The sequence below is a fragment of the Diaphorobacter ruginosibacter genome (assembly GCF_040396215.1).
GTDB classification, from domain to species: domain Bacteria; phylum Pseudomonadota; class Gammaproteobacteria; order Burkholderiales; family Burkholderiaceae_C; genus Diaphorobacter_A; species Diaphorobacter_A ruginosibacter_A.
Genome location: NZ_JBEBOW010000010.1, coordinates 1 through 45,725 on the forward strand (window position 1 = coordinate 1; position 45,725 = coordinate 45,725).

General features: G+C 64.2%; 38 protein-coding genes and 1 pseudogene. 22 read left to right on the top strand and 17 right to left on the bottom strand.

Features of this window, described 5'->3' with window-relative positions; translation table 11 throughout:
• Positions 1-2 precede the first annotated feature (2 nt).
• The 3 genes from ABWP92_RS02800 to ABWP92_RS02810 form a co-directional block, all read right to left on the bottom strand.
• Complete coding sequence (locus tag ABWP92_RS02800) at positions 3-893, bottom strand: LysR substrate-binding domain-containing protein (RefSeq protein ID WP_502907436.1); 891 nt, start codon at positions 891-893, stop codon at positions 3-5.
• A gap of 74 nt (positions 894-967) precedes the next feature.
• Complete coding sequence (gene purU, locus ABWP92_RS02805) at positions 968-1,816, bottom strand: formyltetrahydrofolate deformylase (RefSeq protein WP_353233826.1); 849 nt, start codon at positions 1,814-1,816, stop codon at positions 968-970.
• 198 nt (positions 1,817-2,014) lie between these two features.
• Positions 2,015-2,935: a ChaN family lipoprotein gene (locus tag ABWP92_RS02810; RefSeq protein WP_353233827.1), complete on the bottom strand. Its 921-nt coding sequence runs from the start codon at positions 2,933-2,935 to the stop codon at positions 2,015-2,017.
• A 365-nt stretch (positions 2,936-3,300) separates the two neighbouring features.
• Between ABWP92_RS02810 and ABWP92_RS02815 the strand changes: the two genes are divergently transcribed.
• The 3 genes from ABWP92_RS02815 (at position 3,301) to ABWP92_RS02825 (ending at position 8,654) form a co-directional block, all read left to right on the top strand.
• Entirely contained in the window at positions 3,301-5,748 is a 2,448-nt protein-coding gene (locus ABWP92_RS02815) for an adenosylcobalamin-dependent ribonucleoside-diphosphate reductase (RefSeq protein WP_353233828.1), read from the top strand.
• A 243-nt stretch (positions 5,749-5,991) separates the two neighbouring features.
• Positions 5,992-7,968: a type IV pili methyl-accepting chemotaxis transducer N-terminal domain-containing protein gene (locus tag ABWP92_RS02820; protein WP_353233829.1), complete on the top strand. Its 1,977-nt coding sequence runs from the start codon at positions 5,992-5,994 to the stop codon at positions 7,966-7,968.
• Positions 7,965-8,654, top strand: a complete 690-nt coding sequence (locus ABWP92_RS02825) for a response regulator (RefSeq protein ID WP_353233830.1) — start codon at positions 7,965-7,967, stop codon at positions 8,652-8,654. Before ABWP92_RS02820 ends, ABWP92_RS02825 begins: the two co-directional genes overlap by 4 nt.
• A 146-nt stretch (positions 8,655-8,800) precedes the next feature.
• On the opposite strand, the gene ABWP92_RS02830 is transcribed toward ABWP92_RS02825, so the two are convergent.
• On the bottom strand, positions 8,801-8,980 hold the full coding sequence (locus tag ABWP92_RS02830; RefSeq protein WP_353233862.1) for a hypothetical protein: 180 nt from the start codon (positions 8,978-8,980) through the stop codon (positions 8,801-8,803).
• Between ABWP92_RS02830 and ABWP92_RS02835 the strand changes: the two genes are divergently transcribed.
• The 11 genes from ABWP92_RS02835 (at position 8,940) to ABWP92_RS02885 (ending at position 23,322) form a co-directional block, all read left to right on the top strand.
• On the top strand, positions 8,940-10,142 hold the full coding sequence (locus ABWP92_RS02835) for an MFS transporter (RefSeq protein ID WP_353233860.1): 1,203 nt from the start codon (positions 8,940-8,942) through the stop codon (positions 10,140-10,142). The genes ABWP92_RS02830 and ABWP92_RS02835 overlap by 41 nt on opposite strands.
• A 37-nt stretch (positions 10,143-10,179) precedes the next feature.
• Positions 10,180-11,625 carry a NarK family nitrate/nitrite MFS transporter gene (locus ABWP92_RS02840; RefSeq protein ID WP_353233831.1) on the top strand — a complete coding sequence of 482 codons (1,446 nt, stop codon included), beginning with the start codon at positions 10,180-10,182 and terminating at the stop codon, positions 11,623-11,625.
• A gap of 56 nt (positions 11,626-11,681) precedes the next feature.
• Positions 11,682-15,470: a nitrate reductase subunit alpha gene (locus ABWP92_RS02845; RefSeq protein ID WP_353233832.1), complete on the top strand. Its 3,789-nt coding sequence runs from the start codon at positions 11,682-11,684 to the stop codon at positions 15,468-15,470.
• Positions 15,471-15,493: 23 nt separating this feature from the next.
• Positions 15,494-17,017, top strand: a complete 1,524-nt coding sequence (narH, locus tag ABWP92_RS02850) for a nitrate reductase subunit beta (RefSeq protein ID WP_353233833.1) — start codon at positions 15,494-15,496, stop codon at positions 17,015-17,017.
• A 26-nt stretch (positions 17,018-17,043) separates the two neighbouring features.
• Positions 17,044-17,745, top strand: a complete 702-nt coding sequence (gene narJ, locus ABWP92_RS02855; protein ID WP_353233834.1) for a nitrate reductase molybdenum cofactor assembly chaperone — start codon at positions 17,044-17,046, stop codon at positions 17,743-17,745.
• Positions 17,742-18,479, top strand: a complete 738-nt coding sequence (gene narI / locus ABWP92_RS02860) for a respiratory nitrate reductase subunit gamma (protein WP_353233835.1) — start codon at positions 17,742-17,744, stop codon at positions 18,477-18,479. The genes narJ and narI overlap by 4 nt, the downstream gene beginning before the upstream one ends.
• A 98-nt stretch (positions 18,480-18,577) precedes the next feature.
• Positions 18,578-19,351 (top strand): peptidylprolyl isomerase, encoded by a 774-nt coding sequence (locus ABWP92_RS02865; RefSeq protein ID WP_353233836.1) that lies wholly within the window; start codon positions 18,578-18,580, stop codon positions 19,349-19,351.
• Between the two features lie 66 nt (positions 19,352-19,417).
• Positions 19,418-20,113 (top strand): carbonic anhydrase, encoded by a 696-nt coding sequence (locus ABWP92_RS02870; protein WP_353233861.1) that lies wholly within the window; start codon positions 19,418-19,420, stop codon positions 20,111-20,113.
• 25 nt (positions 20,114-20,138) lie between these two features.
• Positions 20,139-21,482 carry an NnrS family protein gene (locus ABWP92_RS02875; protein WP_353233837.1) on the top strand — a complete coding sequence of 448 codons (1,344 nt, stop codon included), beginning with the start codon at positions 20,139-20,141 and terminating at the stop codon, positions 21,480-21,482.
• A gap of 35 nt (positions 21,483-21,517) precedes the next feature.
• Entirely contained in the window at positions 21,518-22,069 is a 552-nt protein-coding gene (locus ABWP92_RS02880) for a hemerythrin domain-containing protein (RefSeq protein WP_353233838.1), read from the top strand.
• Positions 22,070-22,251: 182 nt separating this feature from the next.
• Positions 22,252-23,322, top strand: coding sequence for an AbrB family transcriptional regulator (locus tag ABWP92_RS02885; RefSeq protein ID WP_353233839.1), 1,071 nt, complete (start codon positions 22,252-22,254; stop codon positions 23,320-23,322).
• 79 nt (positions 23,323-23,401) lie between these two features.
• Here ABWP92_RS02885 and ABWP92_RS02890 read toward each other — a convergent pair whose 3' ends face one another.
• The 3 genes from ABWP92_RS02890 to ABWP92_RS02900 all read right to left on the bottom strand — a co-directional run bounded on the left by ABWP92_RS02890 (position 23,402) and on the right by ABWP92_RS02900 (position 26,151).
• Positions 23,402-23,698, bottom strand: a complete 297-nt coding sequence (locus ABWP92_RS02890) for a BTH_I0359 family protein (protein ID WP_353233840.1) — start codon at positions 23,696-23,698, stop codon at positions 23,402-23,404.
• A gap of 390 nt (positions 23,699-24,088) precedes the next feature.
• Positions 24,089-25,294 (bottom strand): DUF3108 domain-containing protein, encoded by a 1,206-nt coding sequence (locus ABWP92_RS02895; RefSeq protein WP_353233841.1) that lies wholly within the window; start codon positions 25,292-25,294, stop codon positions 24,089-24,091.
• Positions 25,295-25,350: 56 nt separating this feature from the next.
• Entirely contained in the window at positions 25,351-26,151 is an 801-nt protein-coding gene (locus ABWP92_RS02900; RefSeq protein ID WP_353233842.1) for an IclR family transcriptional regulator, read from the bottom strand.
• A 107-nt stretch (positions 26,152-26,258) separates the two neighbouring features.
• Between ABWP92_RS02900 and ABWP92_RS02905 the strand changes: the two genes are divergently transcribed.
• From ABWP92_RS02905 to ABWP92_RS02915, 3 genes are all read left to right on the top strand, one after another.
• Positions 26,259-27,245, top strand: a complete 987-nt coding sequence (locus ABWP92_RS02905; RefSeq protein ID WP_353233843.1) for a fumarylacetoacetate hydrolase family protein — start codon at positions 26,259-26,261, stop codon at positions 27,243-27,245.
• 162 nt (positions 27,246-27,407) lie between these two features.
• Entirely contained in the window at positions 27,408-28,628 is a 1,221-nt protein-coding gene (locus ABWP92_RS02910) for a M20 aminoacylase family protein (RefSeq protein WP_353233844.1), read from the top strand.
• 137 nt (positions 28,629-28,765) lie between these two features.
• Positions 28,766-29,023: an acyl-CoA-binding protein gene (locus ABWP92_RS02915; protein ID WP_353233845.1), complete on the top strand. Its 258-nt coding sequence runs from the start codon at positions 28,766-28,768 to the stop codon at positions 29,021-29,023.
• A gap of 28 nt (positions 29,024-29,051) precedes the next feature.
• On the opposite strand, the gene ABWP92_RS02920 is transcribed toward ABWP92_RS02915, so the two are convergent.
• Complete coding sequence (locus ABWP92_RS02920) at positions 29,052-30,206, bottom strand: aminopeptidase (RefSeq protein WP_353233846.1); 1,155 nt, start codon at positions 30,204-30,206, stop codon at positions 29,052-29,054.
• A gap of 21 nt (positions 30,207-30,227) precedes the next feature.
• On the opposite strand from ABWP92_RS02920, the gene ABWP92_RS02925 reads away from it, so the two are divergent.
• Positions 30,228-30,923, top strand: a complete 696-nt coding sequence (locus ABWP92_RS02925) for a DNA-3-methyladenine glycosylase I (RefSeq protein WP_353233847.1) — start codon at positions 30,228-30,230, stop codon at positions 30,921-30,923.
• Between the two features lie 187 nt (positions 30,924-31,110).
• Here ABWP92_RS02925 and ABWP92_RS02930 read toward each other — a convergent pair whose 3' ends face one another.
• Positions 31,111-31,281: a hypothetical protein gene (locus ABWP92_RS02930; protein WP_353233848.1), complete on the bottom strand. Its 171-nt coding sequence runs from the start codon at positions 31,279-31,281 to the stop codon at positions 31,111-31,113.
• 261 nt (positions 31,282-31,542) lie between these two features.
• On the opposite strand from ABWP92_RS02930, the gene ABWP92_RS02935 reads away from it, so the two are divergent.
• Both ABWP92_RS02935 and ABWP92_RS02940 read left to right on the top strand, forming a co-directional pair.
• On the top strand, positions 31,543-32,874 hold the full coding sequence (locus ABWP92_RS02935; RefSeq protein WP_353233849.1) for a class I SAM-dependent methyltransferase: 1,332 nt from the start codon (positions 31,543-31,545) through the stop codon (positions 32,872-32,874).
• A gap of 25 nt (positions 32,875-32,899) precedes the next feature.
• Entirely contained in the window at positions 32,900-33,238 is a 339-nt protein-coding gene (locus tag ABWP92_RS02940) for a DUF1840 domain-containing protein (RefSeq protein WP_353233850.1), read from the top strand.
• Between the two features lie 120 nt (positions 33,239-33,358).
• Here the strand turns inward: ABWP92_RS02940 and ABWP92_RS02945 are convergent, their stop codons facing one another.
• From ABWP92_RS02945 to ABWP92_RS02980, 8 genes are all read right to left on the bottom strand, one after another.
• The gene (locus ABWP92_RS02945) at positions 33,359-34,348 is read right to left on the bottom strand and encodes a tripartite tricarboxylate transporter substrate-binding protein (RefSeq protein ID WP_353233851.1); all 990 of its coding nucleotides are present in this window, start codon (positions 34,346-34,348) and stop codon (positions 33,359-33,361) included.
• Positions 34,349-34,559: 211 nt separating this feature from the next.
• Positions 34,560-35,807 carry a phenylacetate--CoA ligase family protein gene (locus tag ABWP92_RS02950; protein ID WP_353233852.1) on the bottom strand — a complete coding sequence of 416 codons (1,248 nt, stop codon included), beginning with the start codon at positions 35,805-35,807 and terminating at the stop codon, positions 34,560-34,562.
• A 120-nt stretch (positions 35,808-35,927) separates the two neighbouring features.
• Positions 35,928-36,737 carry an ABC transporter ATP-binding protein gene (locus ABWP92_RS02955; protein ID WP_353233853.1) on the bottom strand — a complete coding sequence of 270 codons (810 nt, stop codon included), beginning with the start codon at positions 36,735-36,737 and terminating at the stop codon, positions 35,928-35,930.
• 209 nt (positions 36,738-36,946) lie between these two features.
• Entirely contained in the window at positions 36,947-38,257 is a 1,311-nt protein-coding gene (locus ABWP92_RS02960; RefSeq protein WP_353233854.1) for an ABC transporter substrate-binding protein, read from the bottom strand.
• Positions 38,258-38,348: 91 nt separating this feature from the next.
• Positions 38,349-39,425, bottom strand: a complete 1,077-nt coding sequence (locus tag ABWP92_RS02965) for a branched-chain amino acid ABC transporter permease (RefSeq protein WP_353233855.1) — start codon at positions 39,423-39,425, stop codon at positions 38,349-38,351.
• Positions 39,426-39,664: 239 nt separating this feature from the next.
• Positions 39,665-40,594 carry a branched-chain amino acid ABC transporter permease gene (locus ABWP92_RS02970; protein ID WP_353233856.1) on the bottom strand — a complete coding sequence of 310 codons (930 nt, stop codon included), beginning with the start codon at positions 40,592-40,594 and terminating at the stop codon, positions 39,665-39,667.
• Positions 40,595-40,611: 17 nt separating this feature from the next.
• On the bottom strand, positions 40,612-41,400 hold the full coding sequence (locus ABWP92_RS02975; RefSeq protein WP_353233857.1) for an ABC transporter ATP-binding protein: 789 nt from the start codon (positions 41,398-41,400) through the stop codon (positions 40,612-40,614).
• Between the two features lie 26 nt (positions 41,401-41,426).
• Positions 41,427-43,349 carry an AMP-dependent synthetase/ligase gene (locus ABWP92_RS02980; protein WP_353233858.1) on the bottom strand — a complete coding sequence of 641 codons (1,923 nt, stop codon included), beginning with the start codon at positions 43,347-43,349 and terminating at the stop codon, positions 41,427-41,429.
• Between the two features lie 306 nt (positions 43,350-43,655).
• Here ABWP92_RS02980 and ABWP92_RS02985 point away from each other — a divergent pair, with 306 nt between their 5' ends.
• Positions 43,656-45,419: an AAA family ATPase gene (locus tag ABWP92_RS02985; protein WP_353233859.1), complete on the top strand. Its 1,764-nt coding sequence runs from the start codon at positions 43,656-43,658 to the stop codon at positions 45,417-45,419.
• 7 nt (positions 45,420-45,426) lie between these two features.
• Positions 45,427-45,725, top strand: a pseudogene (locus ABWP92_RS02990) (general secretion pathway protein GspB); the annotation flags it as partial.

Consider the following 45,725-nt stretch of genomic DNA (forward strand, 5'->3'; position numbering starts at 1 on the left):
TCTCAGGCCAGCGTCTTGCGCAGCCAGTCCGCGAACGCCGAGCATTCCCAGCGGTCCATGGTGCCGGTTTTCCAGCACAGATAGTGCGCATGGGGGCTGGGCGCGATGATGTTGTCGAACAGGCGCACGAGCGTGCCCTGATCGAGCCAGGGCGCGCCGAGCTTCAGCCGCACCAGAGCCACGCCCATGCCGGCGGCGGCGGCGTCGCACATCAGGCCGACGTCGTTGAACTGCGACCCCTCGCTGGGCGCGGGCCAGTCCAGTCCACAGACGTCGAACCAGCTTCTCCAGGGCTCGAGCGGGCTGCGCAGAAGGGGAATGCCTTCGAGGTCTTCGGGCCGCTCGAAGGGGCCGTGCTCGCGCACGAAGCCCGGTGACGCCAGCGGCGTGACGATGTCGCGCGCCAGCTCGATGTGTTCCATGTCGGCATAGTGGCCGGGGCCGAAGCGCACGACCAGGTCGGCGTCCTCGGCCACCACGTCGAGCAGCGGAATCGAGACCTGCAGCGCGAGGTCGATTTCCGGATAGGCCTCGGTGAACTGGCGCAGGCGCGGAATCAGGATGGCTCTGGCAAAGGTGGGCGTGACCGCCAGTTTCAGGCGGCGCTTGCCGGGCGCGCTGGCCGCGCCGGGAAAGCGCTGGAGCGCCCCCAGTCCTTCGCGCACGTGGGCGAGATAGGCGCTGCCGTCCGTGGTCAGCGAGAAATCGGCCCGCCCGAACAGGCGCGTGCCGAGTATCTGCTCGAGCTGCTTGACGCGGTGGCTGACCGCGCTGGGCGTCACGCACAGCTCCTCGGCGGTGAGTGTCACGCTGCGCAGCCGCGCCAGCGCCTCGAAGGTGAGCAGGCACTGGATGGGCGGGATGCGGCGCAGCGCGCTGGAGTCAGCGCTCATGGGAATGGGGGTGGGGGCGCTGCTCATGTCGTGGACCCTGGTGGATAAGCCGCTGTGCCGGAAAGTCCCGCGGGCTATTTGAAGATCACGGTCTTGTGGCCGTTCATCAGCACGCGGTGCTCGCTGTGCCATTTCACCGCGCGGGCGAGGACCTGGCTTTCCGTGTCGCGGCCACGGGCGGTGAGATCTTCGACGGTGTCGGAATGGCTGGCGCGCGCCACGTCCTGCTCGATGATCGGGCCTTCGTCCAGGTCGGCGGTGACGTAGTGGGCCGTGGCGCCGATCAGCTTCACGCCACGGTCATGGGCCTGGTAGTAGGGTTTCGCGCCCTTGAAGCTGGGCAGGAAGCTGTGGTGGATGTTGATCGCGCGGCCGGAGAGCTTCTTGCACAGATCGTCGGACAGGACCTGCATGTAGCGCGCCAGCACGACGAGTTCGGCCCCTTCCGCCTGGATGATCTCGAACTGCCTTGCTTCGGCCTGCGCCTTGGTCGCCGCCGTCACGGGAATGTGATGGAAGGGAATGTTGTAGCTGGCCGCCAGTTGGTAGAAGTCGCGGTGGTTGCTGACGATGGCGCGGATGTCGATGGGCAGCAGGCCCGACTTCCAGCGGAACAGCAGGTCATTCAGGCAATGGCCTTCCTTGCTGACCATGATGACGGTCTTCATCGCCTCGCTGGTGGTGTGCAGGCTCCAGCGCATTTCATAGGCGGCGGCGAATTCCGCCAGGTCGGCCCTCAGTGTCGCGGCGTCGGGATCGTCGCACGCAAATTGCACGCGCATGAAGAACAGGCCCGTGGCTTTGTCGTTGTATTGGGCGGCTTCTTCGATGTTGCCGCTGCGTTCGGCGAGGAAACCGGAAACCGCATGGACCAGACCGACGCGGTCGGCGCAGGAAAGGGTCAGGATGTAGGAATCGTTCATAGATAGGAGGCGATTGTCGCTCTTCCGGCGGGCGCGGCCGCCGAATCGGGTCATTTGTTGCCTGCGGCCAGGATGGGCTGGCGGGGGCAAGGGGCGCGAAGAGCGCCCGACACTATAGATATCTTTTCTTTTCGAGGCGCGGCGGTGTGGAAATTGATCGATGCGCCGCCGCGTTCCGCGGCGCGGCGCCAAGAGATATCACCGCGCATCGACCTTGTCCTGGCGCCCATCGCCGCCTTTGTGCTGGCGCCACTGGCGGCGCAGCTCCGCGCAGTGATCCCTGGGCGCGAGCGCGGGTGTGACGACGATGGCGTCCGCCTCCGCTTCGGTGGATGCTCCCGCGCCGGCGGTCTGCGCCATCACGGCCCGCACCTCGAGCGCCTCGGGCAGCCACTGCGCCACGCCCAGGCGCTTGCGCACATGTCCGTTGCCCGCGATCAGCAGCACGATGCGGCCCGGCTGCAGGGCGCCTTCGATGGTCTTGGCCATGCTCTCGTCGCGGGCGAGTTGAACCCGCGCCATCGGCTGCAGTTGCGTTGGGGGGAGCAGGCCGCAATGCCCTTCGCGGATGGCGTCGATCTGCATCCGCATTTCCTCCGGACCCAGCTTGCCGTCAAACCTCGGGTCCTTCATGGTTTCCGGCAGGAAGGCGCGCGGCAGGTTGCCGCCCAGCACCGGCACGCCGGCGCGCACGGCGGCCATCACGGCGGGGCCATAGGACGCCCAGGGCCAGGCAGCTTCATCCCAGCGCAGGGCGGCCTGCGCCTGGGCCTCGGTGGCGGTCGGCGCGAGCGCCCGGGTGGATGCGCCAGCGTCCGCCATCTCCAGCACCAGCGCCGCGAGCTGCTGGCTGGATGCCAGGGCGCGCACCGTGTCGGCCTCGAGCGCATGATGCGCATCGGCGTCATGCTGCTCGCCCAGCAGGAGAACGTCGGCTGGCAACAGGGCGTCGAGCTGCCGGCGCCAGGCCGCGAATGAATCCGTGGAAGCCAGGCGCACCTCGGGAGTGTCTGGCGACCGGCCGCCGCCGGGGTGCGCGCATCCGGCCAGCACAGCGGCCAGGGCGGCGCATGTGAGCCAATGGCATGGTGGCAGTGGAGTAGATTTGTTGAGAATCATTCTTGATAACTGTTGATTGCCTGGGGTTATTGAAGCTGCTGTCGCGCTCGAAAACGTTGATCTACGCGGGTTTCGGGAGACTCTCGGCGCGGTGGACCTTGGCATGGCGATAATCGGGCATCATGTAAATCAATGTCAGAATTTTCCCTGTAGGTAATGCACCTTATTTGCTCAAATCGTGAGCTCTATTCTGAATTGCCTGCTATCGAAATCTTTTGATGAAGGTCTGGGTCTTGACGCAGGATCAGACTTTTGAGGGCCAAAAGGTGTAGAAACACTACCTGGCTTTTCCCGTGTGCGCCGAGCCTGGCGAGCACCGTATTTTTCCCTTTTCTCCCGTCACCGTCCCCGGAGTGAACCCGTCCATGAAGCGCGAATCTGCTGATCTGGCTCCCACCTTGCCCATGCAACCCATCAGTCTCGATGTTCTACGCGAGAAATACTTCAAGAACGACGAGAAGGATGTGGAGGAGCTGTATCAACGCGTGGCCCGCGCGCTCGCTTCGGTGGAACGCGAGGAGTTGCGCGAGCCGCTGCAGGCGCGTTTTCTCGACAACCTGCGGCTGGGCGCGATCGGCGCCGGCCGCATCATGAGCGCTGCGGGCACCGACATCCAGGCCACGCTCATCAACTGCTTCGTGCAGCCGGTGGGCGACTGCATCCAGGGCGTGGACGACGCCGGCTATCCGGGCATTTACGAGGCGCTGCGTGAAGCCGCCGAGACCATGCGGCGCGGCGGTGGCGTGGGATACGACTTCTCGCGCATCCGCCCGCGCGGCGCGCAGGTCAAGGGCACGGCGTCCATGGCCTCCGGTCCCTGCAGCTACATCAACGTGTTCGACCAGTCCTGCTCGACGGTGGAGAGCGCTGGCGCGCGCCGTGGCGCGCAGATGGGCGTGCTGCGCATCGATCACCCGGACGTGCTGGATTTCATCACCGCCAAGCGCACGCCGGGCCGCTGGAACAATTTCAACGTGTCGGTGGGCGTTCCCGATGATTTCATGGACGCGGTGGAAGCGGACGGGCAGTGGGAGCTGGTTCATGCCGCCGAGCCCGGCGAGGAACTGAAGCGGGCCGGCGCGCGCCAGCGCTCCGACGGCCAGTGGGTCTATCAGACGCTGCGCGCCCGCGAGCTGTGGGACACGATCATGAAGTCGGCCTACGACTTCGCCGAGCCGGGCATCCTGTTCCTCGACCAGATCAACACCGACAACAACCTGCACTACGTCGAGAAGATCCAGGCGACCAACCCATGCGGCGAGCAGCCGCTGCCGCCCTACGGCTGCTGCGATCTCGGACCCATCATCCTCACGCGCTTCGTGCGCAATCCGTTCGGCATCCACGGTGATGCGCAGTTCGACTTCGATGCGTTCGAGGCCTCCGTGGCGACGCAGGTGCGGGCGCTCGACAATGTGCTGGACCTGACGTTCTGGCCGCTGGAGCAGCAACGCGCGGAATCGTCGGCCAAGCGCCGCATCGGCGTGGGCTTCACCGGCATGGGCAATACGCTGGCCATGCTCAAGCTGCGCTATGACCGCAAGGACGGGCGCGACATGGCGGTCAGGATCGCCGAGCGCATGCGCAACGCGGCCTATACCGCTTCGGTGGAGCTGGCCAAGGAAAAAGGCGCTTTCCCCAAGTTCAAGGCGGACGGCTACCTGAAGGAAGGCACGTTTGCGAGCCGCCTGCCCGAAGAGATCAAGAAAGCCATCCGCAAGCACGGCATCCGCAACAGCCACCTGCTGTCGATCGCGCCCACGGGCACCGTGAGCCTGGCCTTTGCCGACAACGCCTCCAACGGCATCGAGCCGCCGTTCTCGTGGACCTACACGCGCCGCAAGCGCGAGGCCGACGGCAGCAAGAGCGAATATGTCGTCGAGGACTACGCATGGCGCCTGTACCGGACGCTGGGCGGCGACGTGAACGAGCTGCCCGGGTATTTCGTGAGCGCGATGGACATGTCCGCCTCCGATCACGTGGCCATGATGGAGGCGGTGCAGCCGTTCGTGGACACCGCCATCTCCAAGACCGTCAACGTGCCGGAAGACTATCCATACGACGATTTCAAGAGCCTGTATCTGCAGGCCTGGCATTCAGGCCTGAAGGGGTTGGCGACCTATCGCCCCAACAGCATTCTGGGCGCGGTGCTGGAAGTCACGCCTGCCGCGAAGCCGGAGCCGGCGGCGCTCACCCCTGAAGTGCCGCCGTACGACCCCATGCGCGCGGTGATCGAAAGCCGTCCCAAGGGCGTGCTCTCGGCCGTTGCGGAGAAGCTGGAATACTGGACGCAGGAAGGGCACAAGGCGCTGTACCTCATCGTCTCTTTCCTGCCGGTTCCCGACGGCCGCGGCGCGACGGTCGAGCGCGCCATCGAGTTCTTCATGCCGGTGGGGCAAAGCGGCGAGTCGCAGCAGTGGATCACCTCCAGCATGCGGCTGCTCTCGCTCGCGGCGCGCGGCGGCTTCCTGGAGCGCGCGCTCAGCGACATGCGCAAGGTGGCCTGGGATCGCGGCCCGGTGCGCCTGGGCTTCCATGTGAAGGATGACGGCACGCGTGTGCCGATGTGGCACGACTCCGAAGTCGCGGCCATTGCCTATGCGGTGCAGAACATTCTTGCATTGCGCGCGGCGCCGCAGCAGCAGGTGCTGCCGCTGGAGGAGCCGACGCCTTCGGCCAGCACGGAAATATCGGCGACCGGCACGCCGCCCGCCATGGCGGGCAAGAAATGCCACGAATGCGGCGCGCATGCGGTGATCCGCAAGGATGGCTGCGACTACTGCACACAGTGTGGAGCGCTCGGCAGCTGCGGCTGAAGGTGCCGGCCGACCGGCCGGACCCGCCTGGATGCCGTTGCGGCGATTGAAGCATCCGATTGAAGCATCCATCAGGCCTTGCATGTCGAGCGTGCAAGGCCTGATGTCTTTGAATCATTGCACGTGCGAGTCCGCTCAGGTACGTGCCATTCTTCATTTTCCGGGGTGTTCGTCCGGCGTTACTTGGGTAAAAAATTGATACAAGTCAATTTTTAACAATTGCTCCCAACATAGACTGGAGCAATGTCAAGAATGCCATCGCTGTCCACGAAATTGCTGGTGCTGGGCATCATCTTTTTGCTCGGAGCGCTGGCGTCCATAGGCTTCACGCTTTGGGTGACCTGGCGGCTCGAGGGGAGCGCGGCGGCCGTCAACGAGGCCGGGCGGTTACGCATGAATGTGATGCGCATGGTGATCGCCCAGCAGCAGGAGACGCCCGCGGAGCTGAATCAGCGGATGAAACGATTCGATGAATCGCTGGAGCTGCTGCGTCAGGGCGATCCCTCGCGTCCTTTGTTCGTGCCATGGAACGACGATGCACGCCGGTATTCGGAGCAGGTTCGAGCCAACTGGGAGGCGCTCAAGTCGGATTGGCAGGCATCGGAAGGCATTGATGTGCGAGAGTCCACCGAGCGCGCCGATGAGCTGGTCGGGCAGGTCAACCAGTTTGTCGAGGCCATCGAGAGCCAGATTGCGCGGCTGACCGCCGCGCTGCATCTGTTTCAGCTGTTCATGGTGGCCGTGGCCATCGGCTCGGCGGTGGCGTTCATTGCGCTGAGCTATCTGCTGGTGCTCAACCCCGTCTCGCGCCTGCAGGAAGCGCTGGCGCGCGTGCGCCAGGGCGATCTGCGCACCCGCGTGGAGGTGGACACCAACGATGAATTCGGCCAGCTCAACGCGGGCTTCAACCTGATGGCGCATGCGCTGCAATCCTCGCACGAGGATCTGGAGCGCAAGGTGCATGAGAAGACCGCCAGTATCGAGATACAGAACCAGCGGCTGGCGGCCCTGTACGCGGTGAGCGCGCTCACCAGCGAGGCGGAGGATCTGCAATCTCTCACCCGCAGGTTCATACAGCAGGTCAAGGCGATCGCGCATTGCGATGCGGCCGTGGTGCGCTGGGCCGACGAGACCAACCAGCGCTTCATGATGCTTGCATCGGACGGCATGCCCGAAACGGTGCAGATGGAGGAGCAATGCCTGATGGCCGGGTCGTGTGAATGCGGCAAGCCCCAATCCGGTCCGCAGGTGATTTCGCTGGTGCGGCGCGGACAGCGGCAGGAATGGCAGTCGCATTGCGCGCAGGAGGGTTTCAAGGCGCTGGTGAGTATTCCGGTGCAGATCCAGCAGCGCGTGCTCGGTGAAGTCGATCTGTTCTACCGTTCCGCTCCGGTCATGAGCGATGATCTACGCGACCTGCTGTGCACCATGGCGCATCACCTGGCCAATTTCATGGAAAGCATGCGCGTTACGGCGCTCGAGCGCGAGGCTGCCGTGTCGGAAGAGCGCAGCCTGATCGCGCGCGGACTGCACGACTCGATCGCGCAGTCGCTGGCGTTCCTGAAGATCCAGACGCATCTGCTGCGCGAAGCCGTTTCCAAGAATGACGTGAGCGCGCGGGACCGCAGCATGGACGAGCTCGAGATCGGCGTGCGCGAGTGCTACAACGACGTGCGCGAGCTGCTGGTGCACTTTCGCACGCGCACGCAGAACGAGGACATCGAGGCGGCGCTGCGTTCGACGCTCTCCAAGTTCGAGCATCAGACAGGCATCGCCACCTTGCTGACGATGTCCGGCTACGGCTATCCGCTGCCGCCCGACGTGCAGATCCAGGTGCTTCACATCATGCAGGAGGCGCTCTCCAACGTCCGCAAGCATTCGCATGCGCAGCATGTGGAACTGCGCGTGCAGCGCCATCCATTCTGGCTCTTTGAAGTGCATGACGACGGCCGCGGTTTCGATCCGGGCCAGATACCGCCCGACTCGTTGCACGTGGGGCTGGGCATCATGGAGGAGCGCGCAAAGAGGATCGGCGCGGTGCTGCAGATCCAGCCCGACCGCTTCGGCAAAGGCACGAGCGTGATCCTGCGGCTTCCCCAGACCCTGACGCCGTCGGTGGTGAATCCCGCGGGCGACGATGCGCGCGGTGATGCTGGCGGGGATATCGGCGTCGGCGATCAGGCGGCCGAGTTCCCGGGCGCGCTCAAGGAGGCCGTATGACCCAGGCTGTGTCCGTATTCCTCATCGACGACCACACGCTGATGCGGCGCGGGCTCATCGCCTTGCTGTCGCAGCAGCACGACCTGGCCGTGGTCGGCGAAGCCGCCGATGCGGCCCAGGCGTTGCGGCTCGTGCCGGAACTGCAGCCCGACGTGATCCTGCTGGACAACCATCTGCCGGGCGTGAAGGGCGTCGACGCGATCGCCGGACTGCGCGAGGCATCGCCCCGCAGCCGGATTCTGATGTTGACGGTCAGCGAGGACGGCCATGACCTGGCTGCCGCGCTGCGCAATGGCGCGCAGGGCTATCTGCTCAAGACCATCGAGGGCCACATGTTGGCGGACTCCATCCAGCGGGCCATCCGCGGCGAGTCGGTGGTGAGTCCCGAGTTGATGGGAAAGCTGGTGGATGCGCTGCGCGCGCGGGACTCCGACGAAGAGGCCGCAACGGCGATGGATGAGGATACCCAGGCGCTTTCCCCGTTGTCTCCGCGTGAGGAGGAGGTGCTTGGACACATCGCATCGGGCGCCAGCAACAAAGAGATTGCACGCGCTCTGGAAATTGCAGAAACTACGGTCAAGATCCATGTGCAGCATATCCTGCGCAAACTGGGTGTTTCCTCGCGTGTACAGGCGGCAGTCTACGCATCGGACAGATCGCGTGGAGTGGACCGCCAGCAGTCTTGATAGCGGCATTGCACTCGCCCGCTCGCAACCCTGCACTTTTCGGAATGTGTTGGTGTTTTCTTGGTAGTAAGTAGTTCTTTGGAACTACCTCTGTCGTAGCCGCCATCGTTCTTTTGCACTGCTGTCGGCATACGGCTGGAGGATGTTCAAAAGCAGGGGAAACCCTGATCATGAAACCCTATCCAAAAAGAGGGCTCATCAATGGTCAAAACGTCGAATAGCGTCACGTCAGATGCCAGCGTACGTACGGTTGACAGCGCACAGACGACACGCCGCGCGTGGTCGGTGCTCATCGTCAGCACTTTGGCATTCACGGTTTGCTTCATGGTCTGGATGATGTTCGGCGTGATCGGAATTCCGATCAAGAAAATGCTGAACCTGAACGCCACGCAGTTTGGATTGCTCACCGCCATGCCCGTGCTGACGGGCTCTCTGGTGCGTGTGCCGCTTGGCATCTGGACCGACAAATACGGTGGCCGCATCGTGATGGCCGTGCTCATGGTGCTGACCGTGCCGGCCATCTGGATGATGGGCTATGCCACGGAGTACTGGCACTTCCTCGTGGCGGGTTTGTTCGTCGGACTGGCGGGCGGCTCGTTCTCGGTGGGCACACCCTACGTCGCCCGCTGGTTCCCCAAGAGCCGCCAGGGCACGGCGATGGGCATCTACGGCGCCGGCAACTCCGGAGCGGCGGTCAACAAGTTCGTCGCTCCCGTGATCCTGGTGGCTTTCGGCTGGGCAGCCGTGCCGCACGTGTATGCCGCCATCATGCTGGGCGCCGTCATCCTGTTCTGGCTCTTCAGCTACAGCGATCCATCGCATCTGGTGTCCAGCAACGTGAGCTTTGCCGAACAGCTCAAGGCATTGAAGGATCCGCGTGTTCTCAAGTACTGCCAGTACTACAGCATCGTGTTCGGCGGCTACGTCGCGCTGTCGCTGTGGATGGTGCAGTACTACGTCGGCGAGTACGGCCTCGACATCCGCGTGGCCGCCCTGCTGGCTGCCTGCTTCTCGCTGCCCGGCGGTGTGCTGCGCGCCATTGGCGGCGTGCTGAGCGACAAATACGGAGCCCACTCCGTCACCTGGTGGGTGATGTGGGTGAGCTGGATCTGCCTGTTCCTGCTGTCCTATCCGCAAACGGATTTCACGATCCTCACGGTGGACGGTCCCTCCACGTTCCACATCGGTCTGAATGTCTATGTGTTCACCGGCCTGATGTTCATCCTTGGCATTGCCTGGGCCTTTGGCAAGGCCAGCGTATTCAAGTACATCAGCGATGACTACCCCGGAAACATCGGAGCGATCAGCGGCATCGTGGGCCTGGCCGGAGGCATGGGCGGCTTCGTGCTCCCCATCATGTTCGGCATGCTCATGGACTGGACGGGCATCCGCTCGAGCGCCTTCATGTTGATGTACGGCGTGGTCTGGGTATCGCTCATCTGGATGTATTTCACCGAGGTGCGGCGCGCCAACGTGATGTCTGCGTAAGCGCGTCATATCGAACCGAATTTTCTCAGGAGACTTTATGTCGAATGCAACTTCAACGCAGAACGGGCACCGCCAAGGCCGCGTGCTCACGCTCTGGACGCCGGAGGACAAGGCCTTCTGGCAGCGCGAGGGCGAAGCCATTGCCCGCGTGAATCTCTGGATCTCCGTGCCGGCCCTGTTCCTCGCATTCTGCATCTGGCAGGTCTGGAGCGTGGTCGCCGTGAACCTGCCGGCGATGGGCTTCAAATATTCCACCAACCAGCTATTCTGGCTTGCCGCGGCGCCGGCGCTCTCGGGCGCGACGCTGCGCATCTTCTACTCGTTCATGATCCCCGTGTTCGGCGGACGGCGCTGGACGGCCATCTCCACGGCTTCGCTGCTGCTGCCGGCCATCGGCATCGGGTTCGCGGTGCAGGACAACACCACCAGCTATCCCACGATGCTGATGCTGGCGCTGCTGTGCGGCTTGGGCGGAGGCAACTTCAGCTCGAGCATGGCCAACATCAGCTTCTTCTTCCCCAAGGAACGCAAGGGCTCGGCGCTCGGCGTGAATGCGGGGTTGGGCAATCTGGGCGTGTCCGTGGTGCAGTTCCTGAGCCCGCTGGTCATCACCGCCGGCGTGTTCGGCGTGCTGGGCGGCGATCCGCAGGTCGTCACGAAGGCCGGGCAGGCGCAGACCATCTGGGCGCAGAACGCGGCATTCATCTGGGTGCCATGGATTGCCATCACCTCGGTGGCCGCATGGTTCGGAATGAACGATATCGCGGACGCGAAGGCCAGCTTCGCAGACCAGGCGGCGATCTTCCGCAACAAGCACAACTGGGTGATGTGCGTGCTGTATCTCGGCACCTTCGGCTCGTTCATCGGCTTTGCGGCGGGCTTTCCCCTGCTCATCAAGGCGTTGTTCCCGGACGTCAATCCGCTCACGTATGCCTGGATGGGCCCTCTGGTCGGCGCGGTGACCCGGCCTTTTGGCGGGTGGCTGGCGGACAAGGTCGGTGGCGCCAAGGTCACTTTCTGGAATTTCGTCGTGATGGCGCTGTGCGTGCTCGGTGTCCTGTATTTCCTTCCCAAGGGCACTGGCGGCTTTGAGTTCCCGATGGGGCCGGCCGAAGGCAATTTCGCGGGCTTCTTCGTGATGTTCCTACTGCTGTTCTGCACCACGGGCATCGGCAACGGTTCCACCTTCCGGATGATCCCCGTGATCTTCCTCTCGCAGAAGCTGCGCGGCGTGCGCGAGGACGATGAAGCCGCCCGCGCGGAAGCCCTCAAGGAAGGCAATACCGAAGGCGCGGCTGCCATCGGCTTTGCCGGCGCGCTGGGCGCATACGGCGGCTTCTTCATCCCCAAGAGCTACGGCAGTTCCATTACGGCCACCGGTGGGCCGGAGCTCGCGCTGTGGTGCTTCACGGTTTTCTATGTTCTTTGCGTGGTTATTACCTGGTGGTTCTATTCCCGCAAGAACGCCGAGATGCCCTGCTGACAGCTCCGTTTTTCCACATATCTATAACAAGACAAGTTCATTTTTGGAGTTCCACGATGAGCCACTTTCTCGACAGACTCACGTATTTCTCGCAACCGAAGGAGAACTTCTCCGACGGGCATGGCCAGACCAATGGCGAGGACCGCACATGGGAAGATGCATACCGCGACCGCTGGGCCCACGACAAGATCGTCCGCTCCACGCACGGCGTGAACTGCACCGGCTCGTGCTCATGGAAGATCTATGTGAAGGGTGGCATCGTCACTTGGGAAACGCAGCAGACGGACTATCCGCGCACGCGCCCGGATATGCCCAATCACGAGCCCCGCGGTTGCGCGCGGGGCGCCAGCTACAGCTGGTATCTGTACAGCGCCAACCGCGTGAAGTACCCGATGGTGCGCGGTCGCCTGCTCAAGCATTGGCGCGCGGCGCTGGCCGTGGCGCAGAGCCCGGTCGATGCCTGGGCGAGCATCGTCGAGAACCAGGACGCCCGCAGCGAATGGCAAAAGCAGCGCGGACTGGGCGGCTTTGTCCGCAGCACCTGGGATGAGGTCAATCAGATCATCGCCGCGGCCAACATCTACACCATCAAGAAGCATGGGCCCGACCGGGTGATCGGTTTCTCGCCGATCCCCGCCATGTCGATGATTTCATACGCCGCGGGCAGCCGCTACCTGAGCCTGATCGGCGGCGTCTGCATGAGCTTCTATGACTGGTACTGTGACCTGCCGCCTTCGAGCCCCCAGACCTGGGGCGAGCAGACGGACGTGCCCGAATCGGCCGACTGGTACAACTCCACCTACCTCATCGCCTGGGGCTCCAACGTGCCGCAGACCCGCACGCCCGACGCCCACTTCTTCACGGAAGTGCGCTACAAGGGCGCGAAGATCGTGGCCGTCACGCCCGACTATTCCGAAGTCGCCAAGCTGGCCGATCTGTGGATGCACCCGCAGCAGGGAACCGACGCCGCGGTGGCGATGGCCATGGGCCACGTGATCCTCAAGGAGTTCTACTTCGACAAGAGGAGCGCGTACTTCGACGAATACGCGCGCCGCTATACCGACCTGCCGCTGCTGGTCGCGCTCAAGGAGAAGAAGCTGGCCAATGGCCGCACCGCGCTGGTGCCCGACCGCTATGTGCGCGCGAGCGATTTCAACTCCGCGCTGGGCCAGGACAACAACCCCGACTGGAAGACCGTGGCCTATGAAGAGGACGGCCGCGTGGTGGTGCCCAATGGCTCCCTCGGCTTCCGCTGGGGCGCCGAAGGCCGCGGCGACCAGGGCCTGTGGAACCTCGAGACGAAAGAGGCGACGGATGGCCGCGAGGTGCGCCTGCAGCTCTCGGTCCTGGAGAACGCCAGCACGGCGCACTCCGTGGCCGACGTGGCGTTCCCGTATTTCGGCGGCGTGCAGTCGCCCAACTTCAAGCACAACGAGCAGGACGGTGACGTCCTCGTGCGCCGCGTTCCGATCTCGCACATGGAACTGTCGGGCGACGGCATCGAAGGCCGCGTGGCCGTGGCGACGGTGTTCGACCTGCTGGCCGCGAACTACGGCATTTCTCGTGGTCTCGAGGGCGAGGGGCAGACCATAGGCTACGACGACAACGTGCCCTATACACCTGCATGGCAGGAAAAGATCACCGGCGTGCCGCGTGATCAGGTCATCAGGACGGCGCGCGAGTTCGCCGACAACGCCGACAAGACGCAGGGCAAGTCCATGGTCATCATCGGCGCGGCCATGAACCACTGGTACCACTGCGACATGAACTACCGCGGCATCATCAACATGCTGATGCTGTGCGGCTGCATTGGCCAGAGCGGTGGCGGCTGGGCGCATTACGTGGGCCAGGAAAAGCTGCGCCCGCAGACCGGCTGGACGGCGCTCGCGTTCGCGCTCGACTGGATTCGTCCGCCGCGCCAGCAGAACTCCACGAGCTTCTTCTATGCGCACACCGACCAGTGGCGCTACGAAAAACTCGGCGTGGAAGAAGTGCTCTCGCCGCTGGCCGACCGCGGCAGCTACAGCGGATCGATGATCGACTACAACGTGCGCGCCGAGCGCATGGGCTGGCTGCCCAGCGCCCCGCAGCTCAAGGCCAACCCGCTGCAAGTGGTGCGCGACGCCCAGGCGGCCAACGTCGATGCCAAGGACTATGTCGTGCGGGGCCTCAAGGACGGCTCCATGGAGATGAGCTGCGAGGATCCGGACCATCCGGCCAACTGGCCGCGCAACATGTTCGTGTGGCGCTCCAACATCCTGGGCTCGTCGGGCAAGGGGCATGAATACTTCCTCAAGCATCTGCTGGGCACCACGCATGGCGTGCAGGGCAAGGACCTGGGACCGGAAGAAGCCAAGCCCGAGGAAGTGAAGTGGCACGCACAGGCTCCCGAAGGCAAGCTCGACCTGCTGGTCACGCTCGACTTCCGCATGAGCACCACCTGCCTGTATTCCGACATCGTGCTGCCGACGGCGACCTGGTACGAGAAGAACGACCTCAACACCAGCGACATGCACCCGTTCATCCATCCGCTGTCCGCCGCGGTGGACCCCGCATGGCAGGCCAGGAGCGACTGGGAAATCTACAAGGGCTTCGCCAAGTCGTTCAGCGAGCTGTGCGTCGGCCACCTGGGCGTCGAGAAGGAAGTGGTGCTCACGCCCATCATGCACGACACTGCCGCCGAACTCGCGCAGCCCTACGGCGTGAAGGAGTGGCGGCGCGGCGAGTGCGAGCTCATTCCCGGAAAGACGGCGCCGCAGATCGCCGTCGTCGAGCGCGACTACCCGAACGTCTACAAGCGCTTTACCGCACTCGGCCCGCTGATGGAGAAGATCGGCAACGGCGGCAAGGGCATCGGCTGGAACACGGTCACCGAAGTCGATCAACTGCGCGAGCTCAACGGCAGCGTGCGCGAAGAGGGCGCCACCCAGGGCATGCCGCGCATCGTGAGCGACATCGACGCCACGGAGGTGGTGATGATGCTGGCTCCCGAGACCAATGGCCATGTGGCGTGCAAGGCCTGGGACGCGCTCTCCAAGCAGACGGGCCGCGATCACGTGCACCTGGCGCTGCATCGCGAAGACGAGAAGATCCGCTTCCGCGACATCCAGGCGCAGCCGCGCAAGATCATCAGCTCGCCTACCTGGTCGGGCCTCGAGAGCGAGAAGGTCAGCTACAACGCCGGCTACACCAACGTGCATGAGCTGATTCCATGGCGAACGCTTACCGGCCGCCAGCAGTTCTATCAGGACCACCCGTGGATGCGCGACTTCGGCGAAGGCTTTGCCAGCTATCGTCCGCCCGTGCACCTGAAGACGCTGCACGAGGTCGAAGGCAAGAAGCCCAACGGCAACCCCGAGATTGCGTTGAACTTCATCACGCCGCACCAGAAGTGGGGCATTCACAGCACCTACAGCGACAACCTGCACATGCTCACGCTCAATCGTGGAGGTCCGGTCGTCTGGTTGAGCGAGGACGACGCCAAGCGCGCCGGCATCGTGGACAACGACTGGGTGGAACTCTTCAACGCCAACGGCGCGATTGCGGCGCGCGTGGTGGTCAGCCAGCGCGTGAGCCAGGGCATGGTGATGATGTACCACGCACAGGAGAAGATCATCAACACGCCGGGCTCGGAGATCACCGGCACGCGTGGGGGCATCCACAACTCGGTCACCCGGATCGTGCTCAAGCCCACGCACATGATCGGCGGCTATGCGCAGTTCAGCTACGGCTTCAACTATTACGGAACGATCGGCACCAACCGCGACGAGTTCGTGCTGGTGCGCAAGATGCGCCGTATCGACTGGCTCGACGAAGAACAACAAGGCAACATAGCGCACGCCTGAGTGGCGCCATAAGGAGAATCACGATGAAAGTACGCGCGCAAATCGGCATGGTGCTCAATCTGGACAAATGCATCGGCTGTCATACCTGCTCCGTCACCTGCAAGAACGTGTGGACCAGCCGCCCCGGCATGGAATACGCATGGTTCAACAACGTCGAGACCAAACCCGGCATCGGCTATCCCAAGGAATGGGAAAACCAGGAGGTCTGGAACGGCGGCTGGGTGCGCAAGGCGGACGGCTCGATCGAGCCTCGCCAGGGCGGCAAGTGGAAGCTGCTCATGCGCATCTTCGCCAATCCCAACCTGCCGCAGATCGACGACTACTACGAGCCCTTCACCTACGACTACGACCATCTGCAGTCGGCCAAGGAAAGCAAGGCCGCGCCCACGGCGCGCCCGCGCAGCCTGATTACCGGCAAGCGCATGGAGAAGATCGAATGGGGTCCGAACTGGGAAGAAATCCTCGGCGGCGAATTCTCCAAGCGCAGCAAGGACGTGAACTTCGAGAACGTGCAGAAGGACATCTACGGCCAGTTCGAGAACACCTTCATGATGTACCTGCCGCGCCTGTGCGAGCACTGCCTGAACCCGGCGTGCGTGGCGTCTTGCCCGAGCGGCTCGATTTACAAGCGCGAGGAAGACGGCATCGTGCTGATCGACCAGGACAAATGCCGAGGCTGGCGCATGTGCGTGTCGGGCTGCCCCTACAAGAAGATCTATTACAACTGGCAAAGCGGCAAGGCCGAGAAGTGCATCTTCTGCTACCCACGCATCGAGTCGGGACAGCCGACGGTGTGCTCGGAAACCTGCGTGGGCCGCATCCGCTATCTCGGTGTGATGCTCTATGACGCGGATCGTATTGCCGAAGCCGCCAGCGTGGAGAAGGACAAGGACCTGTACGAGGCGCAGATGAGCATCTTCCTCGATCCGAACGATCCGGAAGTCATCAAGCAGGCGCGTATCGACGGCATCCCCGACGACTGGATGATCGCCGCGCGCAAAAGCCCGGTCTACAAGATGGTGATGGAGTGGAAGGTGGCGTTGCCGCTGCACCCCGAGTACCGTACGCTGCCCATGGTCTGGTACGTGCCGCCGCTCTCGCCGATCACGGCTGCGGCCAATGCAGGGCATCTCGACGCCAATGGCGAGATCCCCGACGTGTCGCAGCTGCGCATTCCGGTGCAGTACCTGGCGAACCTGTTGACCGCCGGCGACCGCATGCCCGTCGTGCGCGCGCTCGAACGCATGCTGGCGATGCGCACCTACCAGCGCAACCTGCACGTGGACGGGGTCGAGAACACCGACGTGCTTGCGCAGGTGGGACTGTCCAGGAATGAAGTCGAGGACATGTACCACGTGATGGCGATCGCCAATTATGAAGACCGCTTCGTGATTCCGACCGCGCACCGGGAGTACGCCGAAAACGCGTTCGATCTGCGCGGCGGCTGCGGCTTCTCGTTCGGCAACGGCTGCTCGGACGGTTCGTCCGAAGTCAGCATGTTCGGCGGCAAGAAGCAGCGGACCATCCCCATCAAGGCCACCATCTGAGCGGCGGGAACTGGAAGGACGGAATCATGATGAAAGCCACTCCCCCATCCGCGCGGTACACGCTTCGCGTTCTCTCGCGGCTCCTGGCCTATCCGGATGCGGAACTCTTTGCCGACCTGTCGCCCATGGTCGATGCGCTGCGCCTGGAACAGGCACTGCCGCGCGCCCGGGTCGAAGAAATCGGACAGCTATGCGCGCACCTGAATGCGCTGGGTCCTTGGGAAGCCCAGGCCCGCTATGTCGAACTGTTCGACCGCGGCCACAAGACCTCGCTGCATCTGTTCGAGCACATCCATGGCGACTCGCGCGATCGCGGCCCGGCGCTGGTCGACCTGCAGCAGACCTACGAAAAGGCGGGCCTGCTGTTCGACGCCAACGAGCTGCCAGACCATTTGCCGGTGGTTCTCGAGTTCGCCTCCACCCAGCCCCTTCATCTGGCCAAGGATTTCCTGGGCGAAATGGTCGAGATCCTCAATGCGGTCTTCTCGGCGCTGGTCCAGCGCCAGAGCCCATACGCATGCGTGCTTGCCGCCATCCTGGAACTGGCGGGAGCCAAGGCGCACGCGGTGGAGATCGACCCCGAGCCCGACATGGACGATGCCTGGGTCGAGCCAGAAGCCTACGCGGGCTGCAGCACCCATGGCCAGTCCAGGCCCGGCACACCACAACCCATGCACTTTGTGCGCAAGTCGGATCTTCCGAATCAACACCAAGGAGTCTCAGCATGACCGACTGGCTCAACACCTTCCTGTTTGGTATCTATCCCTATATCTGCCTGGCGGTTTTCTTCATCGGAAGCTGGATACGCTTCGACCGCGATCAGTACACGTGGAAGAGCGACTCCTCGCAGTTGCTGCGCAGGGGCACCTTGCGATGGGGGAGCAATCTGTTTCACGTCGGCGTGCTGTTCCTCTTCTTCGGCCACGGCGTTGGCATGCTGACGCCGCACTTTCTCTATGAAGGCTTCATCAGCGCCGGGCACAAGCAACTGCTGGCCATGGTGAGCGGCGGCCTGGCAGGGTTGGCGGCCTTCATTGGCGTGACGCTGCTGCTGATCCGGCGCCTGGGAGACGAGCGCATCCGCGCGACTTCCAAGACCAGCGACATCCTGCTGTTGGTGCTGCTGTGGGTTCAACTGGCCCTGGGCCTGGCGACGATCCCGTTGTCCGCGGAGCACCTGGATGGCTCGATGATGATGCGCCTGGCTGAATGGGCCCAGCGGGAGGTGACCTTCCGCACCGGCGGCGTCGAGATGCTGGCCGGCGCGAGCTGGGTGTTCAAGACCCACATGTTCCTGGGGATGACCCTGTTCCTGATCTTCCCCTTCACGCGGCTGGTCCATGTCTGGAGCGGTTTTGCCACCCTGGCATACGTGCTCCGGCCCTATCAGGTGGTGCGCGCGCGCCGCTTGAACCTCCCCGCCGATCACAACCGCGGCGCCCGCCAGAACGGCGCGGCGTGAACTGAAAGCAGGTATTTCTCATGTCTCATGAATCCCATGTATGTGGTTGCGGAGGCGGCGGGTGCGGCTCCAGTGGTGGTGCCTCGGGTTACGAAGCAATGGAGTCCGCCGTCGCCGTTGCGCGGGTCAATGGCGTCGCGTTGCATGGAGCCACGGAGCTGCTGGGCCCGGAGGAACTGCGCCAGCGCGCCTGCACCGAGCTGCTGAGGCAGCAGGCGCAGCTCAAGGGCCTGCTGGACGGCGCCGACCAGCCGGAGGCGCAGGGCGGCGGAATCAGCGATGCGGCCGCCCACGCCATCGAGCAACTGCTTGATCGCGAACTCGATTGTCCCGAGCCCTCGGAAGACGCATGCCGCCGTTACTACGCCGCGCATCCCCAACGGCCCAACGAGCAGGCGCTGCTGCGTCATATCCTTTTCGCTGTGACACAGGGCGTCGATGTGGCGGCGCTGAGGCAACGCGCCGAAAGCGTGCTGCTCACGCTGCGGGCCGAGGGAACGGACGAGCCCTCGCGCTTCTCCGAAATGGCGCGCGAGCTCTCCAACTGCCCGAGTGGCGCCGAAGGCGGCGCCCTGGGATGGCTGGGGCGCGATGACTGTGCCGAGGAATTCTCCCGGGAGATCTTTTCCTCCAGTGAAGTGGGAGTGATGTCCCATCTGGTGCACAGCCGCTTTGGCCTGCATGTCGTGGAAGTGCTCGAACGCAAGGCCGGCGAAGCGCTGTCCTACGAAAACGCGCGCGCGGGAGTGGTGCATGTGCTGCGCCAGCAGGCCTGGACCAATGCCGTGCGCCGCTACCTGCAGTCGCTGGCGGAACAGTCCAGCATCGAGGGGGTCGCCATGGATTCGGAAGAGGCGCCCCTGGCGTCCTAGAAGCAGGCATGGCCCGTGAAGTCGATCCAAGCCGCGCAGACCGCCTCGTCACCTCAAGGAGGATTCGTGCCCGACGATGATCTGTTGCACCGCCTGCGCTGCTTCCACAGCGATGCGTTCCCGCACTACCGCGAGCAGTTCGAGTCGCTGGTGAACCAGGGGCAGCATCCCAGCACGCTCTTCATCGGCTGCTCGGACTCTCGCCTGGTGCCTTATCTGCTCACGGGGTTCGGCCCCGGGGAGCTGTTCCTGGTGCGGAACGTGGGCGCGTTCGTTCCGCCCTATGACGGTTCGTATGGGCACCACGGCACAGCGGCCGCAATCGAGTTTGCCGTGCTCAACCTGAACGTGAGCCGTATCGTCGTTTGCGGGCACAGCGATTGCGGCGGTATCAAGGCCATGTATGGCGAAGTCTCCCCCGAGGCCCTGAACCTGCGCCGCTGGCTCGACCTGGGCCGCGACGCCATGCTGCCCGACAAGCGCTCGCCCGAGACTTTGCGCCGCACGGAGCAGCGCGCGGTGATACTGCAACTGGAACGCCTGATGGGGTACCCCATGGTGCGCAGGCGTGTCGAGGATGGAAGCATCAGCCTGCATGGCTGGCACTATGTGATCGAGGAAGGGCAGGTATATGTGTTCGACGTGACGGAAGGCGTGTTCACACCCGCATCCAAGGCGTCGAGCAGCAGCACCGGCCCCGATACCGGGTTGTTGACGCAGGAGGCATTCGGCTGCCAGCAGTACGGCAACCAGGCTGTTTGACGGCGCGCGAGTACCAAGGAAAATCATGACAGAAGAACAGGGGAAGAAACCCGGCGCGGGGCGTCCCGTCATCGCCATCGGCAAGCAGGAGGGCGCCAGGTCCGAGCCACCCCGGCTGCCGCCGCAGCGCTGGAGCGCCGCGATGCTCGCGCAGGCCCCGCATCGCATCAGTTTTTTCCTGGCGATGGTGGTGTTGATCGCATCCGGAATCTGGTGGGCGCTGGTGCAACTGGACCGCTCCACGGGAGCGGCGCTGCTGCCCTACGGCATGCCGCCCATGCTGGGGCATTCCATCGTGATGTGCTTTGGCTTCTTCCCGCTGTTCTTTGCCGGTTTCCTGTTCACCGCCGGGCCCAAATGGCTGCATGTCGAGCCGCCGAACATGTCCGCCATTTTGCCGCCGCTGCTCATGCAGGCATTCGGCTGGCTGCTGTGGCTTGTTGGCGCGATGTCGTTCCAGTCGATTGCAATGGTCGCTCTTGGCATTGCATGGCTGGGCTTTACATGGATGTGCGCCATCTATTGGGGCCTGGTGCGGCGCAGCAGGATGGAGGACCGAATCCACGCCAAGGCGATTGCCGTGGCATGCGCGGTAGGGTGCGTGAGCCTTGCCGCGGCGGGACTGGGCCTGCTGACGGGCCGCATCGACATCACCCGGGCCTTCGTGCTCACCGCCGTCTGGGGCTTTGTCGGCGTGGTGTATATCGTGGTGGCCCATCGCATGATTCCATTTTTCACATCCAGCGCCCTGCCATTCATCGACGTCTGGCGGCCGTTCTGGGTATTGTGGCTGCTGCTCGCGGCGATGGCGGTCAGGGTGGCCGATGCGTGGATTTCCACGTATCTGCTGTCCGGCTCCTTGCATACTGCGTGGAGCATCGTCTGCGGCTCGTTCGAGCTGGTCGCGGGGGGCATGCTGATGTGGCTGGCGTATCGCTGGGGGCTGGTGCAGAGCCTGAAGAACCACCTGCTGGCGATGCTGCACATCGGTTTCTCCTGGATCGGCATCGCCTTCGTGATCGCGGGCGGCGTGAAATGGATCTCGCTGTTCATGCCCGTGTCGGGCTGGGAGCTGGCCGCGCTGCACGCCTTCACGATGGGAGCCCTGGGCTCGCTGCTGCTGGCCATGGTCACGCGCGTTTCCTGCGGCCACAGCGGCCGCATGCTGCACGCCGATTCGGTGGTGTGGGGCCTGTTCTGCCTGCTGCAGGCCACCGTGGTGATGCGCGTGGCGGCGGCGCTCGGCGGCGGTCTGGGCGCGTGGCTGCTCAGCGGCGCGGCGCTGCTGTGGGTCGTCATCGTCGCGATCTGGGGCGGCAGGCTGTGCTCATGGTATGGCAAGCCGCGCGCCGACGGTCGTCCGGGATGATGGCCCGTGCGGTTTGAATCGTTCGAGGACGACCTATGAATTCCAAAGTCTCTCTTCCGGGCCTGCGCTCACCCGGCGTTGGTTTCGAGCAGCCCTTCGAGATGCTGGACGCATGCCATGACCGGGTGCGGCGCTCGCTCAAGCTGCTGTCCGACCTGCGCGCGTACCTGCACACGCATGCGTGCGACGATTCGGCCCGGCAGGCGGCGCGCGACGTGCTGCGCTACTTCGATCTGGCCGCTCCGCTGCACCATCAGGACGAGGAGTTGCACATCTTCCCGGCACTCAAGCAAAGCTGCGCGGATGACGCGGACCTGCAGTCCAGCATCCGCCAGTTGCAGCAGGACCACGAAGACATGCATGCGCACTGGGAGCGCACCTTGCGTGGCGTGCTCAAGGCGCTGGCCGATGGCTCCATCGGACAATTCACAGCGGCGCAGGAGGCGGAATTCGACGTGATGATCCAGCGCTACGATCGTCATCTGCGCATGGAGGACGGCGTGATCTATCCGGCGGCGCGCAAGGTGGTGGCCGTGCCACAGCAGCAGGCCATGGGCGAGGAAATGGCGGCCCGGCGCAGACAGTGAGCCGCCGCGCCCGCAGCGGCCTGATTTGGTGATGGCAGGCCTCGCGAGTGGAGCGATCCCGTGTCGCCTTGATGATCAATGTGGTTGATGGACTCGCGCACAATTTGCGCACCATGAACGCTGGCGCCGCAGAAATCCTGCATGAAGAAACATGGCGTTCCCGACCCAAGCCCCGTTGATTCATGTCTTCGAAAACCCATTCGCTTTTGCGCATAGCGCTCACCCTCTTCGCCGCGTGGCTTGCCGCTGAACTCTGCGTGGCATTGCACACGCCGCTGCCGTGGATGATCGGCCCGCTGCTGGGCACCGCGCTGCTCACCATGTTCGGCGTGCCCACCATGAGCGCCATCGCCTGCCGCAATGCCGGACAATGGACGATTGCAACCGCGTTGGGCCTGTACTTCACGCCCGAGGTCGCGCATCTGGTGGGCGGGCTGTGGTGGGCGATTGCGCTGGCCATCGTCTGGGCGCTGTTTCTGGGCTGGGGGTTTGGCGCATGGCTGTACCGTGTGGCCGCGCCGCGCATGCCGACAATTTCCGCGCGGTCCATGCGCGCCACCTGCTATTTCGCGGGCGCGATTGGCGGGGCGTCGGAGATGACGCTGCTGGCCGAGCGCGAAGGCGCCCGCGCCGACCTCGTCGCGGCGGCGCACAGCCTGCGCGTGCTCATCGTGACGGTGACGATCCCGTTCGCGCTGCAATGGAGCGGCCTGCATGGATTGGACCGCCTGCCGCCGGCCACGCGCGTGGTCGATCCCGTGGGGCTCGTCGTCATGATGGCCGCGGCGGGCGTTGGCGCGCTCGTCATGCGCAGGCTGGGCCGCGCGAATCCCTGGTTTCTGGGTGCGCTGCTGGTGACGCTGGGCATCACCGTAAGCGGCACGACACTCTCCGCCGTTCCGCAGCTCATGGTGAATGCCGCCCAACTGGCGATTGGCGTGAGTCTGGGCGTGCGCTTCAGCTCGGATTTCATCCATACGGCCCCGCGCTGGATGGGTATCGTGGCTGGCGGTACCTTCGCGCTGATGATGGCCTGCGCGCTGTTTGCCGTGGGGCTGGCGTGGTTGGCGGGCCAGCACTGGGTGACGTTGGTGCTGAGCACCTCGCCCGGCGGCATCGCGGAGATGTCGATCACCGCCAAGGTGCTGCAGCTTGGCGTGCCGGTGGTGACGGCGTTTCAGGTCTGCCGCCTGGTTGCCGTGCTGCTGCTGGTAGCGCCGCTGTATCACCGCATCTACGGGTCGCGCGCATGAAAAAGCGCCATTTGCAGGGTGCCTGCAAATGGCGCGGGAGCGGGTAAATGATGGGGCCGTAGCCGGTTTCAGTGCTTTTTCAGTGCACCAGCACGGGGTTCTGGGCCAGGCCCACATAGCCGTCCAGCGTGTCTTCCACTTCTTCCTGTGTGGGCGTGTTGCGTTGCCACTCCAGAATCTGCTGCTGGAACATTTCCGCCCAGGAGCCGTCGAGGTAGACCTCCTTGCCGGAGCGCTTGTCCACGATCTCAAAGCCGTGGCGCGGCAGTTGAGGAACGGTGGGCTGGGCGGCAGCGGATGTGGCTTCGCCGCTCAGGTCGGCGTCAGGCTGCATGTGGACGACCACAAAAGAATCTGAGTCGTAGAGCATGTGCATGGTCAGGTTCCTCCTTTCACTGCGGTAATAGATGAATGCCAGAGTCGGAATTTCAAGAGGGCGGGGCATCGAGGGAATGCAGCGCCGCCCTGTCGCCATCACCGAAATGGACAGACATCTGAAGAACAGTATTCCATGGATTTGCGTTGCTCGAACCCGGTGGCGCGAATTTGACAAAAAATACGTTAATTAAATTTTTTGGGCTGCATTTTCTGCGATATTTATAAATTCGGTATTCCTTTTGAATCTCTGGTTTTGCGGAGTGGCGGCGGCGGTCCATCCGTGATTTTGTGAAAAGATATTCAACCGCTCGCGCAACAGGATCCCGGAATCCGGAATCCCTGAACAGGCCGGGCCGCGCATCCGGCGCCGGAATCGATCCTCGCAGCCTTATTTCAGCTTCAGCTCGGCATAGTCGCCATTGGACTGCGTCAGCCGCAGTTGCACGGGCAGGTATTGCTGTTCGATGCCAAGCCAGAGGTCGGCCTGCAAATCCCGTTCGTGCCGAGGCTGTTTCTGCAGGCGGATGGCGCGGGTGGGGCCGGCGGGCAGATCCAGGATCTGCGTTTCACCGACCGTGAAAATCCAGCGATCCGCATTGCGCGGGCCTATCGTGGTGAATGCGATCTGCGTGCCGGACGGATAGCGGTCGGGCGCGGCGGCCAGCATGGCCGCGAGCTGGATGAGCACGCTGACGCGATCCTGCGCTCCCGGGCCTATGGGGGTGCGATTGGTATTTGCGCTGAAGATGACGATGTGCTGGTCGAAATCGAAATGCGCCGCCACTTCGCGCTTGCCCTTGTCGCCGAAGCGCGCGGGTTCAAGCCCCCTGGGCGTGATTTTGCCGGTGCTGGTCTGGCTGCGCGTGCCGAGCAGGAAGGCGCTGATCTCCTGGCGGGCCTCATAGCGGTCTCCATCGTTCCTCCATGACAGCTCGCCGTTGACGTTGTAGCGCATTTTCTTGACTTCACCCGTCACCGCATATTTGAGGGTGGCCGTTGCGGGCAACCGGATGGGCGGCGGCTCGGCGCTCTCCTGGCCGCCGGCGGCTCCGGGAGGCCGGATGTCGACGCCGGCGCTCAATTCGTCGTCAGGATGTTCCGCGGGCGGGGCGGATGCGGCGTTGGTGTTGGAGTCGCTGGAAGAGGCCGTGTCCGCAGCCGGGGAGGCCTGTTGCGCGCCATCTTCCGGGACGGAGGCCGCGCCGGAAGCCGCGTCGGATGCGGGGCCGATGATGTCGGTGAAGGCCTCGGCGGGTGGCGCGGGCGCCAGGGACGCATCGGCGGCGGCATCCTGATCGCCGGGGAGTTCCGCCTCGGCGGGCGGTTGGGCGGCTGCTGGCGTGGGCTCGGGGTGTGGCCTGGGCCTGGGCTTGGGTTTCGGCGCTGGCTGGGTGCGCGGTTTCTCCGGCGCGGCGGGCTGCGCCTTGGCCGTCTCGGCGGCAGGAGTTGGCGGCGCGGGCGTCACCATGCGGGTGTGGAACGCCAGCCGCTGCGCGGAGCCCTGGTCCGTGCCGCCCAGCGGCACGCCGCCAAGCACCAGCCAATGAAGGGCCAGGACCAGCAGTGTGAGCAAAATGAGGGCGCGGCGCGGCATGGAAGTCGGGTGAGGATTTCAGGGGAAAAGGGGGTCTTCCGGGCCTGGCATCCCTTTCAGTCTGCTGATGGCCTGGGCGCCACCCAGCCCAGATCGCTCGAGAGCTGGTGAGCGGCGGCGCGCAGCCCCGCATCCACCTGGCCGCCCCATGCGGGATCCAGGGTCGCGGACGAGCCCAGCGTCGTGATGCCCATCACCAGATGGCCATCGGAGTCGAACACCGGCGCGCAAAAAGCGCTGATCCCGGGCAGCAGCGTATCGACCACCCGAGCGCAGCCATGTTGCCGGATTTCTTCGTACAGCATGGACACTTCATCCAGGTTGTGCGGCAGCCCGTCGTGGCGCCGATGATGGGCCGCGTGTCCCAGCTCCTCGCCGATCAGCGCGGCGGTTTTCTCGCGCGGCAGCCATGCGCCGAAGCATCTGCCCGTGGCGGACGAGAGCAACGGCATCACGTCGCCCAGGCGCAGATGGGCGGTCATCGCCAAGGGGGCTTCTTCCCAATGCACGATGGTCGGGCCGCGATTGCCCCAGACGGCCAGCGCAACCGTGTGGCCGAGTTGCTCCATGATGCGTGGAACCCTCTCGCGCGCCATCCGCACGGCGTCGATGCGCGAGAGCGAGGCCAGGCCGAGCTTGAGCGCGGCAGGCCCGAGGTCGTAGCGGCTGCTGCGGCTATCCTGGATCACCAGTTGCAGGCGCTGGAAGCTCACAAGATAGCGGTGCGCCTTGGCCGCGCTCATGCCGGCTGCGGCGGCCAGGTCCTTGAGCATCAGCGGGCCGCGGGAATGCGTGAGGACCTCGAGCAGCGCGAAGCCCACTTCCACTGATTGAATACCGGCGCGTTCTGTGTCCATCTGCACTAGAATTTTCAAATTCTTTTTTGTTGAATCAATTCCGCAAATCGTAATTCATACGGCGGCATGATGGGCGATTTGCCAGGAATCCAAGGGAATTTTTCGCCATGAAACTAGCCACTTACAAAGACGGTTCGCGTGACGGCCAGCTCGTCGTGGTCTCGCGTGACCTGGGCACCGCCCATTATGCGACCGGCATCGCCGACCGCCTGCAGCAGGTGCTTGACGACTGGAACTTCCTTGCCCCGCAGTTGCAGGATCTGTATGACCAGCTCAATGCGGGACGCGGCCGTCACCCGTTTCCCTTCGATCCCGCCCAGTGCATGGCGCCGCTGCCGCGCGCCTTTCAGTGGGCCGACGGCTCGGCCTACATCAACCACGTGGAACTGGTGCGCAAGGCGCGCAATGCCGAAGTGCCCGCGAGCTTCTACACCGACCCGCTGATGTACCAGGGCGGCAGCGACGATTTCCTGGGGCCTTGCGACGACATCGTCGTGCCCAGCGAGGCCATGGGCATCGACTTCGAGGCCGAGATCGCGGTGATTACCGGCGATGTGAAGATGGGGGCCTCCGCGGAGCAGGCGCTCGACGGCATCCGCCTGATGACGATCGCCAACGACGTGAGCCTGCGCAACCTGATTGCGCCGGAGCTGGCCAAGGGCTTCGGCTTCCTTCAGAGCAAGCCGGCGACGGCTTTCGGCCCCGTGGCCGTCACGCTCGACGAACTGGGCGATGCCTGGGACAAGGGCCGCGTGAACCTCACGCTCCAATCGACCTGGAACGGCCGCCGCGTGGGCATGTGCGAGGCGGGGCCCGACATGACCTTTCACTTCGGCCAACTCATCGCGCATATCTGCAAGACGCGCAATGTGCGCGCCGGAAGCATCGTGGGAAGCGGCACGGTCAGCAACAAGGACTGGTCCAAGGGTTATTCGTGCATTGCGGAAAAGCGCTGCATGGAAATCATCCAGGACGGCCAGCCCAAGACCGAATTCATGAAGTTTGGCGACACCATCCGTATCGAGATGAAGAACAAGGCCGGACAAAGCCTGTTTGGCGCCATAGAACAAGCCGTCGCCGACCCGCAAGCCTGAGCAGTCCGCATTTGCGTGGCGCGGGCGGGGCGGTAGGAACCCGGTGGCGGGCGTGGCCGACCCGGGCTAGACTGAGGCATTGAACGGAGCCTGTCCGAGGATCGACCCGCAGGATCAGCCGACCAGCTGCAGTCCTCGAGCAGGCCCAAAGGAAGCCTGCACATGAAAGTCATAGATTCGATCGTCGCCGAAGCGGCATCCATCGCCGCCATCCGGCGCGATATCCACGCCCATCCCGAATTGTGTTTTGAAGAGGTGCGCACCGCCGACCTCGTCGCCGCCAAGCTAACGCAGTGGGGCATTCCCATCCATAGAGGCTTGGGCAAGACCGGCGTCGTCGGCATCGTGAAGGGCCGCGACGGCGGCGCCTGCGGCCGCGCGATCGGCCTGCGCGCCGACATGGACGCGTTGCCGATGCAGGAGTTCAACACCTTCGCGCATGCGAGCAGGCACAAAGGCAAGATGCACGCATGCGGCCACGATGGCCACACGGCCATGCTGCTGGCCGCTGCGCAGCATTTCGCGCGGCACCGCGATTTCGACGGCATCGTCTATCTCATCTTCCAGCCCGCCGAAGAGGGCGGCGGCGGGGCGCGCGAGATGATCAACGATGGCCTGTTCGAGAAGTTTCCCATGCAGGCCGTTTTCGGCATGCACAACTGGCCCGGCATGCCAGCGGGCTGCTTCGCGGTGAGTCCAGGGCCGGTCATGGCGTCGAGCAATGAATTCATCATCACCATCCATGGCAAGGGCAGCCACGCCGCCATGCCGCACATGGGCATCGATCCGGTGCCGATCGCCGCGCAGATGGTGCAGGCATTCCAGAACATCATCAGCCGCAACAAGAAGCCGATCGAAGCGGGCGTCATCTCGGTCACGATGATCCATACGGGCGAGGCGACCAACGTGGTTCCCGATACCTGCGAGATGCAGGGCACGGTACGCACCTTCAGCGTCGAGATGCTCGACCTGCTGGAGCGCCGCATGCGCGAGGTGGCCGAGCACATCTGCGCGGCATTCGGCGCAACCTGTGAGTTCGAGCTGAGCCGCAATTACCCGCCCACCATCAACTCGGCGGCGGAAGCCGATTTCGCGCGCAAGGTGATGCAGGGCATCGTCGGCGAGGCGCATGTGCTGGCGCAGGAGCCCACCATGGGCGCGGAGGACTTCTCCTTCATGCTGCTGGAAAAACCCGGCGCCTATTGCTTCATCGCCAACGGCGACGGCGACCACCGTGAAATGGGGCATGGCGAAGGCCCGTGCACGCTGCACAACCCGAGCTATGACTTCAACGACGAGCTGATCCCGCTGGGTGCGACCTATTGGGTGCAACTGGCCGAGCAGTGGCTGGCAGTCCCCGCCGCCGAGGCGGCGAACGCCTGAGAAGGCGGGCGCGATGCGGTTGCAAATAAAATAGAACGATCGTTCGTATTTTTGGGTTTTTTCGATACACTGGAAAGGTGCGGCGCGCCGGTTCATGTGCTGCCGCCATCATCCGATTCCCCATTCCTGGAGACCCCATGTCCGACCTGAACGCTGATTTCGAAGCCGCCGTCGCCAATTCCAAGCAGCTGAGCGAACGTCCCGACAATCCGACGCTGCTGAAGATCTATGCGCTCTACAAGCAGGCAACGGTCGGCGACAACGAGGAGAAGAAGCCCAGCTTCTCGGACATCGTGGGCCGCGCGAAGTGGGATGCGTGGGACAAGCTCAAGGACACGAGCAGCGAAGATGCCAAGCGGCAGTACATCGACCTGATCGAGTCCCTGCGCGGCTGACGCGCCCCACTCAACGGAGCCCTTCCATTCAACTGGTTGCGGCGTGGAGGGTGGGCGCGGGCGCTGCCGGCATCAGCTCCTTCATGGCCGCCCTGCGCTCGGCGAGGCTGGCTTTTGCGAGCTTTTTCACCGCGGCGTGAAAACGGTCCCAGCGTCGACCCTTGTGCTCGAACAGGGCCATGAAGGCGGGCGCCAGATCGTCATACGCGCCCTGAGCGCCGAAGGCGGCGTTGTTGGCTTCACGCACCCAGCGATCCAGGCTGGCGAGCTGAGCGGGTGGGACCTGATCCGCGCTGACCCAGCGCTCCCGCAGTTTTTCATAATCGTCGCGGAAAGACTGCATGGCCTGCTGCTTGGCCGCCTGCGGGGCCTCGCCGCCTCCATCGGCCTGTTGGTAGATGGCATCCAGCGCCGAGCGCGTGCTCCGGGTGAGCGCGCGGAACTCCGCGCGGCGTTTCTCGCCAGCGGTGAATTCCGCCTGCGCCCGAGGGGTGGATTCCTCGCGCAGCCATTGCCGCACGCCAAGGCGTTCCACCGCCGTCGCGTAGGATTCATTGAAGGCGGTATCGCCGGGCGCATAGGCCACCTGGTGCGCGAGTTCGTGGAACAGCAGGCGCACGAAGTCCCCTTCCGGCCAGCCGACGAACGTGCTCAGGATAGGATCGCCGCCCAGCCAGTTGGAGTAGCCCAGCGTCGAGTACGCGGGCACCGGGTACACGCTGGTCTCCAACCCGGTTTGCGCCAGGCGCCGGGCTTCGGCCTGCGCATCGGCTTCGGCGAAGTAGCCGCGGTAGCCGACGCAGCCCGTCACCATGAAGCACCACGTATGCAGTTCGAGCGAGTATGGCGGCGCGGCCACCACGTTCCAGACGGCGGCCTTGCGCCCGAGCTGCGCATACCGCCGGTAGCTGGCGTTGTCGGGCAGGCCCAGCTCCTCGGTGGCGAAGCGGCGCGCGCGCCGTGCGAGCTCCAGCCGCTCGCGCAGCGCGGGCGGAATGCCGGGTTGGCCGATCCACTCATCCAGCGGCTTCGCTGCATTCATGATCTCCATGTGGCCAAGGAAGGACTGCCAGTAATAGCCGGCCAGGCTGTCGTCCGGTGCGGCCGCGCAGCCGCCGAGCGCCAGCGCCATGCCGATGCTGGCGGCCATGCGTCGCAGGCAGCGTGGGAGGGGATGTTTCATGCGGGCAGACACAACTTTTCCATGTTTTCACGGCACAATGGCCCGATGGCCGAACACCAGCAACCGCAACCCGTGGCGGGACTCTTCTCCGATGACGGCGGCTGCCGGCGCTGCTTCTGGTGCGAGGCGTCGCCGCTGTACAGACACTACCACGACCATGAATGGGGATTTCCCGTCGATGACGACCGGCGGTTGTTTGAGAAGCTTTGCCTGGAAGGGTTCCAGGCCGGGCTGAGCTGGCTCACCATCCTGAACAAGCGGGGGGCCTTTCGCGCCGCCTTCGCCAATTTCGAGGCGCAGGAACTGTCGCGCTTCGACGAGAAGGACGTCCTGCGCCTGTTGGCCGACAAGGGCATTGTGCGGCATCGCGGCAAGATCGAATCGTGCATCAACAATGCCCGGCGGGTGCTGGAGTTGCGCCGTGAATTCGGCACGCTGGCCGCATATGTCTGGAGCTACGCGCCGCAGGCCGCTCTGAACCGTCCGGCAGTGAACACCTACGATGCCGTGCGCGCCGTCACGGCGACGGCCGCGTCGCAGGCGCTGTCCAGGGATCTGAAAAAACGCGGCTTCAGCTTCGTGGGGCCTACGACCATGTACGCGTTCATGCAGGCCATGGGGCTGGTCAACGACCACATCGCCGGCTGCCACGTGCATGATGCGGCGGCGCGGGCGCGCGACTTATTTACCGTGCCGAAAGCCGGTGAGACGCCGTGAAGCGATGAAATTCCGGGGGGATTCCGCCTGCCGGTAACGCGGCTGGGGAGTAAGCGGGGCTTGCCTGTCTTGCGCATTGCACGCGAGGCATTGTTTTTCCGGCAGGGGCTTCCGGTGCCTTGACCCGCACAGCGCCCGAACAGGTTTCGGGCACGGTGCAGAGCACAGGCTGAAACCAGCCGCCCGATCAGCCGCCCTTGTGCGAGCGCTTGCCGGGGTTCTTCTTGTTGCGGGTTGCGACGCCACGCTCCAGGCTCACGCGTTGGCCGCGGCCTGCGGTCGCGACAGGCATGCCTGGCATCGGGGTTGGACGGGGACTGCGCTTGCGGTCTGCTTCGGTAACGATCTTGTTGCCCATGACGGCTCCTCTTGAGAAAAAATCGGATGAACCCGCTATTAGGCCATATTTGGCGCCCGAGCGGTCCGAAATGGGCTTTTTTGACGACCCGGATTCGCGCGGAAACGATGGTTTTCGTGGGCTGTGGAATGCAAAAAGTGACATTTCCATGAAGCCTTGCGTGGGACTACCGCCCGCCATCGTGTAAGACAGGGGCCATTGACGATTGTCGTGCTCCGCTAGAAGAATCAGAACCTGTTATCGGCTTTGCAAGGAGTTGTTGTGAAGGATTTGATGAAGTCGCTCGAGCTCAGCCTGGCGCAAGTGCCGGTGTCCGTGCAGATCCAGCTGCCGGATGGAAGGCGTCTGGGGGCCAGCGATGCGGACGTGCGGCTGGGCTGCAAGGACCGGCTCTCCATGGTGGCGCTGGCCATGGGCGAGATCGGCAATGTGGGTGCGGCCATCGTGGAGGGGCGCGTCGCCATCGAGGGCAACATGCGCCAGCTCATGACAGCGGCGTCGGCCCTGCTCAAGCTCGATCCCACCAGCGGCTCCGGCAATCACTGGTGGCAGCGTGTCATCCAGCGCACGCGCTCCATGGCGGCGCACACGGTGGCGCACAACACGCGCAACATCCAATTCCACTACGACCTCTCCGACGAGTTCTATGCGCTGTGGCTGGATCCGCGCCGGGTGTATTCCTGCGCGTATTACCGCACGCCCGAGCTCACGCTCGCCAAGGCGCAGGAGGCCAAGCTGGATCACATTTGCCGCAAGCTCGATCTGCGGGCGGGCGAGCGTTTCCTGGATATCGGCGCGGGCTGGGGCGGCCTGCTCCTGTGGGCCGCGGAGAACTATGGCGTGGACGCCACCGGCATCACGCTTTCCAAGAATCAATATGCGCACGTGCAGCGCCTGATCGAGGAGCGCGGGCTCGGCGCGCGCGTGCGCATGAAGCTGGCGGACTACCGTGAGCTGAAGGCTGATCAGCCGTTCGACAAGATCGCCTCGGTCGGCATGTTCGAGCACGTGGGCCGCGAGCAGATGGTGGGCTACTTCAGGACCGTGCATGACCTGCTGCGCCCCGGCGGCCTGCTGATGAACCACGGCATCACGGCGGGCGGCGTGGACAACGCGCAACTGGGCGCCGGCATGGGCGACTTCATCGAGCGGTACATCTTCCCGGGCGGCGAGTTGCTGCACGTGAGCACCGTGCAGCAGGACATGGCGCTTGGCGGCCTGGAAATGGTCGATACGGAAAACCTGCGCCCACACTACGCCAAGACGCTGTGGGCATGGTCGGATGCGCTGGAGGCGCAGCTGGACAAGGCCGCCGCGATCCTGAACGCGCAGTACGGCGAGGAAAAGGGCGGCAAGGCGCTGCGGGCGTACCGGCTGTATCTGGCCGGTTGCGCCCTGGGCTTCGAGCGCGGCTGGACCGCGCTTCACCAGATGCTTGCGGTGCGTCCCGACGGAAACCTGCAATCAGGGACAATGGCCGGAGCCCAGTCGGTCTATCCTTTCACGCGCGACTATATCTACGCGCCGCGCGCAGGTGCGAACGAGCGGGCCAAGGCGGACGCGGCCAGTCATTCATCGCCGGTTCATTCCTGATCCCTACCTGACGAAGAAAGCCTCGATGCTCTACAAGTTCAAATCACGTTCCACTGCCGACCTCATCATGCTGGAGCCGACGGCGCGCCAGATTCTCACCATCATCGGCAAAGACCCGGGCGGGCCGCACGGCATCGTCACCGTGGCGCAGATTCCTGCCGCCATCGCGGCGCTGGAGGCGGCCGTGGCCGCCGAGGAAAACCTGGGCCGCGACGAGAAGCAGAAAACGCCTGACTATGCGAGCGCCGGCGAAGACGACCAGAAGGTCAACGAAGGCGAGGTGATCGAGCTGCGCCAGCGCGCAGCGCCCTTCATCGACATGCTGCGCCGCAGCGCCGCCGAAGGCAACGACGTGGTCTGGTGAGCCAGGCTGGTTCAACCAGCGGAAAAAAACCGGCGGGTTCGCAGGAACCCGCCGGTTTTCCGTTTTTGCGCAGCTACTGGATGGCCGACACCAGGCTCGGCCACCGTTCGATGCACGTCGTCAGTCGGCGTAGGCGCCCGCGGCCTTGATGATCGGGCCCCATTTGTTGATTTCGGAGATCACGAACTTCTTGTGGCCTTCCGGCGTCAGGCGGTCGTCATTGGCGATCACGGCGCCCAGCATTTCCTCGTTCTTCACGAAGGTGGGATCCTTGAGCGCGACCCTCAGCGCTTCGTTGACCGTCTTGATCACGGCCGCGGGCGTGCCCTTGGGGGCATACAGGCCGTGCCAGATCGTCACCTCAAAGCCCTTCAGGCCGGCTTCCTGCAGCGTCGGCAGGTCCTTGAGCTCGGGCATGGACAGGCGCTTGGGCGTGGTCACGGCGTAGGCCTTCACCTTCTTGCCGGCGATCTGCTGCGTGGTGTTGGTGGTCTGGTCGCACAGCAGGTCCACCTGATTGCCCATCAGGTCGGCGATCGCGGGCGCCGCGCCCTTGTAGGGCACGGGCGTCATTTCGGTCTGCAGCGCGCTCTGGAACAGCAGGCCGCACAGGTGCGAAGCAGAGCCGATGCCGGCGTTGGCAAGGTTGATGTTGCCCTTGTTGGCGGCGATCCAGCTGGTCAGTTCCTTGTAGTTGTTGGCGGGCAGCGTCGGCTTGCCGATCAGCGTCATGGGAACGTCGTTGATGATGCCGAGGTATTCGAAATCCTTCTCGACATTGAACGGCAGCTTGCGGTACAGGCCGGGCACGGTGGACATGCCGATGTGGTTGAGCAGCAGCGTGTAGCCGTCCGGCGTGGCGCGCGCAACCTTGGCCATGCCGATGGAGCTGCCGGCGCCGGCCGTGTTGTCGATCACGATGGTGGTACCGTTCAGCGGCTTGCGCAGGGCCTCGGCCAGATCGCGCGCGACGCGGTCGGTCGGGCCGCCAGCGGTGAACGGGACGACGATGGTGATGGTCTTGCCCTTTTCGGGGTAGGCATCGGCGGAAGCGCCGAAGGCGGCAAGCACAGCCGCGGCGGCTAGGGCAAATTTAAAAGTAGTCTTCATGATGATCCTGACGAAAGAGGCGCAAATGGTAAAAAAGATTGCATTTCGTCGCATCAAGGTAATTACTAGGAATTAAGCGCAAACACGCTTGACGAAAGCTCCTTGCAGCATGTAATCACCGATAAAAAATAGTATTGGGCGATGGGTTGTCAAGCTCATGTAATTTTCAGGTGGTAAGGGTTTTTAGGGGAAGCCGCCAAACTACCCCGTTTTACTTGTAGCTGCGCACGTCCTCGATCACCTTGCCGTCGTTGGGCAGGGTGCCCGGAATCACCATTTCAATGTCTCCGCGCAGCTTGGTTGCTTCGCGCAGCGCCTCGGCCAGCAGTCCGGCAAGTCCCGGCGCGGTCTCGGTGGTCTCGACGACGAGCTTCATCTGGTCGTTGGCCATTTCACCGCTCACGATGAGGCGCGCCTTGGAAATCTGCGGGAACCGCCTGACGACGGCGGCCACCTGGCCTGGGTGCACGAACATTCCGCGTACCTTGGTGGTCTGGTCCGCCCGGCCCATCCAGCCCTTGATCCGCATGTTGGTGCGCCCCGTGGGGCAGCGGCCGGGCAGCACCGCCGAGAGGTCGCCGGTGCCGAAGCGGATCAGCGGGTAGTCCGGGTTGAGCGTGGTGACGACCAGCTCGCCCACTTCCCCCTCGGGCACGGGGTCGCCCGTGCCGGGACGCACGATTTCGACGATCACGCCTTCGTCGAGCACCAGCCCCTCGCGGGCCTGGGTTTCATAGGCGATCAGGCCAAGGTCGGCGGTCGCATAGCACTGGAAGCCTTGCACGCCGCGCTCGGCCATCCAGTCGCGCAGCGATGGCGGAAACGCCTCGCCCGACACCAGAGCCTTGGTGACGCTTGCCAGCTGCACGCCTTGCTCGCCGGCCTTTTCCATGATGATCTTCAGAAAGCTCGGCGTGCCGACGTAGCCCGCGGGCCTGAGCTCTGCCATGGCCTGGACCTGCTGTTCGGTCTGGCCGGTGCCGCCGGGAAATACCGTGCAGCCCAGGGCGTGGGCCCCGCTTTCCATCATCGAGCCAGCGGGAACGAAATGGTAGCTGAAGCTGTTGTGGATCAACTCGCCCGGGCGAAAACCCGCCGCATACATGGCGCGGGCCACGCGCCAGTAATCCTTTCTTGTGCCTTCTGGCTCGTAGATGGTGCCGGGGCTGGCGAAAACGCGCGGCATTTCCCGCCCGAACGCGAGCGTGCCGAAGCCGCCGATCGGGTCCGTGTCGCGGTATTTTTGCTGGCGTTCGAGCAACTCGTACTTGCGCGTCACCGGCAAGGCGGCGAGCGCGGCGCGGCTGGTGATTGCGCTGGCAGTCACTCCCGCCAGGATCTCGGCAAAGGCGCTGGAGTTGTGTTGCGCATTGGCGATCTGCGCGGGCAGCGCGGCCATCAAGGCCGCCTCACGGTCCTTTGGGTCGCGGGTTTCCAGTGCATCGTAGAAGGACGTCATGACAGGTTCCTGGAGCATTCGAGGGCGTATGGGTTCCGCCCCGAGTTGAACAATGGTTTCGGGGGAAGGAGCTGGCAAAACTGCCGGGAAAGTGCGGGGGAGCGCTGCTTCTCGCGCGATTCAGGCCAGCCAGCGCTTGCGGCGCTTGTAGCTTTTCACGTCCTTGAAGCTCTTGCGCTCGCCGCCGCCGACGCCCAGGTAGAACTCCTTGACGTCCTCGTTGTTCGCAAGATCATGGGCCGCGCCGTCCATCACGACGCGGCCGCTTTCCATGATATAGCCATAGTCCGCGTACTTCAGCGCCATGTTGGTGTTCTGCTCGGCCAGCAGGAAGGTCGTGCCTTCCTTGCTATTGAGGTCCTTGACGATGTTGAACACCTCTTCGACGATCTGCGGCGCCAGTCCCATCGACGGCTCGTCGAGCAGGATGATGTTGGGGTTGGACATGATCGCGCGGCCGATCGCGCACATCTGCTGCTCGCCGCCCGAGGTATATGCCGCCTGCGACGTGCGGCGCGTCTTCAGGCGCGGGAAGTAGTTGTAGACCTTCTCCAGGTTGGCCGAGATCTCTGCCTTGCTGGTGCGCGTGTAGGAGCCGGTCAGCAGGTTTTCCTCGATGGTCAGGTGAGCGAAGCAGTGGCGGCCCTCCATCACCTGCACCACGCCGCGCCTGACGAGATCGGCGGGCGAGAGATTCTCGATGCGCTCGCCGCGCAGTTCGATGGAGCCCTTGGTGACTTCGCCGCGCTCGCCCTTGAGCAGATTGGAAATCGCGCGCAGCGTCGTGGTCTTGCCCGCGCCATTGCCGCCCAGCAGCGCGACGATGCCGCGCTCGGGCAATTGCAGCGAAACGCCCTTGAGCACCAGGATCACGTGGTTGTAGATCACCTCGATGCCGTTGACGTTGAGAACGATGTTTTTCGCTTCCATGTTTGAGCCTTTTCAAAGCCATTCACCCAATCGAAAACCACCTTGCGGGAGGCTTTCGGCTGCGCGCGTGACGTAAGTTGCCCGCGCCCCGGTGAAGCGCGCCCCGCCCCGGCAACCGCCGCACGAGGGCCGCTTCGCGGCGGGAGCGACGCCCCTCTCGCGCCGCGGCGTGCGCGGTGCGGGAGGAGAGGCGCCCGGCGCCCCGCAGATCACTTGCAGTCGGTGCGGCGCGCGATCTTCTTGTCGGCCAGATACTTGTCCGCATGCTCCTTGATCATGGGGTCGATGACCTTGTCGTCGGCCTGGTACCAGTCGCTTCCCATGTTCCACTTCTTGCCGTCCCACGTGTGGATGCGTGCCCAGCTGGAGCCCATGTGGTCGCCGCACGATGTCTTGAGCGGACGCATGACCTCGTCGAAGCCCAGTTCCTTCAGGCGTGCCTCCGTCAGGTTCAGGTTCTCATAGCCCCAGCGGACCTGTTCGCCGGTCATGGGCTTGCCCTTGCCGAACTTTTCCTGCGCGGTGCGGATGGCTTCCACGGTCAGCATCGAGATGATCATGCCGCGCGTGTACAGCACGGAGCCGACTTCATCGCGCGGTCCGGAGCCGGCCTTCTTGTCGTGCACATACTTCAGCACGTCCTGCGCGACCTTGGTGTTCTGGCCGAAGCCGTTCAAGGCGAGCGCCTGATAGCCCTTGGCTCCTTCTCCCACGTCGCGGACATCGGGCTCGGCGCCGGCCCACCACACGCCGTACAGCTTGTCGCGCGGGAAGCCGGTGGCCTGAGCCTCCTTGAGCGCGGTGGAGTTCATCACGCCCCAGCCCCACAGCAGCGCATAGTCGGGACGGCTCTGGCGCAACTGCAGCCAGGTCGCCTTCTGCTCGACGCCCGGCGCCGTCACCGGCAGCAACTGCAGCTCGAAGCCGTGCATCTTCGCGCGTTCCTGCAGCAAGGGGATGGGCTCCTTGCCGAACGGGCTGTCGTGATAGATCAGCGCGATCTTCTTGCCCTTGAGCTTGTCGAGGCCGCCCGCCTTCTTGGCGATGTGCTGGATCAGGATGTCCGCTCCGGTCCAGTAGCTGCCCATGAAGGGGAAGTTCCAGGGGAAGGCGTTGCCGTCCTTGGCGATCGACAGGCCATAGCCCAGGGTGATCAGAGGGATCTTGTCGACGGGGGCCTTCTCGGTCAGGGCGAAGGTGATACCGGTTGCCTGCGGGTCGAACGCGGCAACGAAGGGCTTGCTCTTCAGGCGCTCGTAGCACTCCACGCCGCGGTCGGTGGCGTAGCCGGTTTCGCACTCTTCGTAGGCGATCTTCACGCCGTTGATGCCGCCGTCGCGCTCGTTGACGAGCTTGAGGTAATCCTGCTTGCCGTTGGCCCATGGGATGCCGTTGGGCGCGTAGGCGCCGGTGCGGTACGAGAGCAGCGGGATGAACTGTTCCTGAGCGAACGCGCTGCCGGCGAAGCCGGCGCTTGCGGCTGCCAGGGTGGCGGCCAATGCCAGACGAGTGAACTTCATGGTTTGTCTCCTATGAAAAGTGAATGAACGAACGTCAACTGACTTCTTGCGCGGCATGCGCACTACACACGGAAAAATCACAACTTCAAGATCAATGCGGGAACGGCCACACGCGCATCTTCTGCTTGCCGATCGACCACAGCTTGGCAAGGCCGTGCGGCTCCACGATCAGGAACCAGACGATCAGCGCGCCGAAGATGATGAACTCGGCATGCGACACCCCGGCGGTGGACATCTGGAAGCCGAACAGGCTCGCGATGGCGGGCAGCGCCAGGCTCAGCACGATCGGCAGCACGACGATGAAGGCCGCGCCGAAGAAGCTGCCCATGATCGAGCCCATGCCGCCGATGATCACCATGAACAGCAGCTTGAACGACACATCAACCGAGAACGCCGCCGGCTCCCAGGCGCCCAGGTGCACGAATGCCCACAGCGCGCCGGCCATGCCGATGATGAAGGAACTCACGGCGAACGCGGAGAGCTTGGCGTACATGGGGCGGATGCCGATCACGGATGCCGCCACGTCCATGTCGCGGATGGCCATCCATTCGCGGCCGATGGCGCCGCGCACCAGGTTCTTGGCGAGAATGGCGATCACCACGAGGATGCCCAGGCAGAACAGGTATTCGGACATCGCGGATTCGATGGGCATGCCCAGGAAGTTCAGGTGCGACACCGACACGGAGCCGGACGGCGAATCGTTGGTGAACCACTTGATGCGCAGGAACATCCAGTCGCTGAAGAATTGCGCGGCCAGCGTGGCAACCGCCAGGTACAGACCCTTCACGCGCAGGCTCGGCAGTCCGAACAGGATGCCGAAGAACGTGGCGCACAGGCCGCCGAGGATCAGCGCCAGCACCAGCGGCATGCCGGGAATGCGCACCATGAAGTTGAACGCCCCATAGGCCCCCACCGCCATGAACGCGCCGGAACCCAGCGAGATCTGGCCGCAATAGCCCACCAGGATGTTCACGCCGAGCGCGGCCAGGCACATGATGGTCAGCGGAATCAGGATGGCCTGGTAGAAATAGTCCGATGCGATCATCGGAACCAGGATGAACGCGGCGGCAACCAGCAGCCACACGCCGATCTTGTCCTGGCGTATCGGGAACACCTGCTGGTCGGCGCGGTAGCTCGTCTTGAACTGGCCGTTCTCACGGTAGAACATGAATTTCTCCTGATCGTTGCTTGTGTGTACGGTTCATCCGGTGCTGCGGTCCCGCTGCGTTGCCGCACCCGACGTGCGTTGCACGCCGGGCCGTCTTCGAAAAATCATTGATCCCGTATTTCATACGCGGCTGGTTTTTTGCACGAGGGCGCACCCTTGGTGCTGTGCGCCAACTGCGTTGCCGCACCCGACGTGCGTTGCACGCCGGGCCGTCTTCGAAAAATCATTGATCTCGTATTTCATACGCGATCAATGATTTTTTCGCCGAACAGGCCTTGGGGGCGGATCAGCAGGAAGGCCAGCGCGAGCACGTAGGCGAACCAGATCTCGATGCCGCCGCCCACGAAGGGGCCGAGGTAGACCTCGGAGAGCTTTTCTCCCACGCCGATGATCAGGCCGCCGATGATGGCGCCCGGCACCGAGGTCAGGCCGCCCAGGATCACCACGGGCAGGGCGCGCAAGGCGACCGTGGTCAGCGAGAACTGCACACCCAGCTTGGAGCCCCAGATCATCCCGGCGACCAGCGCCACGATGCCCGCCACGCACCACACGATGACCCAGATGCGGTTGAGCGGAATGCCGATGGACTGCGCTGCCTGATGGTCATCGGCCACGGCCCGCAGCGCGCGGCCCGTCTTGGTTTTCTGGAAGAAAACCGACAGCAGGGCCACGAGCACGGCGGCGATCACTGCGGCGATCATGTCCTCCTGGTTGACCATCACGCCGCCGTCGAATACCGACTCGAACAGGAAGACCGGGTCCTTGGGCATGCCGATGTCGATCGAGTAGATCTCGCTGCCGAAGATGGTCTGGCCCACGCCTTCGAGAAAGTAGGTGATGCCCAGCGTCGCCATCAGCAGCGTCGCGGCTTCCTGGTTGACCAGGTGGCGCAGCACCAGGCGCTCGATGATCCAGGCGCAGATGAACATGACGATGGCCGCGACGATGAAGGCCGCCACGTTGGCGACGATCTTGTTCTCGATGCCGGTCCACTGCGGAATCCATTCCGCGAAGCGCGCCATCGCCAGCGCCGCGAACAGCACCATCGCGCCTTGTGCGAAGTTGAACACGCCGGACGCCTTGAAGATCAGCACGAAGCCGAGCGCGACCAGCGCATACAGCATGCCGGCCATGAGTCCGCCGAACAGGGTTTCCAGAAAGAATGCCATTTCGTGTGTCTCCCCGCTCAGTGGCTCGTGCCGAGGTAGGCCCGGATCACGTCTTCGTTGTTGCGCACTTCGTCGGGTGCGCCGTCGCCGATCTTCTTGCCGTAGTCGAGCACGACCACGCGGTCCGAGATGTCCATCACCACGCCCATGTCGTGTTCGATCAGGACGATCGTGGTGCCGAATTCGTCGTTCACGTCGAGGATGAAGCGGCACATGTCCTGCTTTTCCTCGACGTTCATGCCCGCCATCGGCTCATCGAGCAGCAGCACCTGCGGCTCCATGGCGAGCGCGCGTCCGAGGTCCACGCGCTTTTGCAGGCCATAGGGCAACTGGCCGACGGGCGTCTTGCGATAGGCCTGGATCTCCAGGAAGTCGATGATGTGCTCGACGAACTCGCGGTGCCTGATTTCCTCGCGCTCCGCCGGGCCGATGCGCAATGCCTGCAGCAGCATGTTGCTCTTGATCTTGAGGTTGCGGCCCGTCATGATGTTGTCGATCACGCTCATGCCCTTGAACAGCGCGAGGTTCTGGAATGTGCGCGCGATGCCCATTTCCGCCACCTGGCGGCTGTTCATGTTGGCGAAGGTCCTGCCGCGGAAGGTGATCGAACCTTCGCTGGGCGTGTATACGCCGTTGATGCAGTTGAGCATGGAGCTCTTGCCCGCGCCGTTGGGGCCGATGATGGAGCGGATCTCGTGCTCCTTCACGTTGAACGAGATGTCGGTGAGCGCCTTCACGCCGCCGAATCTGAGGCTGATGTTCTTGATGTCGAGAATGACATCGCCAATCTTCTTGTCGTTGCTCATGATGGGTGCTTGCCTTGTGCTGCGGCTCAGGCGGCCTTGTGGAGCTTGGCGTCGGAGATCTTCAGCGTGGCGCTCACGCTGCCCTTGCGGCCATCTTCGAACTTCACCTGGGTTTCAACGAATTGCTCGGTCTTTCCGCCATAGAGCGCATCGACGAGCACGCCATACTTGTCCGCGATGAAGTTGCGGCGCACCTTGCGGGTGCGGGTCAGCTCATCGTCGTCGGGGTCGAGTTCCTTGTGCAGCACGATGAATCGCGCGACCTGCGTGTCGGCCATTCCCGGTTCGCCGGCAAGGTCCTTGTTGACCTGCCCGATGCACTCGCCGACCAGCGCAATGACCTTCTCCTTGGTGGCCAGATCGACGTAGCCGCCATACGGCATGCCCTGGCGCTCGGCCCAGTTGCCCACGGCCTCGTAGTCGATATTGATGAACGCGCAGACCTGATCGCGCTTGTTGCCGAAGCACACGGCCTCCTTGATCTGCGGGAAGAACTTGAGCTTGTTCTCGATGTAGTTCGGCGCAAACATCGCGCCGGAGTTGGTCTTGCCCACGTCCTTGGCGCGGTCGATGATGCGCAGATCGCCGTCGGCGTCCAGCACGCCCGCATCGCCCGTGTGGAAATAGCCATTTCCGTCGATCACCTCGGCCGTCGCGTCGGGGCGGCGGTAGTACTCCTTGAGCACCGAAACGCCCTTGACCAGTACTTCGCCGTTGTCGGCGATCTTGAGTTCGATGCCAGGCGCGGCGCGGCCCACGCTGTTGAGCTTGACCGCCTTGTCGCGCTGGATGCAGACGTATGCGCAGGTCTCGGTCTGGCCATAGAGCTGCTTGAGATTGATGCCGATGGATCGGAAGAATCGGAACAGATCCGGGCCGATGGCTGCTCCAGCCGTATAGGCCACGCGGATGCGCGACAGCCCCATCACATTGCGCAGCGGGCCGTAGATGCAGATGTCGCCCAGCTTGTACTTGAGCCTGTCCATCGTGCCCACGGGCTTGCCGTCCAGGATGTCGGAGCCCACGCGGCGCGCCAGATCCATGCATTTCTCGAACAGCCAGCGCTTGGGCCTGGCGGCGTCCTCCATGCGGATCGACACCGAGGTGAGCATGCCCTCGAACACGCGCGGCGGCGCGAAATAGTACGTGGGGCCGATCTCGCGCAGATCGATGTTGACGGTGGCGGCGGACTCCGGGCAGTTGATGGTGAAGCCAGCGGTGAGCCATTGGGCGAACGAGAACAGGTGATCGCCCACCCACGCCGGAGGCAGGTAGGAGATGACGTTGTCGCTCGGGTTCAGGTTGTCCACCTCGATCGCGCCCCTGGCCGATCCCGCGAAGCTGGCATGCGTCTGGCAGACGCCCTTGGGCGTGCCGGTGGTGCCCGATGTATAGAGAATCACGGAGACGTCGGACGGCTCGATGCTCTCGAGCAGCCGGTCCCATTCGCCCGGATGGGCGCGGTCCCACTCTGCGCCGTTCTTCATCAGGTCTTCGGTGCTGATGAGGCCGGGCGCATCGTATTTGCGCAGGCCGCGCGGATCGTCATAGATGATGTGGCGGATGGTCGGGACGGATTCACGCACTTCCAGAAGCTTGTCGACCTGTTCCTGGTTTTCCGCGAAGGCGAATGCAATTTCGGCATCCTGCATCACGAAGCGCATTTCGGAGGCCACCGCGTCCTGGTAGAGCGGAATCGGCACACCGCCGACGCTTTGCACGGCCACGAAGCCGAGGTACTGATGAGGGCGGTTGTCGCTGATGAAGGCCAGGTTCTGGCCACGTTCAAATCCCAGGGCAAGCAGGCCGCAGGCCATCTGGCGCACTTCGTGCGCAGCCTTGCGCCAGCTCCAGGTCTGCCAGATGCCGTACTCTTTCTCGCGCAGGGCCGCTGCGTCCGGCCTCTGGGCGGCGTGCTGCAGCAGCAAATGAGGGAACGTTGTCTTCATTCCTGTACCTATCGGGTGGGTGAACAGATGGGCCTGCCGCCGAAGGCGCAAAGGCTTGTCCATCGCGATGCTGCGAATGGTAAGAACAACTTTGACGCCAATATGTCTTGGGACGGACAATTTGCGGGTTAGTCCCCACGGGTCTAACCCTGCTCTGGGCCGCTGGCTGATAGATATCAAATGCCGCGCCTTCATCGCTTGTGTTTCCACGGCGCGTGGAGAAGGCGCGGATTTTTTCGCAGGGCCTAGCCGGGCAGTCGGGCATGATTCATCGAGCCGGCGCGCGCAGGCGGTATCCTCGGCACCATGTACGCCTCGTTTTTCGGGCTCGAGCACCAGCCCTTTTCCATAGCGCCAGATCCACGCTACCTGTTCATGAGCGAGCGCCACCGCGAGGCGCTGGCGCATCTCCTGTACGGGTTGGACGCGGGCGGCGGCTTCGTGCTGCTCACGGGGGAAATCGGCACCGGCAAGACGACGGTGTGCCGCTGCTTTCTGGAGCAGATTCCCGCGCACTGCAACGTCGCATACATCTTCAATCCCAAGCTCACGGTGCAGGAGCTGCTGCGCTCGATCTGCGATGAGTTCGGCGTCGCGCATGCCGCCGCCGTCGCGGGGATGGAGACGGTCAAGGACTGCATCGACCCGTTGAACGCATTCCTGCTCGACTCCTATGCGCGCGGCCGCAACAACGTCCTGATCATCGATGAGGCGCAGAATCTCGCGCCCGACGTGCTGGAGCAGCTGCGCCTGCTGACCAATCTGGAGACCAGTGAGCGCAAGCTGCTGCAGATCATTCTGATCGGCCAGCCCGAGCTGCGCGACATGGTGGCCGATCCGGCGCTCGAGCAGCTCGCGCAGCGTGTGATCGCTCGCTATCACCTCGATGCGCTCAGCCTGGAGGAAACACGGCAGTACGTGGCGCATCGCCTGGCGGTGGCCGGGCTGCGCGGGCCGTCGCCGTTGGGCGACAAGGCGCTGCGGCGCATCCATGCGCTTTCGGGCGGCGTGCCGCGCCGCATCAACCTGCTGTGCGATCGCGCCCTGCTGGGCGCTTACGCAGCGGGCGCGCGCGAGGTTTCCGATGCGGTGGTGAAGAAAGCGGCGCGCGAAGTGTTCGGCGATGGCAGCGGCAAGCCGCGCGCCGCGCACGGCGGCGGCGCGGGCGCGGCGCGGAAATGGTGGCCCGTGGGCGCGCTGGCGCTGGCGCTCGCGGCGGGCGGCGCGGGATGGGCGCTGCGTGGCGGGCCGGCTGGCGGAGATGCCGCCGTCAAGGCAGCCACCGAGGCACAGCCGTCTCCGCCAGCGGTTTCTTCCGGGCCCGCGCAGCCGGCCAGCGTGGCGGTAGAGGCCGCCCCTCCCGCCACTCCTTCCGCCGCTCCTTCCGCCGCTCCTCCCGCGGCGCCCCCGGTGCTCGACTCCGCTGGGCTGCAGGATTTCCTGGCGGCGCAGGCGGCGGACGACTTCGCCGCCTGGAAGGTTCTGGCCGCCAACTGGAATATCCGCCTGACGGGCAAGGGCGCCGATCCGTGTCCCGCCCTGGCGCGGCAGGACCTGCAGTGCTACCGCAATCGCAAGGCCGGACTGGCGTTGGTGCGGCAGCTCGACCGCCCGGTCTTGCTGACGCTGGTTTCCACGAACGGCGACGGGCAGCCCCTGCGGGCCAACGCGGTGCTTCAGGGCCTGAACGAGGACAACGCATGGCTGGAGGGCGCCGACGGCATGGTGATCCAGCTGCCCGTGAGCCAGTTGGCGTCGCTCTGGCATGGCGAGATCACCACGCTGTGGCGCGCTCCCCAGGCGCTGGCCGAAGGCGATGGCGGCGGCACGGCCGCCGGTCCCGATGCGCTTGCATGGCTTGACGGGCAACTGGCGCGGCTGCTGCAAGAGCCTGGCAAGGAGCTGGCCAAGGCAGCGCCCGGCAAGGCAGCTGCCGTCAGGCGCGAGCGCATTCGGCGTTTCCAGCTGGCCCAGGGCATCACGCCCGACGGCCAGGCCGGACCGCTGACCCTGATGTTGTTGAATCGCGCGGCGGGTGTGACGGAACCGCGTCTGCGCACTGGAGCTTGAGTAACCCATGTCCTATATCCTCGATGCGCTTCGACGCGCGCAAGCTGAACGCGGCAGGGGCTCGGTGCCGGGATTGCATACGCCCTCGGCGCCGGTGCCCGAGCCGCCGCCCGCATCCGCGCAGAGAACCGGCTCGCGCATGGGCTGGCCGATCGCGGCGGCCGTCGCGGCGGCAGCCATCGTGCTGGCATGGCTGCAGTTCTCGTCCAGAACGCAGGAGCGCCAACCGGTGGCCGTTGCGCAGGCGCCGGTGGCCGCGCCCGCCGTGGCTGCTCCGGCATCCAGCGCCGAGCCTGTGCCAGCGCC

Coding starts and splice junctions, on each gene's coding strand:
- ABWP92_RS02800 (WP_502907436.1), bottom strand. CDS start 893: ATGAGCGCTGACTCCAGCGCGCTGCGCCGCATCCCGCCCATCCAGTGC.
- purU (WP_353233826.1), bottom strand. CDS start 1,816: ATGAACGATTCCTACATCCTGACCCTTTCCTGCGCCGACCGCGTCGGT.
- ABWP92_RS02810 (WP_353233827.1), bottom strand. CDS start 2,935: ATGATTCTCAACAAATCTACTCCACTGCCACCATGCCATTGGCTCACA.
- ABWP92_RS02815 (WP_353233828.1), top strand. CDS start 3,301: ATGAAGCGCGAATCTGCTGATCTGGCTCCCACCTTGCCCATGCAACCC.
- ABWP92_RS02820 (WP_353233829.1), top strand. CDS start 5,992: ATGTCAAGAATGCCATCGCTGTCCACGAAATTGCTGGTGCTGGGCATC.
- ABWP92_RS02825 (WP_353233830.1), top strand. CDS start 7,965: ATGACCCAGGCTGTGTCCGTATTCCTCATCGACGACCACACGCTGATG.
- ABWP92_RS02830 (WP_353233862.1), bottom strand. CDS start 8,980: ATGAAGCAAACCGTGAATGCCAAAGTGCTGACGATGAGCACCGACCAC.
- ABWP92_RS02840 (WP_353233831.1), top strand. CDS start 10,180: ATGTCGAATGCAACTTCAACGCAGAACGGGCACCGCCAAGGCCGCGTG.
- ABWP92_RS02845 (WP_353233832.1), top strand. CDS start 11,682: ATGAGCCACTTTCTCGACAGACTCACGTATTTCTCGCAACCGAAGGAG.
- narH (WP_353233833.1), top strand. CDS start 15,494: ATGAAAGTACGCGCGCAAATCGGCATGGTGCTCAATCTGGACAAATGC.
- narJ (WP_353233834.1), top strand. CDS start 17,044: ATGATGAAAGCCACTCCCCCATCCGCGCGGTACACGCTTCGCGTTCTC.
- narI (WP_353233835.1), top strand. CDS start 17,742: ATGACCGACTGGCTCAACACCTTCCTGTTTGGTATCTATCCCTATATC.
- ABWP92_RS02865 (WP_353233836.1), top strand. CDS start 18,578: ATGGAGTCCGCCGTCGCCGTTGCGCGGGTCAATGGCGTCGCGTTGCAT.
- ABWP92_RS02875 (WP_353233837.1), top strand. CDS start 20,139: ATGACAGAAGAACAGGGGAAGAAACCCGGCGCGGGGCGTCCCGTCATC.
- ABWP92_RS02880 (WP_353233838.1), top strand. CDS start 21,518: ATGAATTCCAAAGTCTCTCTTCCGGGCCTGCGCTCACCCGGCGTTGGT.
- ABWP92_RS02885 (WP_353233839.1), top strand. CDS start 22,252: ATGTCTTCGAAAACCCATTCGCTTTTGCGCATAGCGCTCACCCTCTTC.
- ABWP92_RS02890 (WP_353233840.1), bottom strand. CDS start 23,698: ATGCACATGCTCTACGACTCAGATTCTTTTGTGGTCGTCCACATGCAG.
- ABWP92_RS02895 (WP_353233841.1), bottom strand. CDS start 25,294: ATGCCGCGCCGCGCCCTCATTTTGCTCACACTGCTGGTCCTGGCCCTT.
- ABWP92_RS02900 (WP_353233842.1), bottom strand. CDS start 26,151: ATGGACACAGAACGCGCCGGTATTCAATCAGTGGAAGTGGGCTTCGCG.
- ABWP92_RS02905 (WP_353233843.1), top strand. CDS start 26,259: ATGAAACTAGCCACTTACAAAGACGGTTCGCGTGACGGCCAGCTCGTC.
- ABWP92_RS02910 (WP_353233844.1), top strand. CDS start 27,408: ATGAAAGTCATAGATTCGATCGTCGCCGAAGCGGCATCCATCGCCGCC.
- ABWP92_RS02915 (WP_353233845.1), top strand. CDS start 28,766: ATGTCCGACCTGAACGCTGATTTCGAAGCCGCCGTCGCCAATTCCAAG.
- ABWP92_RS02920 (WP_353233846.1), bottom strand. CDS start 30,206: ATGAAACATCCCCTCCCACGCTGCCTGCGACGCATGGCCGCCAGCATC.
- ABWP92_RS02925 (WP_353233847.1), top strand. CDS start 30,228: ATGTTTTCACGGCACAATGGCCCGATGGCCGAACACCAGCAACCGCAA.
- ABWP92_RS02930 (WP_353233848.1), bottom strand. CDS start 31,281: ATGGGCAACAAGATCGTTACCGAAGCAGACCGCAAGCGCAGTCCCCGT.
- ABWP92_RS02940 (WP_353233850.1), top strand. CDS start 32,900: ATGCTCTACAAGTTCAAATCACGTTCCACTGCCGACCTCATCATGCTG.
- ABWP92_RS02945 (WP_353233851.1), bottom strand. CDS start 34,348: ATGAAGACTACTTTTAAATTTGCCCTAGCCGCCGCGGCTGTGCTTGCC.
- ABWP92_RS02950 (WP_353233852.1), bottom strand. CDS start 35,807: ATGACGTCCTTCTACGATGCACTGGAAACCCGCGACCCAAAGGACCGT.
- ABWP92_RS02955 (WP_353233853.1), bottom strand. CDS start 36,737: ATGGAAGCGAAAAACATCGTTCTCAACGTCAACGGCATCGAGGTGATC.
- ABWP92_RS02960 (WP_353233854.1), bottom strand. CDS start 38,257: ATGAAGTTCACTCGTCTGGCATTGGCCGCCACCCTGGCAGCCGCAAGC.
- ABWP92_RS02965 (WP_353233855.1), bottom strand. CDS start 39,425: ATGTTCTACCGTGAGAACGGCCAGTTCAAGACGAGCTACCGCGCCGAC.
- ABWP92_RS02970 (WP_353233856.1), bottom strand. CDS start 40,594: ATGGCATTCTTTCTGGAAACCCTGTTCGGCGGACTCATGGCCGGCATG.
- ABWP92_RS02975 (WP_353233857.1), bottom strand. CDS start 41,400: ATGAGCAACGACAAGAAGATTGGCGATGTCATTCTCGACATCAAGAAC.
- ABWP92_RS02980 (WP_353233858.1), bottom strand. CDS start 43,349: ATGAAGACAACGTTCCCTCATTTGCTGCTGCAGCACGCCGCCCAGAGG.
- ABWP92_RS02985 (WP_353233859.1), top strand. CDS start 43,656: ATGTACGCCTCGTTTTTCGGGCTCGAGCACCAGCCCTTTTCCATAGCG.